General features: G+C 74.0%; 55 protein-coding genes and 1 pseudogene (2 of these 56 cut by a window edge). 28 read left to right on the forward strand and 28 right to left on the reverse strand.

The annotated features are described in order from the left end of the window. Together MF672_RS06150 and MF672_RS06155 are read left to right on the forward strand one after the other, a co-directional pair. Positions 1-310, forward strand: partial view of an alpha/beta hydrolase gene (locus MF672_RS06150; protein ID WP_242381340.1) — the 3' end only. It extends 641 nt beyond the left edge of the window; only the last 310 of its 951 coding nucleotides appear in the window; the start codon falls outside the window, past its left edge; it ends in the stop codon at positions 308-310. A 19-nt stretch (positions 311-329) separates the two neighbouring features. Then, complete coding sequence (locus tag MF672_RS06155) at positions 330-917, forward strand: cupin domain-containing protein (RefSeq protein ID WP_242381341.1); 588 nt, start codon at positions 330-332, stop codon at positions 915-917. 139 nt (positions 918-1,056) lie between these two features. Here MF672_RS06155 and MF672_RS06160 read toward each other — a convergent pair whose 3' ends face one another. After that, positions 1,057-1,509: an Rrf2 family transcriptional regulator gene (locus MF672_RS06160; protein WP_242381342.1), complete on the reverse strand. Its 453-nt coding sequence runs from the start codon at positions 1,507-1,509 to the stop codon at positions 1,057-1,059. Between the two features lie 129 nt (positions 1,510-1,638). Here MF672_RS06160 and MF672_RS06165 point away from each other — a divergent pair, with 129 nt between their 5' ends. The 3 genes from MF672_RS06165 (at position 1,639) to MF672_RS06175 (ending at position 4,383) form a co-directional block, all read left to right on the forward strand. Further along, on the forward strand, positions 1,639-2,388 hold the full coding sequence (locus MF672_RS06165; RefSeq protein WP_242381343.1) for an SDR family NAD(P)-dependent oxidoreductase: 750 nt from the start codon (positions 1,639-1,641) through the stop codon (positions 2,386-2,388). 575 nt (positions 2,389-2,963) lie between these two features. Beyond that, a complete protein-coding gene (locus MF672_RS06170) occupies positions 2,964-3,806 on the forward strand; it encodes an alpha/beta fold hydrolase (protein WP_242381344.1) in 843 nt (280 codons plus the stop codon). Positions 3,807-3,903: 97 nt separating this feature from the next. Continuing rightward, positions 3,904-4,383: a MarR family winged helix-turn-helix transcriptional regulator gene (locus MF672_RS06175; protein WP_242381345.1), complete on the forward strand. Its 480-nt coding sequence runs from the start codon at positions 3,904-3,906 to the stop codon at positions 4,381-4,383. A 93-nt stretch (positions 4,384-4,476) separates the two neighbouring features. On the opposite strand, the pseudogene MF672_RS52050 reads toward MF672_RS06175, so the two are convergent. The 6 genes and pseudogenes from MF672_RS52050 to MF672_RS06200 form a co-directional block, all read right to left on the reverse strand. Then, a pseudogene (locus MF672_RS52050) lies at positions 4,477-4,914 on the reverse strand (DUF6461 domain-containing protein); the annotation flags it as partial. 110 nt (positions 4,915-5,024) lie between these two features. After that, entirely contained in the window at positions 5,025-6,020 is a 996-nt protein-coding gene (locus MF672_RS06180; protein ID WP_242381346.1) for a WD40 repeat domain-containing protein, read from the reverse strand. Between the two features lie 111 nt (positions 6,021-6,131). Beyond that, positions 6,132-6,377 carry a hypothetical protein gene (locus MF672_RS06185; protein ID WP_242381347.1) on the reverse strand — a complete coding sequence of 82 codons (246 nt, stop codon included), beginning with the start codon at positions 6,375-6,377 and terminating at the stop codon, positions 6,132-6,134. A 193-nt stretch (positions 6,378-6,570) separates the two neighbouring features. Next, positions 6,571-7,551, reverse strand: coding sequence for an NADPH:quinone reductase (locus tag MF672_RS06190; RefSeq protein ID WP_242381348.1), 981 nt, complete (start codon positions 7,549-7,551; stop codon positions 6,571-6,573). After that, entirely contained in the window at positions 7,548-8,708 is a 1,161-nt protein-coding gene (locus tag MF672_RS06195; protein ID WP_242381349.1) for an alpha/beta hydrolase, read from the reverse strand. The genes MF672_RS06190 and MF672_RS06195 overlap by 4 nt, the downstream gene beginning before the upstream one ends. Before the next feature lie 82 nt (positions 8,709-8,790). Continuing rightward, positions 8,791-9,684: a LysR family transcriptional regulator gene (locus MF672_RS06200; RefSeq protein ID WP_242381350.1), complete on the reverse strand. Its 894-nt coding sequence runs from the start codon at positions 9,682-9,684 to the stop codon at positions 8,791-8,793. A gap of 47 nt (positions 9,685-9,731) precedes the next feature. Here MF672_RS06200 and MF672_RS06205 point away from each other — a divergent pair, with 47 nt between their 5' ends. Beyond that, complete coding sequence (locus MF672_RS06205) at positions 9,732-9,890, forward strand: hypothetical protein (RefSeq protein WP_242381351.1); 159 nt, start codon at positions 9,732-9,734, stop codon at positions 9,888-9,890. Positions 9,891-10,022: 132 nt separating this feature from the next. On the opposite strand, the gene MF672_RS06210 is transcribed toward MF672_RS06205, so the two are convergent. The 4 genes from MF672_RS06210 to MF672_RS06225 all read right to left on the reverse strand — a co-directional run bounded on the left by MF672_RS06210 (position 10,023) and on the right by MF672_RS06225 (position 14,766). After that, complete coding sequence (locus MF672_RS06210) at positions 10,023-11,819, reverse strand: ATP-binding protein (protein ID WP_242381352.1); 1,797 nt, start codon at positions 11,817-11,819, stop codon at positions 10,023-10,025. Further along, positions 11,816-12,940: a hypothetical protein gene (locus MF672_RS06215; RefSeq protein WP_242381353.1), complete on the reverse strand. Its 1,125-nt coding sequence runs from the start codon at positions 12,938-12,940 to the stop codon at positions 11,816-11,818. The genes MF672_RS06210 and MF672_RS06215 overlap by 4 nt, the downstream gene beginning before the upstream one ends. A gap of 160 nt (positions 12,941-13,100) precedes the next feature. Continuing rightward, positions 13,101-13,871, reverse strand: a complete 771-nt coding sequence (locus MF672_RS06220) for an SDR family oxidoreductase (RefSeq protein WP_242381354.1) — start codon at positions 13,869-13,871, stop codon at positions 13,101-13,103. A gap of 148 nt (positions 13,872-14,019) precedes the next feature. Continuing rightward, positions 14,020-14,766, reverse strand: coding sequence for a 3-keto-5-aminohexanoate cleavage protein (locus MF672_RS06225; RefSeq protein ID WP_242381355.1), 747 nt, complete (start codon positions 14,764-14,766; stop codon positions 14,020-14,022). Between the two features lie 74 nt (positions 14,767-14,840). Between MF672_RS06225 and pafA the strand changes: the two genes are divergently transcribed. The 3 genes from pafA (at position 14,841) to MF672_RS06240 (ending at position 18,274) form a co-directional block, all read left to right on the forward strand. After that, a complete protein-coding gene (gene pafA / locus MF672_RS06230) occupies positions 14,841-16,199 on the forward strand; it encodes a Pup--protein ligase (protein ID WP_247815184.1) in 1,359 nt (452 codons plus the stop codon). Between the two features lie 123 nt (positions 16,200-16,322). After that, on the forward strand, positions 16,323-17,762 hold the full coding sequence (locus tag MF672_RS06235; RefSeq protein ID WP_247815185.1) for a cytosine permease: 1,440 nt from the start codon (positions 16,323-16,325) through the stop codon (positions 17,760-17,762). A 5-nt stretch (positions 17,763-17,767) separates the two neighbouring features. Next, the gene (locus MF672_RS06240) at positions 17,768-18,274 is read left to right on the forward strand and encodes a hypothetical protein (protein ID WP_242384005.1); all 507 of its coding nucleotides are present in this window, start codon (positions 17,768-17,770) and stop codon (positions 18,272-18,274) included. A gap of 34 nt (positions 18,275-18,308) precedes the next feature. Here MF672_RS06240 and MF672_RS06245 read toward each other — a convergent pair whose 3' ends face one another. Next, positions 18,309-21,053: an ATP-binding protein gene (locus MF672_RS06245; protein WP_247815186.1), complete on the reverse strand. Its 2,745-nt coding sequence runs from the start codon at positions 21,051-21,053 to the stop codon at positions 18,309-18,311. Positions 21,054-21,249: 196 nt separating this feature from the next. Here MF672_RS06245 and MF672_RS06250 point away from each other — a divergent pair, with 196 nt between their 5' ends. Continuing rightward, a complete protein-coding gene (locus MF672_RS06250) occupies positions 21,250-24,534 on the forward strand; it encodes an AfsR/SARP family transcriptional regulator (protein ID WP_247815187.1) in 3,285 nt (1,094 codons plus the stop codon). A gap of 80 nt (positions 24,535-24,614) precedes the next feature. On the opposite strand, the gene MF672_RS06255 is transcribed toward MF672_RS06250, so the two are convergent. After that, the gene (locus MF672_RS06255; RefSeq protein WP_242380468.1) at positions 24,615-25,064 is read right to left on the reverse strand and encodes a hypothetical protein; all 450 of its coding nucleotides are present in this window, start codon (positions 25,062-25,064) and stop codon (positions 24,615-24,617) included. 124 nt (positions 25,065-25,188) lie between these two features. On the opposite strand from MF672_RS06255, the gene MF672_RS06260 reads away from it, so the two are divergent. From MF672_RS06260 to MF672_RS06285, 6 genes are all read left to right on the forward strand, one after another. Beyond that, positions 25,189-25,692: a CAP domain-containing protein gene (locus MF672_RS06260; RefSeq protein WP_242380466.1), complete on the forward strand. Its 504-nt coding sequence runs from the start codon at positions 25,189-25,191 to the stop codon at positions 25,690-25,692. Positions 25,693-26,131: 439 nt separating this feature from the next. Continuing rightward, on the forward strand, positions 26,132-26,686 hold the full coding sequence (locus MF672_RS06265; RefSeq protein WP_242380464.1) for an RNA polymerase sigma factor: 555 nt from the start codon (positions 26,132-26,134) through the stop codon (positions 26,684-26,686). Continuing rightward, positions 26,686-27,519: a hypothetical protein gene (locus tag MF672_RS06270; RefSeq protein WP_242380461.1), complete on the forward strand. Its 834-nt coding sequence runs from the start codon at positions 26,686-26,688 to the stop codon at positions 27,517-27,519. Before MF672_RS06265 ends, MF672_RS06270 begins: the two co-directional genes overlap by 1 nt. A gap of 148 nt (positions 27,520-27,667) precedes the next feature. Beyond that, a complete protein-coding gene (locus MF672_RS06275) occupies positions 27,668-29,134 on the forward strand; it encodes a hypothetical protein (RefSeq protein WP_242380459.1) in 1,467 nt (488 codons plus the stop codon). A 19-nt stretch (positions 29,135-29,153) separates the two neighbouring features. After that, positions 29,154-29,357 carry a hypothetical protein gene (locus MF672_RS06280; RefSeq protein ID WP_242380457.1) on the forward strand — a complete coding sequence of 68 codons (204 nt, stop codon included), beginning with the start codon at positions 29,154-29,156 and terminating at the stop codon, positions 29,355-29,357. Continuing rightward, the gene (locus tag MF672_RS06285; RefSeq protein WP_242380454.1) at positions 29,354-30,154 is read left to right on the forward strand and encodes an alpha/beta fold hydrolase; all 801 of its coding nucleotides are present in this window, start codon (positions 29,354-29,356) and stop codon (positions 30,152-30,154) included. The genes MF672_RS06280 and MF672_RS06285 overlap by 4 nt, the downstream gene beginning before the upstream one ends. 132 nt (positions 30,155-30,286) lie before the next feature. Here the strand turns inward: MF672_RS06285 and MF672_RS06290 are convergent, their stop codons facing one another. Then, complete coding sequence (locus MF672_RS06290) at positions 30,287-31,336, reverse strand: aldo/keto reductase (RefSeq protein WP_242380451.1); 1,050 nt, start codon at positions 31,334-31,336, stop codon at positions 30,287-30,289. Positions 31,337-31,392: 56 nt separating this feature from the next. On the opposite strand from MF672_RS06290, the gene MF672_RS06295 reads away from it, so the two are divergent. After that, positions 31,393-31,779: a MerR family transcriptional regulator gene (locus MF672_RS06295; protein ID WP_242380473.1), complete on the forward strand. Its 387-nt coding sequence runs from the start codon at positions 31,393-31,395 to the stop codon at positions 31,777-31,779. 27 nt (positions 31,780-31,806) lie between these two features. Here MF672_RS06295 and MF672_RS51250 read toward each other — a convergent pair whose 3' ends face one another. Genes MF672_RS51250 through MF672_RS06340 form a run of 7 tightly spaced genes read right to left on the reverse strand, consistent with a single transcriptional unit; the run spans position 31,807 to position 40,253 of the window. Next, positions 31,807-35,370, reverse strand: a complete 3,564-nt coding sequence (locus MF672_RS51250) for an nSTAND1 domain-containing NTPase (RefSeq protein WP_242380448.1) — start codon at positions 35,368-35,370, stop codon at positions 31,807-31,809. A gap of 58 nt (positions 35,371-35,428) precedes the next feature. After that, a complete protein-coding gene (locus tag MF672_RS06315) occupies positions 35,429-36,493 on the reverse strand; it encodes a VWA domain-containing protein (RefSeq protein WP_242380446.1) in 1,065 nt (354 codons plus the stop codon). Further along, entirely contained in the window at positions 36,494-37,333 is an 840-nt protein-coding gene (locus MF672_RS06320) for a VWA domain-containing protein (protein ID WP_247815188.1), read from the reverse strand. A 17-nt stretch (positions 37,334-37,350) separates the two neighbouring features. After that, the gene (locus MF672_RS06325; protein WP_247815189.1) at positions 37,351-37,512 is read right to left on the reverse strand and encodes a hypothetical protein; all 162 of its coding nucleotides are present in this window, start codon (positions 37,510-37,512) and stop codon (positions 37,351-37,353) included. After that, entirely contained in the window at positions 37,509-38,393 is an 885-nt protein-coding gene (locus MF672_RS06330; RefSeq protein WP_242380442.1) for a DUF58 domain-containing protein, read from the reverse strand. Before MF672_RS06330 ends, MF672_RS06325 begins: the two co-directional genes overlap by 4 nt. A gap of 11 nt (positions 38,394-38,404) precedes the next feature. Then, positions 38,405-39,400 (reverse strand): AAA family ATPase, encoded by a 996-nt coding sequence (locus MF672_RS06335; RefSeq protein ID WP_242380440.1) that lies wholly within the window; start codon positions 39,398-39,400, stop codon positions 38,405-38,407. A gap of 19 nt (positions 39,401-39,419) precedes the next feature. Then, positions 39,420-40,253: a S1C family serine protease gene (locus tag MF672_RS06340; protein ID WP_242380438.1), complete on the reverse strand. Its 834-nt coding sequence runs from the start codon at positions 40,251-40,253 to the stop codon at positions 39,420-39,422. 187 nt (positions 40,254-40,440) lie between these two features. Here MF672_RS06340 and MF672_RS06345 point away from each other — a divergent pair, with 187 nt between their 5' ends. Continuing rightward, a complete protein-coding gene (locus tag MF672_RS06345; protein WP_242380435.1) occupies positions 40,441-40,827 on the forward strand; it encodes an RNA-binding S4 domain-containing protein in 387 nt (128 codons plus the stop codon). A 9-nt stretch (positions 40,828-40,836) separates the two neighbouring features. Here the strand turns inward: MF672_RS06345 and MF672_RS06350 are convergent, their stop codons facing one another. The 3 genes from MF672_RS06350 to MF672_RS06355 all read right to left on the reverse strand — a co-directional run bounded on the left by MF672_RS06350 (position 40,837) and on the right by MF672_RS06355 (position 44,527). Further along, positions 40,837-41,631: an SDR family NAD(P)-dependent oxidoreductase gene (locus tag MF672_RS06350; RefSeq protein WP_242380433.1), complete on the reverse strand. Its 795-nt coding sequence runs from the start codon at positions 41,629-41,631 to the stop codon at positions 40,837-40,839. Between the two features lie 145 nt (positions 41,632-41,776). Next, positions 41,777-41,908: a hypothetical protein gene (locus tag MF672_RS51255; RefSeq protein ID WP_302893168.1), complete on the reverse strand. Its 132-nt coding sequence runs from the start codon at positions 41,906-41,908 to the stop codon at positions 41,777-41,779. Positions 41,909-42,013: 105 nt separating this feature from the next. Beyond that, on the reverse strand, positions 42,014-44,527 hold the full coding sequence (locus MF672_RS06355) for a polysaccharide lyase family 8 super-sandwich domain-containing protein (RefSeq protein WP_242380472.1): 2,514 nt from the start codon (positions 44,525-44,527) through the stop codon (positions 42,014-42,016). Positions 44,528-44,764: 237 nt separating this feature from the next. Here MF672_RS06355 and MF672_RS06360 point away from each other — a divergent pair, with 237 nt between their 5' ends. The 4 genes from MF672_RS06360 (at position 44,765) to MF672_RS06375 (ending at position 47,716) form a co-directional block, all read left to right on the forward strand. Continuing rightward, positions 44,765-46,456: an HAL/PAL/TAL family ammonia-lyase gene (locus tag MF672_RS06360; protein ID WP_242380431.1), complete on the forward strand. Its 1,692-nt coding sequence runs from the start codon at positions 44,765-44,767 to the stop codon at positions 46,454-46,456. Between the two features lie 122 nt (positions 46,457-46,578). Next, the gene (locus MF672_RS06365) at positions 46,579-47,016 is read left to right on the forward strand and encodes an anthrone oxygenase family protein (RefSeq protein ID WP_242380429.1); all 438 of its coding nucleotides are present in this window, start codon (positions 46,579-46,581) and stop codon (positions 47,014-47,016) included. Positions 47,017-47,033: 17 nt separating this feature from the next. After that, on the forward strand, positions 47,034-47,390 hold the full coding sequence (locus tag MF672_RS06370) for a PRC-barrel domain-containing protein (RefSeq protein ID WP_242380427.1): 357 nt from the start codon (positions 47,034-47,036) through the stop codon (positions 47,388-47,390). Positions 47,391-47,404: 14 nt separating this feature from the next. Beyond that, positions 47,405-47,716: a hypothetical protein gene (locus MF672_RS06375; RefSeq protein ID WP_242380425.1), complete on the forward strand. Its 312-nt coding sequence runs from the start codon at positions 47,405-47,407 to the stop codon at positions 47,714-47,716. Between the two features lie 84 nt (positions 47,717-47,800). Here MF672_RS06375 and MF672_RS06380 read toward each other — a convergent pair whose 3' ends face one another. Together MF672_RS06380 and MF672_RS06385 are read right to left on the reverse strand one after the other, a co-directional pair. Further along, on the reverse strand, positions 47,801-48,886 hold the full coding sequence (locus MF672_RS06380; protein ID WP_242380423.1) for a Gfo/Idh/MocA family protein: 1,086 nt from the start codon (positions 48,884-48,886) through the stop codon (positions 47,801-47,803). Next, positions 48,871-49,575 (reverse strand): ThuA domain-containing protein, encoded by a 705-nt coding sequence (locus MF672_RS06385; protein ID WP_242380421.1) that lies wholly within the window; start codon positions 49,573-49,575, stop codon positions 48,871-48,873. The genes MF672_RS06380 and MF672_RS06385 overlap by 16 nt, the downstream gene beginning before the upstream one ends. A gap of 190 nt (positions 49,576-49,765) precedes the next feature. Between MF672_RS06385 and MF672_RS06390 the strand changes: the two genes are divergently transcribed. From MF672_RS06390 to MF672_RS06415, 6 genes are all read left to right on the forward strand, one after another. Further along, on the forward strand, positions 49,766-50,602 hold the full coding sequence (locus MF672_RS06390; RefSeq protein WP_242380419.1) for a hypothetical protein: 837 nt from the start codon (positions 49,766-49,768) through the stop codon (positions 50,600-50,602). Positions 50,603-50,786: 184 nt separating this feature from the next. Continuing rightward, positions 50,787-51,236, forward strand: a complete 450-nt coding sequence (locus tag MF672_RS06395; RefSeq protein WP_242380417.1) for an RlpA-like double-psi beta-barrel domain-containing protein — start codon at positions 50,787-50,789, stop codon at positions 51,234-51,236. An 11-nt stretch (positions 51,237-51,247) separates the two neighbouring features. Beyond that, the gene (locus MF672_RS06400) at positions 51,248-51,847 is read left to right on the forward strand and encodes a cell wall protein (protein WP_242380415.1); all 600 of its coding nucleotides are present in this window, start codon (positions 51,248-51,250) and stop codon (positions 51,845-51,847) included. A 17-nt stretch (positions 51,848-51,864) separates the two neighbouring features. Then, complete coding sequence (locus tag MF672_RS06405) at positions 51,865-52,641, forward strand: MauE/DoxX family redox-associated membrane protein (protein ID WP_242380412.1); 777 nt, start codon at positions 51,865-51,867, stop codon at positions 52,639-52,641. Between the two features lie 47 nt (positions 52,642-52,688). Further along, positions 52,689-53,156 carry a PPOX class F420-dependent oxidoreductase gene (locus MF672_RS06410; protein ID WP_242380410.1) on the forward strand — a complete coding sequence of 156 codons (468 nt, stop codon included), beginning with the start codon at positions 52,689-52,691 and terminating at the stop codon, positions 53,154-53,156. 88 nt (positions 53,157-53,244) lie between these two features. Next, on the forward strand, positions 53,245-53,649 hold the full coding sequence (locus MF672_RS06415) for a hypothetical protein (protein WP_242380408.1): 405 nt from the start codon (positions 53,245-53,247) through the stop codon (positions 53,647-53,649). On the opposite strand, the gene MF672_RS06420 is transcribed toward MF672_RS06415, so the two are convergent. Together MF672_RS06420 and MF672_RS06425 are read right to left on the reverse strand one after the other, a co-directional pair. After that, the gene (locus tag MF672_RS06420) at positions 53,646-54,182 is read right to left on the reverse strand and encodes a hypothetical protein (RefSeq protein ID WP_242380405.1); all 537 of its coding nucleotides are present in this window, start codon (positions 54,180-54,182) and stop codon (positions 53,646-53,648) included. The genes MF672_RS06415 and MF672_RS06420 overlap by 4 nt on opposite strands. Before the next feature lie 13 nt (positions 54,183-54,195). Further along, positions 54,196-54,927, reverse strand: partial view of a hypothetical protein gene (locus MF672_RS06425; protein ID WP_242380403.1) — the 3' portion only. Its footprint extends 564 nt past the window's final position; only the last 732 of its 1,296 coding nucleotides appear in the window; its start codon lies off the right edge, out of view — the gene reads right to left on this strand; it ends in the stop codon at positions 54,196-54,198.

The following is a 54,927-nucleotide window of genomic DNA, read 5'->3' on the forward strand; positions in this document are numbered from 1 at the left end:
CGACGACAGCCGCACCGCGTGGCCGGCGCTGCTCGGCCAGGCCGCCGGCGGCCCCGCGGTGCCGCCCACCGCCGCTCCGGCCCGGCTCGACGACGCCACCGGCCTGCCGCCCGCCTACCTCGAGGTGGGCCAGCTCGACGTCTTCCGCGACGAGGACCTCGCCTACGCGGCCAAACTGAGCCGCGCGGGCGTTCCGGTGGAGTTCCACCTGCACCCCGGAGCCCCGCACGAGTTCGACTCGATCGCCTTCACCGCTGACGTCGCGCAACGCGCCACCGCCGACCGCGTCCGCGTCCTCAAGTCACTGTAGGGCCGAGGGCTTCCAGCTCATGCACACCGGCGGCGTCACCTCCGGGGGACGCCTCGTCGCCCAGCCGTTCGAACCGATCAACCGCACACTCCAGGAGACGATCACGATGATTCCCGACGACGACCCCGCTCGTTCGCTGACCGTGGCGAACCCCGACGACCCCGCCACCACCTACATCTCCCTGGTAGGCAACACCTACGGCATGCTGATCACCGGCGAGCAGACCAACGGCGCGTACTGCCTGATCGACATGCGCGTGCCCGACGGCGGCGGCCCGCCGCCGCACCGGCACGACTTCGAGGAGATGTTCACGATCCTCGAGGGCGAGATCGAATTCACCTTCCGCGGCGAGAAGCACCTCGTGCGGGCCGGGTCCACCATCAACATCCCGGCCAACGCGCCGCACAACTTCCGCAACGTCTCGGGCGCACCGGCCCGGATGCTCTGCATGTGCACCCCGGCCGGGCAGGACGAGTACTTCATGCGCATCGGTGACGCCGTACCGGGCGTGGACGCGCCTCCGCCGCAGCTGTCGCCGGACGACCTCGCGGAACGCCGCCGCCGCGCGGCCGAGCTGGCCCCGACCTACCGCAGCGAATTTCTGTGACCCCTGCTCACGGTCCTACAGGAGTTCGAGCCGGCTGCCCGGATGATGGTGCGTCCTGTCCCGTCCCCGCCGGCCAGGGCAGGACAGTGCGTCCCGACTTGTCCGTTCACCAGGGCGGAAGCCGCGGCTTCGGCGGGCATCAGCCAGTGGTGCCGAGTTGACGAGGCGCGGCAAGGACGTCCTGGAGTACGTCGTTCAGCGTGACGCGGGCCAGCTCGCGCCGGAGGGTCTCCTCGATACCGTCGTAGATACGCTGCATCGCCGGCTGGATGCCGTACCCCACCACGCATCCCGGGTCGGGGGCGGCGCGGTGCAACGCGAACAGCGGGCCGGGTTCCACCGCTTCGTACACGTCGAGCAGCGTCATCGACTCCAGGTCGCGCGCCAGCGTCCAGCCCGCACCCACCCCGCGCCGGGACTCCACGAGCCCCGCCCGGCGCAGGTCGCCGAGCAGCCGCCGGATCACCACGGGATTGGTGCTCGCGCTGGACGCGATCTGCTCGGAGGTGGCGACCTCGTGGCCCTGGCGCTGGTAGAGGCCGATCCAGGCCAGCGCGTGGGCGGCGATGGTCAACCTGCTGTTGGCGCTCATGAACCCGTTCCTTCCGGTCGCAACTTCCGATGTTACGACAATGCCTGTCGTAACAACTTAAGTTGCGACAGGATGTCGTAACCTTTACTGTTACGTCTGTTCGGTCAGCCGACCAGTGAGGTAAGAAGAATGAACAAGCCATTGACGGACAAGGTCGCCTTGGTCACCGGAGGATCCCGCGGACTGGGAGCCGCCACCGTACGGCTGCTCGCCGAGCAGGGCGCCGACGTCGCGTTCACCTACGTCAACTCCGAGAAGCAGGCGCAGGCCGTCGTCGACGAGGTACGCAGGAAGGGAGCGAACGTCTCCGCGTTCAGGTCCGACCAGGCGGACGTCGGTCAGGCCCCGGCTCTGATCGACGACGTGGTCGCGCACTTCGGCGGCCTCGACATCCTCGTCAACAACGCCGCGATCTCGGTGAGCGGGACGGTGGACGACCCGGATGCCGACACCGCCGCGCTCGACCGGATGCACGCCACCAACTACCTCGGCGTGATCGCCCTCATCCGGGCCGCCTCCCGAGTGCTGCGCGAGGGCGGCCGCGTCATCACGGTGAGCTCCGGGCTGGGCACCCGAGTCGGCGTCCCGGGCGTGGCCGACTACGCGGCGACCAAGGCGGGGGTCGAGCGGTACACCATGGGCGTCGCCCGCGACCTCGGCCCCCGGGCCATCACCGCCAACGTCGTGGAAGCCGGGCTGATGGAGGGCGGCATGGACGCGCCTGACCCCGAGACCCTCAAGGCCCTGCTCAGCTCGCTGTCCCTGCAACGCAAGGGACACCCCGACGAGATCGCCGCGGCGATCGCCTTCCTGGCCGGCCCCGCCGCGTCGTACGTCACGGGCGCCAAGCTCGACGCCCACGGCGGCTACAACGCCTGAGCCGCAGCGCCGTCGGCGCCGGCGTATCCCGACGAGTACATCCCGGGTTGCGCTGGTCAGTGCTCTGCCGGTGATAGTCGCGGACTGAGCCGCCAGGAGTGCCGGGCACCGCCGGCAGCACGGGCGCGGACGGGGCGCCGCAGATTCGAATCCTGGCGGGGGCGCTCTTCCCCACCAGGCATTTCGCCCTCTGACCTGCGGCTTCTCGGCCGCAGATCGTTGCTTCCCAGACCCTTGACAGGCCGCCGAGGGCACCCGCGAGAGGGTCTTGGATGCGTGGCGATTGTCAGGCTATCGACGGCACTCGAGGTCGCGACTGCGTCTCCTCCTGGCCTGACTGTCGGTGTCGGCGACCTTCCCGGCCGCGATCCTGGCCGGCGCCACGACGCCGCCGGAAGGCGGCCGTCTCGGAGTCAGGGGTCTTAGTGCTGCGCGAGCTCTGTTCTCCGGTCTCCGTGCTCACCTGCCTCGGGAACGGGCGTGTCGCACATCACAACGTCCGCGATTACCTCGTGCGCGATTTAGGCGTGTACAGTCATCGCGTCAGCAGAAAACGCCCCGACCGGGAGAAACCGATGTCCTACATCACCGTCGGCACCGAGAACACCACCCCCATCGAGCTCTACTACGAGGACCACGGCTCCGGCCGGCCGGTCGTGCTGATCCACGGCTACCCCCTCAGCGGTCACTCCTGGGAGAAGCAGACCGCGGCCCTGCTGGAGGCGGGTCACCGGGTGATCACGTACGACCGGCGCGGGTTCGGCCAGTCGAGCCGGCCGACCAAGGGCTACGACTACGACACGTTCGCCGCCGATCTCGACATCGTGCTGCGCACGCTCGACCTGCACGACGTCGTGCTCGCCGGGTTCTCCATGGGCAGCGGCGAGGTCGCCCGCTACGTCGGCACGTACGGCACGGCCCGCCTCGCCAAGGTGGCCTTCCTCGCCTCGCTGCAGCCCTTCCTGCTCAAGACGGACGACAACCCCGCCGGCGTGGACCAGTCGGTCTTCGACGGCATCCTGGCCGCGGCGACCGCCGACCGGTACGCCTACTTCGACACCTTCTACGCCGACTTCTACAACACCGACGAGAACCTCGGCACCCGCCTCAGCGAGGCGGCGCTGCGGAGCAGCTGGAACGTCGCGGCGGGCGCCTCGGCCTACGCCTCGACGGCGGCGGTTCCGACCTGGACCACCGACTTCCGCGCCGACGTGACCGCCGTCGCCGCCTCCGGCCTGCCCGCGCTCATCGTGCACGGCACGGCGGACCGCATCCTGCCGATCGACGCCACGGCCCGCCAGTTCCGCCGGCAGCTGCCCGGGGCCACGTACGTCGAGATCGAGGGCGCCCCGCACGGCCTGCTGTGGACGCACGCCGCCGAGGTGAACGAGGCGCTGCTGGCCTTCCTGAAGGGCTGAAGCCGGGTCCGTGGGCGACGGCGATCACGGGCTGTCGCCGCCCGCATGCCTCGCGCACGACCAAATCGCAGACATGGGAGGGGGATAGACTGGGATCATGGCCGCGACCGAGCCTCGTCCGGCGGGCTCCCACCAGTCCAGCCCGCTGTCTCCCATGCTCTGCTTCGACCTGTACGCCGCCTCGCGGGGGATCACCTCCGTCTACCGCGGCCTGCTGGAGCCGCTGGGCCTGACGTACCCGCAATATCTGGTGCTGGTGCTGCTGTGGCAGCACGAGAGCCGGACGGTCCGCGAGCTGGGCGAGGAGCTGCGGCTCGACTACAACACCCTGTCCCCGCTGCTCAAACGCCTGGAGGCGCACGGCCTGCTGAGCAGGCGACGCCGCCCTGACGACGAGCGTTCCGTGGAGGTCACGCTCACCGCCGAGGGGCGCGCGATGCAGGAACGGTGCGGGCACGTCCCGGCCGCCATCAGCCAGGCCATGGGCATCGACGAGGAGACCATCGCCGAGCTGCAGCACGCGATCCGCCGCATCACGGCCTCCACCGCCGCCTACGCCGCGGCGCCTCCCGGCTGACGGCCGAGCCCTCGCGCCCTCCCGGGAGGGCGGGTCAGGGTCCTGGTGCCGGAGGCTCGCGGGTGCCCGCCACCATGGGCTCCCCAGGGTCTCGGGCGTCACCATGGCACCGGTGATCTCCGCGGTGAGCACCAGCGCCTCCGCCACTCCCCGGACCTCGCCGTCGTCGGAGCCATCGCCGGAGCCGAAGCCGTCGTCGGAGCCGGAGCTGTCGCCGGCCGCGCCGGGCTCCGGGGACAGACCTGTGGAACCCATGAGCGCGGTGAGCCGGTCGGGGTCCGTACCCCATCGTGACGTGGGATCGACCGGATCGAAACAGGTGACCAGCTCGCCGTCCTCAGCGGAGGCGAACAGGTCGGAGGCGTGATCGTCGCACGACACCGCGACGGCGCGGGTGCCCGCCGACACCCGTGCCAAGGCGTCGGCGACCTCCGTGCCGTTCACCTCGAGCAGCATGGTCCAGCCGCCGACGCGATGGGCGAGCAGGGTGTCGGGGACCAGGCCGCCGTCCATGAGTTCGGCGTAGGTCATCGGCCGCAGAGAGGAAGGCTCGGCGCCGGCCCGGGTGAGCGCCTCGTGTTCGCCGAGGCCTTCGGCGAACACCAGGCACCAGACCTCGCCCACGTCCCGATGGGCCGGGGTCAGAGGCCGCTGATCGCCTCGGCGACGGTTCCGGCGACGGAGTAGCCGCGCTTGAGGACGACCGCCTCGGTGGCCACGTCGATGTCGTAGACCTTCACCCGTACCAGCTTGAACCCGGTCTTCCTGACCATCCGCAGCGTGGACTCGCCCGTCCAGTCGAGCCTGACGTCCGTGTAGACCTCCGCGATCCGGCCGTCCGCGGGGTCCCGTTCCACCTTCTGGCCTGAGGCGGGGACGGGGAACGTGGCGGTGACTCGCCTGGTCTCCAGGTCGTACAGGGCTATCGCGGGTTTGCGGCCGGTGACGTAGACGGCCACGGTGCGGCCATCGGCGTGCAGCGCGGCGGCGGAGGCGTTGTCGCCGATGAGCCGGGGCGGCACGACACTGGTGATTCGCTTGCCGGTCAGGTCGTGGACGCTCAGCTTGCCGGGCTTGTCGTGGTACGTCCTGACGAGGAGCTGGTCGCCGTCGCCGCTGAAGCTCAAGGCGTCGTCATGTACGGACACCCCCGGCACCTTGGCCAGCAGGGCGCCGGTGGTGGCGTCGTACACCCGCGCGCGATGGTCGGTGAAGCCGGCCCAGCAGCAGGTCACCGCCACGAGGGAGCCGTCGTACGACATCGTCACGCGGGTGACGTCCAGCTCCGACCGCGACGGCCACGCCTTGGCCCGCGAGACCCGCGTGCGGCCGTCGAGGTCGCGGATGACGAGCCGGGTGTCCTTGGCCCTGACGTAGGCGAGGCGGCGGCCGTCGCCGCTGACGGCGACCGCGTCCGACCATCGGCCCGCCCCGCTGAGCGGGTGTCGCCTGCCGTCGGTCGTCCGGTACCACCAGGAGCCGCACCACGCGGCGTTGCGCGGGTCCTTGTCGCAGTCGGAGGCGGCGGCGTACCGGATCGGGGCGGATGTTCCCTCTGCGGGGACGGCCGCTCGGGCGGCACCCGAGGCGGTGATGAGCGTCGAGAGGACGGCGAGCGCCCCGCAGAGGATCTTCATGCGGGATTCGACCTTCCGCCGGCGCGCATGGTTGATCACGATCCGATAACGGGCCGTCGTCGGTGCCGGCGCGGGACGCACAACCGCTCCTGTCGGGCACACGGCAAAGGCTCACCGTTCATCACCGGGCTCTTCAGGCGGGAACACCACGTGCTCGGCGTTCCTGCGCAGGAAACGCCATGCCTCGGCACGGCCGGAGCTGACCGGAAACGCCTCCGCCACGACCGGCCGTAGCTCCGCGAAGGTCGCATCGAGCCGGTCCGCCATGAAGTCGTACATGGTGCGCTCGCTGCCGGTCCCGCCGGTGCCACGAACGTCACTCTCGAGCCATGCGAGGTCCGCGGATCCGAGGATCACCCGGCTCTCGTGGATGATCCGGAAGGGGCATTGGAGGTGGAGCGCATCGACGCGCGGCCGACGCCCACCGCGTGCAGGCCCAGGAAGGTGCGGAGAACATGCGGGTCGGGAATCAGTCCCGAGCTGGGCCCGGGCGGGCTCGTGCCCGGCCCTTGCTCAGCAGTCACCGCCTCCGACCATCCCGATGACCACGTCACGGGAGGATGAGGACCTTGCCGGGGGCGTGACCGGACTCGACGTCGCGGTGTGCGTCCGCCGCCGCGGCCAGGGGGTGGCGGGCGGCGATGGGGTGGGTGAGAACGTCGTCCTCCAGCAGGCGGGTGACGTGCTCGGTGGCGGCGCGCAGGGCCGGGGCCGGCATGACGAACACCAGGGTGGTGCGGATCGTCACGCCTCGCCGCATCAGCCGGTAGAACGGCAGCGCCGGCTCCGGCACGGCGTCCGAGGCGTACGTCGCGATGGTGCCGCCGGTGGCGATGACCTGCGAGGTGAACGGCAGGTTGGCGCCGAAGGCGACGTCCACCACCCGGTCCACGCCGGCGGGCGCGAGGTCGAGGACGGCCTCGGCGGCCCCGGGCGCGCGGTTGTCGAGCACGTGGTGGGCGCCGGCGTCCAGGGCCGAGGCGCGTTGCTCCGGCGTCCGGGCCGTGGCGATCACGGTGGCGCCGCCGTGCGCGGCCAGCTGGACGGCGTAGTGGCCGACCGCTCCGGCCGCCCCGGTGACCAGGACGGTCCGGCCGGCCACCGGGCCGTCGGCGAACAGGCAGCGGTGCGCGGTCAGGGCGGGCACCCCGAGGCAGGCCCCCGCCTCGAAGGAGGTGTTCGCGGGCAACTCGACGGCCTGGGCGGCGGGCACCACCACGTACTCGGCGGACGTGCCGTACGGGCGGCCGTGGTTGGCGGAGTGCACCCACACCCGCCGGCCGATCCACGACGTGGGGACGCGGGGGCCGACGCGGTCGATCACGCCGGCGCCGTCGTCGCCGGGTATCACGCGCGGGTCGCGCATCACCCGGTCCCCCGCTCCCTGGCGCCGCTTGACGTCGGCCGGGTTGACCCCGGCGGCCCGTACCCGGACCCGCACCTCGCCGGCGGCGGGCTCGGGGTCGGGCAGCTCTCCCACGGTGAGCACGTCGGCGGCGGGGCCGGTGCGGTCGTACCAGACGGCCCTCACGACGCGGCCGGGAGGAAGGCGTCGAGGGCGGCGGCGACCAGGTCGGGCCGTTCCAGCGACATCATGTGCGGGGTGCCCGGCAGCTCCTGGTACGTGGCGCCGGGGACGCGTCCGGCCAGGTCCCGCATGATCTGCGGCGTGCAGGAGGCGTCGAGCTCGCCGGCCAGCACCAGCGTGGGCGGCTCGAACCCGGCGAGCCGGCCCTGCACGTCCAGGCCCTTGAACGCCCGCCAGGCGGCGGCCCAGTCGGCGGGGTCGGCGCGCAGCACCAGCTCCCGCGCGTAACGCACGCCGGGGCCGTTGACGGCGAGCCCGGCCGGGGTGAACCACCGGGTGAGCGACGGCACGATCTGGGCCGCCATGCCCTCCTCCTCGGCGGACCTGGCCCGCCCCTCGAACGCCTCGAACGGATGGTCGGTGGTGCCCAGCAGCGCCAGGGACGCGAACCGTCCGGGCCGGGCGACGGCGGCGGTCTGCGCGATGCCGCCGCCGTAGGACAGCCCGACCACGTGGGCCTGCTCCAGGCCGAGCGCGTCGAGCACGCCGAACAGGTCGGCGGCGATGTCGTCCATGGTGAACGAGGTGGGCGCGCCGGCGGCCGCGCCGTGTCCGCGCAGGTCGTAGGCGTACACCCGCCTGGTCGCGGCGAGCCGTTCCATGACCGGCTCCCACATGCGCCAGCCGAGCCCGAGCGCGTGCAGCAGCACGACGGGCGGCCCAGACTCGCCGCGCCGGGCGACGACGGTCTCGTGGTCGGCGAGCCGTACCCGCTGGAGGACGGCCGGTGCGGGGGTTCCGGCGGCGGTCAGCACCTCGTCGATCACGCGCAGCGCGTTGAGCGCGCGCGGCATGCCGGCGTAGAGGGACACGTGCTCGGCGAGGGCCCGCAGCTCAGCGGGCGTCACGTCGTTGCGCAGCGCGGCGGCGGTGTGGACGGCGAGCTGCGGCTCCGCGCCGCCGAGCGCCGCGAGCATCGTGACGGTCGCCAGCTCCCTCGCGGTACGGCTCAGCTCGGTGCGGGCGATCGGCCCGCCGAAGCCCTCGAGGATGCCGTCGAACAGCTCCGGCGACTGCTTGCGCAGGCCGGCCAGGGCCTCCTCGGGGGTGGAGCCCATCATGGCCGTGTATTCGCGGCGGCCTCGTTCCTGGCGGTCCATGAGTGTTGTCTCCTTCGTCTTTTGTTGCTGCTGAGACCACGATGCCGCTGTGCGGGGTGATAAGTCCAAGACATGATCAGACTTATGGTGATATCGCCGAGTTATCGCCGGTCATGAAGCCGATGAACGCCGCCAGCGCGGGAGCGGGACGGCGGCCGGACGGCCAGGCGAGCGTCGGCCGCCAGACGGGCTCGGGATCCAGGGACGCCACCCCGACCGGCGGACCCGGCGCGACGGCGACCGAGCGCGGCATGATCGCGGCGGCCAGGCCGACCGACGCGAGCGCGCGGGCCGTGCCGTACTCCCTGCTCTCGAACCGGGCGTGCACGCCGGCCCCCGCCTCGGCCAGCGCCGTCCGGATGATCTCGCCCACCGCCGACCCCGCGGCGTAGACGACCAGGTCGGCGCCGTCGAGCTCGGCGAGCCGCACCTGCTCCCGCCCCGCGAACGGCCCCTCGGCGGCGGTGACCAGCACCAGCGGCTCGTCGCCCAGCGACCGCCAGGCCAGCCGCCGGTCACCGGACGCGGGCGGGGCCGCCAGCGTGGCGACGTCGAGCCGGCCGGCGTGCAGCGCGGCGGACATCTCCTCGGTGTTCAGCTCGCGCAGCTCCACCTCGACCGCCGGATAGGTGCGGCAGAACACCGCCAGCGCCTCGGCCAGCCGTCCCATCAGCCCGCGCGCCGCGCCCAGCCGGATCCGGCCGCGCACCCCGGCGGCCCAGCCCAGCATCTCGTCCTCTACGGACACGAGGTCGGCGAGGATGCGGTCGGCGTGCTCCAGCAACGCCGCGCCCGCCGGGGTGAGCGCCACCCGGTGGTTGTTCCGTTCGAACAGGGCCAGGCCGAGCTGCCGTTCGAGCTTGCGGATCTGCTGGGAGAGCGCCGGCTGCGCGATGCGCAGCGCCTCGGCCGCCCGGGTGAAGTGCAGCTCCCTGGCGACCGCCTGGAAGTACTCCAGCTGGCGCGAACTGATCATAGGACGATTATCGGGCGGCGGTCCCGCACGGGGCTCGCCTCCCCGTCGTGTCAGTGGCGGCGTCAGGACAGCGGCAGGACCCGGCCGAGGCCGACAACTTCCGCACCATCGTCACCATCGCCCTCGAAGCCGCTCAGCGGGGCGAGCCTCACCTCACCATGACCGGCATGACGCGCAAGATCACCGAGGCCCTCGATGCCGCGTGATGGGCGATCTTCCCGGCGCCCCGCAAGGACGAGGTGGCGGCCAGGGAGATGGGCGTCAGCCTGCGGACCTACCGGCGGCACGTGGCCGGGGCAGCGACCAGGTCGAGAAGACGATCCGCGCCGGGACGGTCGTCACGCCGTGTGCATGCGCCGGGAACGCGCCGGACGCATCTGCACGAAGACCGGGTTGCGGAACACCGAGCCCGTCAGCAGGCATTGCCCCTGCCCCAGCGCGGGCACCGTCGACCACAGCGCCTCGTGCACGCCGCCCGTGGTGGCACGTACGGGGGCGAGGTTGCCTGCCGATTTGAGCTGGTGGATGAACCGCGTGTTCGCCAGCTCGAACAGCTCCTCCGGCACATGCCCGGGCTGCTGTGACACCAGCACCAGTCCCATCCAGCGCTTGCGGCCGCGCCGGCTGATGACCTGCAACTGGTCCAGCACCGCGCGCATCCGGCCCGCACTCGCTCGCGAGACGAACGTGTGCACCTCTTCGATCACCACCAGCACCGGCGGCCGCGGCCGGCTGTTCTTGCCGATGGGTTCGCCGCGAGGGACCGCGATCACCCGGTCGAACAATGCCTGCAGCAGGAAGGAGATGGCGATGTTGCGGGCGCTGTCGTTGGTCTCGCTCACGTCGAAGACGCTCAGGCGCCGCTCCACGAGAAGCTCGTCAACGTCCAGGTACGGGGTGTTCCTCGTGGGCCGCCAGTCGAGCATCTCGGACCGGCCGAGCTTGTACAGCTTGTTACGCAGGGTGGACGCGGTGGCCTTCTCCGTGGAGAGAAGTTTCGGCGACAGCAGTGGCATGTTGCCCGTGGCCGGGTCCTCGTGCAAGCCGTCGATCAGGTCGCTGAGGTCGTACGGGCGGGCGGGAGGAGGCGGCGCGGGAGCGGCGAGGGCGCCCATCCTGCCCGGCCGGGGAGCTCGCTCCGCGTTGCGCCGGGCCTGGCCCGTGATGGCTCCCCACATTCTCACCTGGGGTTCGGTGAATTCGAGCACGTCGGCGACGATTTCCTCGGGCACATCCGCGATCGGCACCTTGAAGGGCAGAGGGTCGGGCGCGTCCGTCATGCCGGCGTTCGGAACGTACACCCGGAAGTCCGGGATGCCGCGCGGACGCCGCTCGTCGAAGCGTTCCTCCAGCAGGCGGGCCAGGTGCGGCTCGTCGTTGCCCTGGTCCATCCGTACGTACTCGCCCTCGACGTCGATGGCGACCACCGCCCAGCCGGCCCGAATGGCCTCCTCCATCAGCACCTGAGTGGTGTTGGACTTCCCCGATCCCACGGTGCCGAAGATGCCGGCATTGCGCGGCAGGAAACCCTTGTTCGCCGAATCCGCCTCCACTCTCACGTCGTCGTAGCCGAGCAGCGAACCCAGTTGCATGTCGCCTTCGATGCCGAGCATCCGGCGCAGCCGGTCGCTGGGATAGATGAACACCTCGGAGTACGGCCGGGGACGGGTCGAAGTGGGCAGCACGTTCTCCGAAGGGGTGACCTCACCGAGAATCTCGATCGTGCCGGCGGCGTAATAGGTGGGCCGGAACCGGGTGCGTTCCGGATGGAGCAGAGTGGTGCGGCTGATCGCCGAATCCGGGCCGATCTCGTGCGGGCTGTGGAAGGGGCCTTCGACGACGCGACCCAGGAAGGTGATGCCTTGTTCGGTGTCGTTGACTCCCACGTACGCGTCACGGCGGAAATGGCGGCGCAGCCGCTCGGACACCATCACACCGCTGCTGGTGTTGTCCGTGCCCGGCCCGTCGAAGGCGACGAAACCGAGGGTGATCAGCGATCGGGCGAGGCTGGCTTCCGCGGCCTCGACGGCTTGGGGGGGAATTTCCTGTTCGGAGGAGGAAGGCGCGTCGCGCTGGTCCTCCGGCTCCTCCAGCGGTTCTTCGGCCTCGGCCTCGGCCTCGGTGTCCGAGCTCATCCTCGTGTCCTCCGTGGGTCCAGGTCGGTGAGTCCGTGCTCGACCCCGAGTTCCATCAGGCGTGTCTCGATGAACGTCCGGAACTCCCCGCCTTTGAACATCGTGCGGGCCACGTTGTCGGCGAGATCGATGTGGAAGGGGAAGCCGCGCGCGGTCACGGGCGCCCCGGTGTCCGGCAGACCTCGCGTCCAGAGCGCGTCGGCGAGAAAGAGCGCCGCCGCCTCCTCGACCCGATCCCGGTGACACTCCAGGAGGAACGGACGATGCCCGGCCTTGATGAGCACAATGGCGACCTCCGGCCCCACCTCCGCGATGAACGCCCGGAATCTCGCCCGGTCCACGTTGTTGAGGTTCGCTCTGGTCGTCCCCGCTCTCTCATCGCCGTCCAGGAAACCGGTGAGATCGTCGGCCAGCGTGCGCAGTTCGATGAACTCTCCCGGCTCCAGGACGATGCCGGCGTTGAGCACGTCCAGGTCCTCGGGGCTTTCGCTGACCGCGATGAATCGCTGGTCCTTGACGTAATGCCGGACGAGATCGAACACGGGCGGCAGATTCACCCTCGGATGGTTCAGGCCGGTACGGAGTTCGAAGGGGACCAGCTCTCCGTGGATCATCCGCCAGTCGGCCTCCTGGGCGAGCAGGAGCTTGCGTTCGCCGAACAGCATGAGGGCGCGGCTGGCCAGGTTCGAGGTGCCGTGCACCTTGCGGAGGTTGCCGAAGAACTCCCTGGCCGTGTCGCCGGTGGAGGTCAGCTCGTGCTCGAAGACCCGCGTCACCAGGCCGACGGATTCGCCGGTGTTGGTGACGATCACCACGCCCACCTGGACTTTCGTACCGCTCAGGAGGGGCACGGCGGCAAGGGTGCCATCGGAGGCGGCGACGATTCCGGTGCTCAGAAGGTGCTTGGCCGCTTGCAGTTGCTCGGGCGAAGGACGACGTATTTGTGCGCTTAAATGCGGATTATCCGCCAAGATCTCGGTACGGAGCTGCTCCCGCCGCGCATGCGAGGCCAGCACGGCCGCATCCACCCGATCCCGCAAGTGGTCGACGTACTTCTCGAGTTCCATCCATGGCGCGACCGACAGGATGTCGGCGAGGCTTGGTGCGTCACGCTGTTCCACTGGGCCTCCAGCTCTTCCAGTGACGCCTCGTAACCGATCACCACACTCTGATGCAGAGTAACCACGGGACCGACGGAGTTCCAGGCCTGACAGTGAGCAGGCCGGGCTTCTCCGTCAGCGCGCGGGCCAGGTCGGGGTGCGGCCGGCCGGCGGCGCCGGCTCAGAGGCGGGGGCCGAGGAAGCAGCCGCCCGAGGCGTCGATGGTCTGCCCCGTCACCCAGCGGCCGGCCTCGGAGACCAGGAAGGCCACCACGTCGGCGATGTCGTCCGGCCGCCCGGCGCGCGGGACGGCGTTGCCGCTGCCCACCGCCCGTTGAACTTCGGGGTCGTCGAGCATCCAGGGGTTCATGTCCGTGACGGTCGGGCCGGGCGCGACGGCGTTGACCGTGATGCCGCGCCCGCCGAGGAGCTGCGCGAGGGAGCGGCTGAGCACCTCGACGGCGGCCTTGCTCATCGCGTACGGCTGCCCGGGCATCGCGATCCTGGTCGCCGCCGCGGACACGTTGATGATGCGGCCGTCGTCGTTGAGCAGCGGCAGCGCGCGCTGGATGATGAACAGCGGCGCCTTGGTGTTGACCGCGATCAGCCGGTCGAACGCCTCCGGGGTGATCGTCTCGATCGAGTCGGCGGTGATGGCGGCGTTGTTGACCAGGATGTCCAGCCGGACCTGGCCGGTCCGGGTGAGCAGAGCGGGCTCCAGGGCGGCGAACAGGGTGTCCACGTCGCCGGGCACGCCCAGCTCGGCCCGTACCAGGAAGGCCCGGCCGCCGTCCTTCTCGATCAGGTCCATGGTGTCGCGGGCCGCCTGCTCGTTGCTGCCGTAGTGCACGGCGACCAGCGCTCCGCCGGCGGCCAGCCGCCGCGCGACGGCGCGGCCGATGCCTCGCGAGGCCCCGGTCACCAGCGCGGATCTGCCCATCAAGGACGTCATCGCGTCACTCCCGATATTGTCTGACATTCCGGCTATCAGAATCGGCGCGGACCATCAGCGGAACAACGACGAAGTACGCAAGGCAGTCTTAACCCCTGGGTGAACGCGAGCGGCCGTGGCACGTCCCGGCGCCGGGCTGCGGTGAGTCTCATGGTGAGAGTCGTGGGCGAGAAGGGACGGACGCTGCGCGGATCTCGGCGTGCGCGGCTCGGATCAGGGCGGCGTTGCTGGTGGCGGGGGTCCCGTCGGGCAGCAGGAGTACGTCCTCCAGGCCGATGCGGGTGTCAAGACCGCGGGCGGCCGCGAGGCGCAGGACCGTCCAGGCCGCCGTCTCCTCGCCGTGGAGGAGGATCGGCAGGTTCGCGCCGCTGAGCTCGTTCAGCAGGGTGCCGGCGGCGGCGGGTGCGGTCCGCGGGTCGGTGTCGGTGACCTCCGCCAGGACACGCAGCACACGGTGGCGTCGCGGCCAGGCGAGGAAGCGTCCGGCGGCCGGCGTCCCGGAGTAGATGCCGGCTTCGATGCCGATGCCGCGTTCCAGCAGCGCGTCCGCGACCGTGGCGGCGCCGTCCTCGTGCCAGTTCACGGAGGCGTGGTCGGGCAGCACGCTCCAGGCGCGGACGAGCGCGGCACGCCGCCCGGCGTCCGGCGACGTCCACGCCCCGGTGGTGACCCCGACGGGGACGGCGGGGACGGCCGCCCGCACGGCGGCGACCGCCGCGCCGACGTGCTCGGGGTCGAGGGTGTCCGCGCCGTCCTGGTCCTTGGGGTGGAGGTGGATGTCGCGGGCCCCGGCCTCGACGGCCTCGCGGGCGGCCGCCGCCAGCTCCTGCGGGGTGACGGGGAGATGGGCCGACTCGGTACGGTTCCTGGCGCCGTTCAGGCAGACCTGCAGCATGGGGTGCATCGTCTCAGAAGCACGCGTGACGTCGTGATCCCCCGTCACGCGGGTGGGGAGAGTAGTGTGAGGCGGTGGACCGACGTATTTTCGGGCTGGAGAACGAGTACGGCGTCACCTGCACCTTCCGGGGTCAGCGCAGGCTGTCACCCGACGAGGTGGCGCGCTATCTGTTCCGGAAGGTCGTGTCCTGGGGGCGGTCGAGCAACGTCTTCCTGCCCAACGGCGCCCGCCTCTACCTCGACGTGGGCAGCCACCCCGAGTACGCCACCCCCGAGTGCGACAGCGTCGTGGAGCTGGTCACGCACGACAAGGCCGGGGAGCGGATCGTGGAGGGGCTGCTCGTCGACGCCGAGAAGCGGCTGCGCGAGGAGGGCATCGCGGGCGACATCTACCTGTTCAAGAACAACACCGACTCGGCCGGCAACTCCTACGGCTGCCACGAGAACTACTGCGTGGGCCGGCAGGGCGAGTTCGGCCGGCTGGCCGACGTGCTGATCCCGTTCCTGGTGACGCGGCAGATCATCTGCGGCGCGGGCAAGGTGCTGCAGACGCCGCGCGGCGCGGTCTACTGCGTCTCGCAGCGGGCCGAGCACATCTGGGAGGGGGTGTCGTCCGCGACGACCCGGTCCCGGCCGATCATCAACACCCGCGACGAGCCGCACGGCGACGCCGAGCGGTTCCGCCGGCTGCACGTCATCGTCGGCGACTCCAACATGAGCGAGACCACGACGCTGCTCAAGGTCGGCGCGACCGACCTGGTGCTGCGCATGGTGGAGGCCGGGGTCGTGATGCGCGACCTGAGCCTTGAGAACCCGATCCGGGCGATCCGCGAGGTCTCCCACGACATGACCGGGCGGCGGCGGGTGCGCCTGGCCAACGGGCGCGAGGCGTCGGCGCTCGACATCCAGCAGGAGTACTTCACCAAGGCCAAGGACTTCGTGGACCGGCGCGGCGGCGACGCCGTCGCGCACCGCGTGCTGGAGCTGTGGGAGCGCACGCTGCGCGCGGTGGAGACCGGCGACCTCGACCTGGTGTCGCGGGAGATCGACTGGGTGACGAAGTACCAGCTCATCGAGCGCTACCGCAAGAAGTACGACCTGCCGCTGTCCTCGCCGCGGGTGGCCCAGCTCGACCTGGCCTACCACGACGTGCACCGCAAGCGCGGCCTGTACTACCTGCTGCAGAAGCGCGGCTCGGTGGAGCGGGTGACGTCCGACCTGAAGATCTTCGAGGCCAAGTCGGTGCCGCCGCAGACCACCCGGGCGCGGCTGCGCGGCGAGTTCATCCGCAAGGCGCAGGAGAAGCGGCGCGACTTCACCGTCGACTGGGTGCACCTGAAGCTGAACGACCAGGCGCAGCGCACGGTGCTGTGCAAGGACCCGTTCCGCAGCGTCGACGAGCGGGTGGACAAGCTCATCGCCAGCATGTGACGCCCCGGTCCGCTTGCCCGGGTGTTGCGCCTCGCTTGCTCGCCGCCCGCAAGCCCGCCGTCCACCCCCGGGCAACAGGCGGGGCCGATCGTGGTCGGGACCGCGATCGGGAGGGGTGCCGTCATGGCGCAGCGCATGGAGATCGAGCAGCACGGCGTGTCGGCGATGCCGGAGCATCGCCGCACCGCGCGGCCCGTGACCGTGATGTGGGTGCTCGTGGGCTCGAACCTGTCGCTGAGCGCGACGGTGTTCGGCTGGCTGCCCGTCACGTACGGGCTGAGCTGGTGGCAGATCGTCGCGGCGGCCACCGCTGGCACGGCGCTCGGCCTGCTGCTGGCGGCGCCGCTGGCGCTGCTGGGGTTCCGGGCCGGGACGAGCAACACGGTGGCCGCGGGCGCGCACTTCGGCGTGCGCGGCCGGCTGGTGGGCTCGCTGATCGGGCTGCTGCTGTCCCTCGGGTACACGGCGGTGGCGATCTGGACGGGCGGCGAGGCGGTCGTGGTCGTGCTCGCCCGGGTGAGCGGGACGGCGCCGGGAGAGGCGGCGCGCGCGGCGGCGTACGCGGGGATCGCGGTGCTGGTGGCGGCGCTCGCCGTCGGCGGGTTCGGGCTGATCTCGCGCATCAGCGCGGTGCTGGTGGGGCCGATGGCGCTGGTGCTGGGCGCGGGGGTGGTGGCGTACGCGCCCGGCTTCGACCCGTCGTGGTCGGCTCCCGGCGGCCCGGACGGCGCGCCGGCCTGGATCCTGGCGCTCGTCACGGCCGGCATCAGCGGGCCCGTCGCGTACGCCACGATCATCGGCGACTACACGCGCTACCTGTCACCCCGGCGGCACAGCGCGGCCGGTGTGGTGTGGTCCTCGGCCGCCGGGCTGTTCGGCGGGCTGCTCGCGCCCACGCTGTTCGGCGCCTTCGTGGCGATCTCGACGCGGGCGGAGGGGTCGTACCTGGAGAGCGTGGCACGGGCGGCGCCCGCCTGGTACCTGCCGCTGCTGCTGTTCGCGGGCGTCGCCGGATGCCTGGGGGCGGCGGGCGTGCCGCTCTACAACATGGGGCTGGAGCTGCACGGCCTGTTCCCGCGCACGTCCAGGACGGCGGGGGCGGCGGCCGCGGCGGCGATCACGCTCGGGCTGGTGTTCCTCGGCCGTTCCACGGTGGGGGTGGAGCAGGCCGTGACCGGGTTCGTCGTGGTGCTGACCGTGGTGGCCACGCCGTGGGCGGTGATCGCGCTGATCGGGCACGTGCGCTGCGGGCGGGTGTACGACGTGCGGGATCTGCAGGTGCACAACAAGAGCCTGTCGGGCGGCCGGTACTGGTACGCCGGCGGCTGGAACCTCCGGGCCTGCGCCGCCTGGCTGGCCGGGGCCGCCGCCGGGCTCCTGGACGCCGACAGCCCCCTCTACACCGGCCCGCTCGTCGCGCTGACCGGCGGGCTCGACGTCGGCTACCTGCTGTCCGCGCTGGTCTCGGCCTGCGTCTACCTGCTGCTCGGCACCGGGCACGTGGCGGGCGAGCCGATCCCGGACTGGCGGCAGACCTACCTCTGGCCCGCGGTCACCCGATGAGCCTCATGGACTACACCAGAGCCACCCGGCTGTGCCCGGTGCGCGGCCTCGACGACCGCCTGCGGGCGGCCGTCACGGAGTACGCCGCGCAACAGCTCCTCGGAGACCTGGCGGAGACGGCCGAGATCTGCTGCGAGACCCGCAGCGTCCCGGTGCGGCCGCCGGGCGGGGCCCGGCGCGGCCTGCTGAACGGGCTGTCGGGCGCGTTCCGGGCGGCCGGGCTGGAGATCGGGCCGTTCACGACGGCGGCCGTCGTCACGACGGGCGTGATCGTGATCGCCACCGTCACCGACCGGGGCACGCAGGTGCGGCTGGGGGCCAGACTGGCGGAGGCGTCCCTGAGCGTCGTGGACCCGGCGCGGTACGGGCGGGCCACGGGAGTCGACGTGCAGGCGCGCTGGTTCGGGTCGCCGGAGGCGAGCTCGTACCTGCTGCCGCTCGACACCGGCGCGGCCGGGCAGGCGTTCCTGGCGCGGCTCCGCGAGCTGACCGCCGCGGCAAGGCACGGGTGAGCACGGGTGAGCACGGGTGAACACGGGCCGGCGGTCAGGCCCGGCCCGCCCCGGCGTCCTCGCCGAACCGGACCGCGAGCTGCGTCCGGCCGCGTACGCCCAGCTTGCGGTAGGCGCTGGACAGGTGCGTCTCCACGGTCTTGACCTCGATCACCAGCTCCTCGGCGATCTCCCTGTTGGACCGGCCGCGCGCCGCGAGCGCGGCCACCCGCGCCTCCGACGGCGTCAGCCCGTACGGCTCGGCGGGCCGGGCCGGCTGCGCCGCCGTTGCGGCCCAGCCGGGCGCGCCCAGCTCGGCGAACAGCTCGGCCGCCCGCTCGGCGCTGCGCCTGGCCGCGGCCCGCTGCCGCAGCCGGCCCTGCGCCTGGGCCAGCGCCAGCAGCGTACGGGCCAGCTCGAACGGCATCCCCGCCGTGGTGAACTCCGCGCAGGCCGCGCCCAGCTCCCCCGCCGCCCGCTTGGGCGCGCCGGTGGCGGTGAGCAGCAGGCCGCGGGCCCGGCCCGCGACGCCCCTGGCCAGCGGCCGGTCGATGAGACGCGCCGACCTGGCGGCCCGGTCGGCCAGCTCGGCGGCCCGGTCGAGGCGGCCGAGCGCCACCAGCGCCGCCACGTGGTCGGACACCGCGGTCGGGCACACCACTTCGAGCGCCGCGCCTAAGGAGGTGGCCGCCTGCTCCATGGCCTCCAGGTGCCGGACCGCCTCCGCGGGGTCGCCGGCGGCCAGCTCGACGAAGCCGAGCAGCGCCCGCAGGCACAGCGCGCTCGTGCCCAGGCCGAACCGCAACGCCACGGCCAGCCCTTCCTCCGCGATCGGCCGGGCCCGGTCCGGCTCGCCGCGGTGGGCCAGCACCAGCGCCTCGGTGAACAGCGCGGACGTGGAGGGCGTGCCCGCCTCCTGCCCGGCGCGGCGGGCCAGCGCGGCCCGTTCGGCGGCGGCGTCGAGGTCGCCCGCCAGGCACTCCACCTCCGTCGCCCACATCAGCGCGGACGGGATGTACGCCTCGATGCCGGCCGCCACCGCCGCCGTGCGGACGGTGTCGAGCGCGGCCCGAGCCGCCGGCAGGTCGCCGAGCGAGCGGTACAGGTAGCCGGCCACGTGCAGGGCGGCGAACGGCGAGCGGTCCAGCGGGTTGTCGTAGCCGGGCTCGGGCACCTCGGCGGGCGGCCGGGCGGTGCGCATGAACTCGATGGTGATCATCGCGATCGTGGCCTCGTCGCGCAGCGCCGCGTCCCCGACGCGGGTGGCCAGGGCCAGCAGCTCGCGGGCGTGCCCGGCGGCGCCGGCGAGGTGGCCGACGTGCATGCGCGAGTACGCGAGGTCGGCCAGGATCGGCACGAGCAGCTCGACCGAGTCGCCCGCCTCCAGCCTGGCCTGCTGGTTCGGCACGAGCGCGCCGGCGTGGTCGCCCTCGCTGAAGATCGCCCGGTTGAGCAGGAAGAGCACCTCGGCCTTGACCGGGCCGGACGGGCACCGCTCCGCGACGTCCTCCAGCAGCGCGCGGGCCCGGGACGCGCCGCCGCTGGTCAGCAGGTTCGCGGCGGCCTCGATGCGCCGCCTGGTGGCCAGCTCGTCCTGCTCGGACGGGGTCAGCCGGGCGGCCCATTCGGCCAGCTCGCCCGCCGTGTACGGCGCCCCGCGCGCCACCGCCAGCCGGGCCGCCTCGTGCAGGGCGTCGGCGGCGGCCGCGTCGGGGCCGGTCGCGGCGAGCGCCAGGTGCCTGGCCCGCTCCTCGGGGCCGGCCGCCGTACGGGCGAGCCTGGCGTGCATCTCGCGCCGCCTGGCCGCGCCGGCCGACTCCAGGACGGCCGCGCCGTACAGCGGGTTGGTGAAGCGCGGGACCGGGTCGTCGGTGACGACGTGCCGGGCGACCAGCTCGGCCAGGCCCGCGTGCCGCGCGGGCAGCCCGTCGAGCAGCCCGGCCTGGACGCGGGAGGCGGAGGCGAGCATCAGCGCGACCTCGGCCGCCGCGTCGGACAGGCCGTCGATCGTGGTGCGCAGCAGGTGCCGCAGCCCTTCGGGGACGGGCAGGTCCGCCTCGGGGTCGGGCCGGTCGCCGAGGGTCCTGGCCAGCTCCAGCGCGAACAGCGGGTTGCCGCCGCTCGCCTCGTGCACGACCCGCAGCAGGCCGGGCCGGGGCGGGCGGCCGTACCGGGAGGCGAGGACGGCGCCGACGGCGTCGCGGTCCAGCGGGCCGAGCTCGTGGCGCTCCACCCGGTCGGGGGGCACGGCGCGGGCGAGCGGCGGCCACGACAGGTCGCCGGCGCCGGTGCGCAGCGTGGCCAGCACGCCGGCGGGCTGGTCGAGGCGGCGTAACGCGAAGCTGAGCACCGCCTCGGTGGACGGGTCGAGCCACTGCAGGTCGTCCACGGCGATGATCGGCGGCCCGTCGGCGGCGTACCGTCTGAGCAGGTGCAGCACGGCCAGTGCGACCGCCCGCTGGTCCGGCGGCGTCTCGCCGGGCGCCCGCCACAGCAGGGCGACCCCGAGCGCGGCGCGCAGCGGCTCGGGCAGCCCGCGCACCGCCGGGCTGTCCTCCTGCCCGTCGAGCAGGTCGCCGAGGCCGGAGTAGATGAGGCCGGTCTCGGCCTCCCCTGGGCGGCAGGCGAGCACCCGGCCGTGGCCGGACCTGGCGGCGGACAGCGCGGCCGTCCACAACGCCGTCTTGCCCATGCCCGCCTCGCCGCTGATCATCAGCAGGCGGGGGCCGGCGTGGCGGCGGTCGAGCCAGGCGCGTGCCGCGGCCAGCTCGGTGTCCCTCCCGAGAAGCGGTCCGCCCATCTTCTCCTGCCGTGGCAGCGCCCCCCCGCGCGGCCGGGACGTCGGGGCGTAGATCCGTCACGGCTCGTGGAGCGTAACAAATCGCCACGGGTTCAGGGGTTTCCCTGAGGACATGACGAGCCCGGCCGCCTTGAATCGTCGGCGACGATGTCACTGCCCTGCCCGGAGGTAACGCCCGGTGGCCGCAAACGTACGCGTGGCCGTACTCGGACCCGTCGAGCTCGTGGCCGGTCACCGGCGCACCGGCCTGCCGCGATCCCGCCTGCGCGCGGTGCTGGGCCTGCTGGCGCTGACGCCCGGCCGGGTGGTGTCCGTGGACCGGCTGATCGACGGCCTCTACGGCGAGCGGCCGCCGTCGGAGGCCCTGCGCACCCTGCACACCTACGTCTCCCACCTGCGCAGGGCGCTGCGCGACGCCGGCCTGCCCGGGACCCTGGAGACCCGCGCGCCCGGCTACCGGCTGGCGCTCGACCCGGGCGAGGTCGACGTGGCCGTCTTCGAGTCCGGCGTGGCGCTCGGCCGGGGCCTGCTGGCGCGGGAGGTGTCGGCGCGGGCGGCCGGCGCGCTCGCCGGCGCGCTGGAGCTGTGGCGGGGCGACGTGCTCGCCGACTGCCAGGTGCACGGCTGGGCGCACGGCGAGATCGAACGGCTCAGGGAGATGCGGCTGTCGGCGACGGAGGACGTCCTGACCGCGCGGCTGCGCCTCGGACAACACCGGGTCGCCGCCGAGCAGCTCGAACACCTCGTCGTGGAGCACCCGCTGCGCGAACGCCTGTGGGAGCTGCTCCTGACCGCCCACGCCCTGGCCGGGCGGCAGGCCGACGCCCTCGCCGCGGTCCAGCGGGCCCGCCGGGTGCTCGCCGACGAGCTCGGCGTCGACCCCGGCCCGGCGCTCCGCGAGCTGGAGGCCGCCGTGCTGGACGGCCGGCTCGCCGCCGAGGACCTGCTGCCGCCCGGCGCCGCGCCCGTCGTGCACCGGGCGCCGGCCGCGCCGCGGGCCCCGGCGGGCGTCCCGGCCGCGATCACCCGGCTCATCGGCCGCGAGGCGGACCTGGCCGAGCTGCGCGCGCTCGTCGCGGCGCACCGGCTGGTGACGCTGACCGGCATGGGCGGCGTCGGCAAGACCCGCCTGGCCGCCGCCGCCGCCACCGCCGTCGCCGGCTTGGACGAGGTGCACTTCGTCCCGCTGGCCCAGGTCGAGGACCCCGAGCTGGTCGCGCCGGCCATCGCCGACCTGCTCGGCGTGCACGCCGCGGGCGGGCACCCCGTGCTGCGGGCGATCGCCGAGGAGCTGGGGACGCGGCGCGTGCTGCTCGTCCTCGACAACTGCGAGCACCTGGCCGACGCCTGCGCCGCCGTCGCGCACTCGCTGCTCACGAGCTGCCCGTCGGTGCACGTCCTCGCGACCAGCAGGGAGAACCTGCGGGTGGGCGGCGAGCTGGTGTGGCGGGTGCCGCCGCTCGGCGCGCGGCCGTCGGCCGAGCTGTTCCTGGAACGCGCCGGGCTCGGCCCCGCCGACCGGCTGGACGACGGCGAGCGGGCCGCCCTCTCGCTGATCTGCGCCGAGCTGGACGGGCTGCCGCTGGCCCTGGAGCTGGCCGCGGCCCGGGCCAGGGTGCTGACGCTGCCCCAGATCGCCGAGCGGCTGCACGACCACTTCGCGCTGCTGACCGGCGGCCCGCGCACCGCCCCGCCGCAGCACCGGACGATGCGGGCCGTCATCGGCTGGAGCCACGCCCTGCTCGACGCGGAGGAACGCGAGCTGTTCCACGCGCTGTCGGTGTTCCCCGGCGGCTTCGACCTGGCGGCCGCCGCGGCGGTCTCGGCCGAGCCGGACGTTCTCGACCTGCTGGGACGGCTCGTCGACAAGTCCCTGCTGATCGTCGAGCCCACGCCGGACGGCGCCCGGTACCGCATGTCGAGGACGATCCGCCAGTTCGCCGCCGAGTCGCTGACCCCGGAGCGGCACGACCGGTACGCCCGGCGGCACGCCGCGTTCTTCCTGGCCTTCGCCGAGAAGGTGGAGGGCGAGCTGAAGGGGCCGGGGCTCGGCGCGGCGCTGGACCGGATCGCCGCCGAGCACGACAACCTGCGCGCCGCCTGCACGTCCGGGCTCGGCGGCGACGCGTCCGGGCTCGGCGACGCGCCCGGGCTCGGCGACGCGCCCGGGCTCGGCGGCGGGGAGACGGCGCTGCGCGTCGCGGGCGCCGTCTGGCGCTACGCCTACCTGCGCGGCCACTACTCCGAAGGCCGGCACTGGCTGGAGAGCGCCCTGCGGCACGCCTCCGGCGCACCCGAGCGGTACGTGGCCAAGGCGCTCGGCGGCGTCGCGACGCTCACCGCGTACGAGTGCGACTACGAGCGGGCCACCGGGTACGCCGAGCGCGCGCTCGCCGTGCACCGGCGGCTCGGCGACGCGGCCGGCGCGGCGGGGGCGCTGAGCATGCTCGGCGAGATCGCCCGCGAGACCGGCGACTTCGACCGCGCCCTGCGCACGCACGAGCGGGCCCAGCACGAGTACCGGGCCGCCGGGGACACCTGGGGCGAGGCCTTCCAGGCCGAGATGCTCGCCCTGGCCTCGTGGCTGTCGGGGCGCTACGCCGAGGCCAGGGCGCGGGCGCGGGAGGCGTACGACGCGTTCGTCCGGCTGGGCGACCAGGAACGCATCGGCTGGACGCTGCTCGACCTCGCCGCCTGCGACCTGTACGACGGGGATCCGGCACGCGCGCGGGACCTGCTGCTGGAGGCCCGGGCGCTGTTCGAGGAGGTCGGCTTCCCCGAAGGGCTCGGCTGGGCCGACAACCTCCTGGCGCTCACCGACCTGCCGGACCTGCGGGCGGCGGCCGGGCGGCTGGCCCGCGCGCTCGACGTCCAGCACCGGCTGGGCGATCTGTGCCGGTCGTCGAGCGTGGTCGAGGCCATCGCCCGGGTCCTGCACCTGGACGGCGCCCACGCCGCCGCCGCGCGGCTGCTCGGCGGCGCCGCGGCGATCCGCGCGGCGATCTCCGCCCCGGTGCCGCCGTGCGAGGCGGCCGGCCTCGCCGCCCTGGAGAGCGGCCTGCGTACGGCGCTCGGGCCCGCTCCTACCAGGACCGGCACGCGGCCGGCCGCCGTGCCACCATCGCCGACACCGTCGCGGCCGCCAGGTCCGCGGCCCTCGCGGCGGCGGCCGGCGGCCGGTGACTCACGCCGCGTCGCCCGCCGCGTCGCCCGCGGGGGCGCCCGCGGGGGCGGCAGGCAGGCGGCGGACAGGCACGGCGGACAGGAACCGCCGGCCGGGCGGCCTGATCCGCGCCGGCTCCTCGCCGGGAACCTCCGGCGCTTCCTGCCCCGGGACGTCCGGCTCGTCCCGCTCCTCGGGCGCGTCCGGCGGGTCGCCCAGCACCTCGGGCGCGTCCGGCGGATCCCTCCGCACCTGGGGCGCATCCGGCCGGTCGCTCCGTGCCTCGGGCTGCTCCATCGCGGGGCCTCCTTCCCGTGATCCCTCGCGGACAGGCATACGGGAGCCCGCTTGCCGGAATGTTGCGCCGCTGCTCCGGCGCCCCGCGGGCGGTTACCCGGTCACATCGGCGCCGTGCGGACCACGCACCTGGGGTCGGGGTCCTGCGAGGTGGCGAAGTCCGCCCCGAAGATCACCTGGTCGTCGACGTGGTCGGTGTTCGTGACGAGCGGGCGCCCGCCGTCCACCAGCGGCAGCGCGGTGTAGGTCGTCCCCGCCTCGACCGTGCGCTCGAACGCCCAGGCGTTCCGGTAGCGGTCCCTGATCCGCATCACGACGCGGCTCCCGGAGCCGCCGTGGTTGATGCGGAAGGTCAGCTTCTGCCAGGCGCGGCCCCCGCCGGGCAGGTTCTCGAAGGAGGCGGTCGCCTCCAGCTCGTACCGGAACGCCGTGCCGGCGTAGGTGTGGCACTCGACCTTGACCGTGGTCGCGGCCTGGGCCGGCGACGACGCCGCCAGCAGGAGCCCGCCCGCCACGACGGCCGAGCCGGCCGCCTTCGTCATCCTGTTCACTGGTTCCCCCCTGTGACACTGATCTTTCGGACGGCCACCAGCAAAACGGATCACTGTTGCGCCGGGCTGGCTTCCCGCTTGCGCGCCGCCTGTCCCGTTGTGGCGCGATCGTTAGGATGCGGAGATGCGCTTACTCCTGGGATCACTCGCCGCCGCCGCCCTGGCCACGATCGGCGTGCCCGCCGCCACGGCTCAGGCCGCCACGACGGCCGGCGCTGGGTCCGGCGCTGCGGCCGTGGGAACAGCGCGGGAGAACGAGGTCGTGCGGCTGGTCAACGTCCAGCGGGCGCAGAAGGGATGCCGGGCGGTCAGGCATCATCCACAACTCCACAAGGCCGCCCGCGCGCACTCGGCCGACATGGCGGAGCACAGATACTTCTTCAGCCGCTCCCGCGACGGCCGGTCCTTCACCGAGCGCATCGAGGACGCCGGCTTCAAGCACGGCCGCCACCTGGCGGAGAACCTCGCCAAGGGCCAGCGCACCCCGGCCATGGTCGTGGGGGCCTGGATGGACGCAGCCGGCACCAGGGCGACCATCCTGGACTGCAGGTACACCTACATCGGGGTCGGCGCGGCCGAGGACGCCGACGGCGCGATCTACTGGACCCAGGACTTCGCCACCAAGTGACCCTTCCTGAGGCGGTCCATTTCCTCGTGCAGGTCTCGTAAGCTCTGCCGATTTTTGTCGCGCGTTTTGTGGGTTGCGCTGCCGCAGGTGGGCCGGTGGACTGATGCAGGGCACAGCCCACCCACCCGCCGCGCGACCGACACCGCAGAGGCGGTCACAGGGGACAAATGCTCACAGAACGCCCACTCAGGTCATCGCGTGGCTCTCATCCGCACATGGCACGGGTGCCCCTTCTTGGTGTGCAGTGCGGCGATGGCATCGACTGCCTGCACGTCCGGTGTCCCAGTGGGTCCCAGGTGAGCGTTCGACGGGTGCGAACCATGGATGACCGCGTGAGGACGGGCGGGGGCTCTGAGATCCATCGCAAGCCGGGTGAAACGATCTGGCGGGGCCGGACAGGTACGGGATGTCGGACCAGTCGGGGATGAGAGAAGGCAGCGTGACGCGCCATGACCGCAGACAGCGCTTCGAGGTGATCTACGATGCCACCTACGCCGACATCCTGGCCTACCTCCGGCGGCGTACCGGCTCGCCCGAGGACGCCGCCGACGCCCTCGCCGAGACGTTCACCACGGCCTGGCGCCGGCTGGACGACATCCCCGAGGGGCCGGACGCGCGCCTGTGGCTGTTCGGCGTGGCCCGCCGGGTGCTGGCCAACGGCCGCCGGGCCGAGTCGCGCCGCGGCGAGCTGGTGGAACGGCTGGGTCACCAGCTCGCCGGGTGGGCGGAGCACACCGAGGCCGCGGAGGGCCTGGCGGGGGTGCGGGAGGCGTTCGCGCGGCTGAGCGGCGACGACCGGGAGATCCTCGCGCTGGCCGGCTGGGAGGGGCTGGGCTCCGACGAGATCGCCACCGTCCTGGGCTGCTCGCGGGCCAACGCCCGGCTGCGGCTGCACCGGGCCCGCAAACGGCTGGCCAGGCACCTGGACACGGCGGGCGTCGACCTGGCCCGCATCGGCCTGCGGGCCGTCGCGATGACGAAGGGGGCTGTGTGATGCACGAGATCGATCGCCTGGTGGCCGGCATCGCGCCCGACCCCGGCCCCGGCATGACGCCGATCGCCAGGGAGCTGCTGGAGGAGATCACCTCCGTTCCCGTCCCGGAGCGCCGGCGCCGCCGCGGATGGCTCGCCGTTCCCCGGCCGCGCAGGTGGGCGGCCGTGCCGGCGCTGGCCGCGCTGGCCGCGCTGCTGTCCTTCGGCGTCGCGCAGGCCCCTGCCTCCGCCGCGCTCGACATCGAGCGGGTCGGCGACCACTACGTGATCACGGTGCAGGACCTGCTGGCCGAGCCCGCGGTGTACCAGCGCGAGCTGCGGGCCCGGGGCCTGGACATCACGCTCGACGTGGTGCCGACGTCCGCGAGCCTGACCGGCCAGATCATCGTGATCAGCGACCTGGACCGGTTGCGGTCCGGCCAGATGGTGTCCGGCGAAGGCCCGATCACCACGATCGACGCCCCCGGGCCGTGCGAGCGGTTCACCGGCTGCCCCATCGGCGTCAAGGTGCCGGTCGGCTTCGACAAGAAGGCCGCGATCACCCTCGGCAGGCGGGCGCTGCCCGGCGAGCGGTACCAGATGCCGCCCGGCATCGCCCTGCCCGGCGAGCCCCTGCACTGCGTGGCCTACGTCGGCAAGAGCGTCGCGGAGGTCTCGGCCCTGCTGCGCGAGCGGGGCGTCACCCCGTCGTACGTGTCCGCCGGCAAGCGGGCGGTCCCTTCCGCCCCCGGCGACTGGTACGTGCACGACGGCGTCATGAGCGCCGACGGCCAGGCCCTGTTGCTGGTCGGCCCCGAGCGCGCCGACCGCCCGGCGCCGCAGTCCCCCTGCTGATCCCGGCTCCGCCGTCCCGCGGGTGATCCCGACACCTCCGTCCCCCTGCTGATCCCGGACGGACGCCTCTCGTCCCCCGGTTCGTCACCGCCATGCGTGCTTCTCGGCATGCGCGGAACTCCGTCATGCCCCCACGATCGGATCTCGCGTGCTCACCGACACCCGCGAGGCGCCGCCCGTGCCGCGCCTCCTGCCCGTCCTGGCCGGTCACCGCCTGTTCGCCGCGCTGCTGCTGCCGGCCGCCGCGCTGCGGGTGGTGACCATGCTGGCCTACCGTCCGGCCACCCTCTACTGGTACGACTCCTTCACCTACCTCGACACCGCCGTGCATCCGGCCCCGTCGGCGACGTTCCACCCCATCGGGTACCCGCTGCTGCTGCGGGCGCTGCTGCCGTTCCACAGCGTGGGGCTGGTCGCGGCCGTGCAGCACGTCCTCGGCCTCGGCACCGGCGTGCTGCTGTACGCGGTGCTGCGCCGCAGGTCGGCGCCCGGCTGGGCAGCGGCGGCGGCGACGGTGCCGCTGCTGTTCGACGCCTCGTTCCTGCGGCTGGAGCACGCCGTGCTGTCCGACTCGCAGTTCGTCTTCCTGGTCGTGGCCGGGCTGGCCGTGCTGATGTGGTCGCCGCGGCTGTCCGTGCGCGCCGCCGCCGGAGCCGGTCTGCTGTTCGCCGCGGCGGCGTTGACCAGGACGATCGCGCTGCCGCTGCTGCTGCTCGTCGTGCTCGTGCTGGCCGTGCGGCGAGCGGGGTGGCGGCCGCTCGCCGCGCTGGTCCTGGCCGGCGCGCTGCCGCTGGCCGGGTACGCGGCCTGGTACGCCCAGCATCACGGCCGTTTCGCCCTCAGCGGCGCCGACGGGGTGGCCCTGTGGGCCCGGACGATGACGTTCGCCGACTGCGCCCGCATCCAGCCGCCGCCCGAGCTGGCGCGCCTGTGCCCCAACGGGACCCGGACGGACGCCGCCTCCGAATACGTGTGGGCCCCCGGGTCGTCGCTGAACCTGCTGCCCGGCGACCGGTTCACGCACAACGACCTGGCCCGCTCGTTCGCGATCGAGGCGATCCTCGCGCAGCCGCTCGACTACCTGGGCGACGTCGTACGCGACACCGCCATCGCCTTCTCCTGGACGCCGATCCCGCACCCCGACCGCGTCACCCCCGCCTTCGGCTTCCGCGGCGGACGCTGGGAACTGCCCGCCCAGCCGCTGGTCGAGCAGGTGAAGCGGGAGTACGACCCGGACCTCCGCGGCCTGTCGTCGGTGTCGCCGTGGGCGGATCTCCTCATCGCCTACCAGTACGCGGCGTACCTGCGCGGCCCGTTCCTGGGCCTGATCCTGCTGCTGGGCGCGGTCGCCGCGGCGCGGCGGCCGGGCGTGGCGCTGCTGCCGTGGGCGGTGGCGACGGGCCTGCTGGTCGGCCCGGTCGCGGTCCTGGACTTCGACCACCGGTACGTGCTGCCCGTCGTACCCGTCGCCTGCCTGGCCGCCGCCCTCCTGCGGCCGGAAGCCGGAGGGGCGGGACGCGGTCGCCGGTACGGGTTACGCGGGTGGGCAGGCGGGCAGCGGAGCGGGTCAGCGGGGACGAGCACGACGTCCGGGACGTTCTCGACCGGCGCCTGACCCGAGCACAGGGAGCAGAATGAACGACAGCCCGCAGGAAGAACGGCCCATCGAGCGCGGCGGGAGCGAGGAGGCGAGCGGTGCGCCGCTGACCCCGGCCGAGGAGGAGGCGCGCAGGCGCCCGCCGGGGGTCACTCCGGGGGTCACGCCCGGCACCACCGGCGACGAGGGCGAGGGCGAGTTCGAACGCCGCAAGGAGCTCAATCCCGACGACTTCGAGTGAGCGGCGGGACGGAGGCGCGGATCGCCGAACGCTGGCACGACGTGGCCGGCCGGCGGGTCCGCAGCCTGGAGGCGGGGGGGCCCGGCGGCGGGGAGGCGCCGGTGGTCGTGGTCGTTCCGGGGCTCGGCGCGCTCGGGTACCTGCTCGACACCCTGGCCGGCTGCGCCGCGTGGGCGCGGGCGTACCTGCTGGACGTGCCGGGCTTCGGGCACCGGCGGCCCGCGGCCGGCGAGGTGGAGCTGCCCGCCATGGTCCGGCTCGTCGCCGCCTGGCTCGGCGCCGTGCCCGGCCGGCCCGTCGTCCTGGCCGGGCACTCCACGGGAGCCCAGGTCGCGCTGCACGTCGCCGCCTCCTTACCGGGGCGGGTCGAGGCGCTCACCCTGCTGGGGCCGGTGTTCCCGCCGGAGCAGCGGACGGTGGCCGGGGTGCTGCCGCCCTTTCTGCGCACCCTGCGGCACGAGCCTCTGGGGGCGGTGCCCGCCACCCTGCCGTACTACGTGCGCGGCGGGGTCCGGGCCATGGCGCGTTTCATCCGCTCCGGGCAGCAGGACGCGCCTGAGGCGGTCGCCGGCGGCGTCTCCTGCCCGGTGCTGGTGGCCCGGGGCGCCCAGGACGCCCTCGCTCCGGCGGAGTGGGCCGAGCGGCTGGCGGGGGCGGCGGCACGGGGGCGGGCGGTGACCGTGCCAGGAGCCCACGCGTTCCCGTTCCGGCGCGGTGGGCTGACGGCCGCGCTGATCGCGGACGTGGCCGCCGAAGCGCGGAGCGGCCGGGATCGGCCGGGCGGTCCCGGGGGTTAGGGGAACCGGCGCCGCCGCCTTCCCGGGCGGCGTCGGGCCTGGCGGGCCGGGGACGCCGACTCCTGGGCGCGGGCCGGGTCAGCTCGCGGCGCGGTCGGTCAGGGGACGCCGCCTCCTGAGCGCGCGGCCGGGTCAGCTCGCGGCGCGGTCGGTCAGGGGACGGCGGCGCAGGGCGGGGTCGGTCAGGGGGGCGGGGCTCCAGAGGGCGACCGGCGGGTAGACGTTGGTGCCGGGCGGCACGAGCTCGTCGATCCGGTCGAGCACGGCGTCGTCGAGGACCAGCGAGGCGCCCTTCAGCAGGCTCTCCAACTGCTCCATCGTCCGGGGGCCGAGGATGACCGAGGTGACCGCCGGGTGGGCCGCGACGAAGGCGACGGCCAGCTCCGGCAGGGTGCGGCCGAGCTCGTCCGCCAGCTTCACCAGCTCCTCGACGACCTCCAGCTTGGCCGCGTTGACCGGGACGGACGGGTCAAACCGCTGCGGCGCCCGCGCGGCGCGGCCCCGCGACAGGTCGATCTGCTGCCCCTTGCGGTACCGGCCGGTCAGGAAGCCCCAGCCCAGCGGGCTGTAGGTGAGCACGCCCATGCCGAGCCGCTGCGCCGTGGGCAGGACGTCGCCCTCGATGCCGCGGGCGAGGACGTTGTACGGCGGCTGCTCGGTGCGGAACCGGTACAGGCCGCGCTGCCGGGCCACGTGGTACGCCTCGACCGTCTCGTGGGCGGGGAAGGCCGAGCTGCCGAAGGCGCGGATCTTGCCCTGCCGCACCAGGTCGGTCAGCGCGGCGAGGGTCTCCTCGAGGTCGGTCCGGTGGTCGGGGCGGTGGATCTGGTAGAGGTCGATCCAGTCGGTCCGCAGCCGCTTGAGGCTCGCCTCGACCGCGCGGGTGATCCAGCGCCGCGAGTTGCCGCCCCGGTTGGGGCCCTCGCCCATGGGGAAGTGCACCTTGGTGGCGAGCACGACGTCGTCCCGCCGGCCTTGCAGCGCCTTGCCCACGATCTCCTCGGACTCGCCCGCCGAGTACATGTCGGCGGTGTCGACAAAGTTGACGCCCTGGTCGAGGGCGGCGTGGATGACGCGGATGCTGTCGTCGTGGTCGGGGTTGCCGGCCGAGCCGAACATCATCGTGCCCAGGCAGTAGGCGCTGACCTCGATGCCGGTGCCGCCGAGAATGCGATATCTCATGAACCGCACCATAGAATCTAGAGCCGCCTCTAGGTCAAACTGGCCGCATGGCGGGGATGAGCATCGGCCAGGTCGCCGAGCGCACCGGGCTCAGCGTGCACACGCTCCGGTTCTACGAGCGGGAGGGGCTGCTGGCCCAGCCGGTGCGCCGGGGCACCGCGGGTCACCGGGTCTACAGCGAGGACGACGTCGGCTGGCTGGGCGTGTGCATGCGGCTGCGCGCCTCCGGCATGCCGCTGACCGACATCCGGCGCTACACCGACCTGGTACGGGCGGGCCAGGGCAACGAGGCGGACCGGCTGGAGGTGCTGCGCGAGCACCGCGAACGGATCCTGGCCCGGATGGACGAGCTCGACGCGTGCCTGCGGCTGATCACCCACAAGGTGGCGATCTACGAGGGACGGCTGGGCCTGCGGGACGAGGTCCCCGACTGCGTGCCATGAGGTGACGGGCGCCGTGGTCACGGGAGGTCACGGGCACACCTGGCGGAACTCCTCGCCCTCCACGTGACGCCCCCACTCGGCGCGGGTGAAGGAGCGGCCCGCCTGCGCGCACACCGCGGCGGCGGGGTCGGCGGGCGCCGCGACGTTCCACAGCCGCACCGTCAGGTCGGCGCCGGCCGTGGCGAGCAGGGTGCCGTCCGGGCTGAAGGCCACGTCGGCGACGTTCTTCGCGTGCCCGGTCAGCGGGGGGCCGATCTGGCGCAGGGTCGGCACGTCCCACAGCCGCACCGTGCGGTCGCCGGAGCCGGTGGCGAGGATCCGGCCGTCGGGGCTGAACTCCATCGCGTCCACGGAGTTGTCGTGACCGGTCAGGATGACGCCGCTCTGCCGCCGGGTCGCGACGTCCCAGAGCCGCACCGCGCCGTCGGCCGCGGTCGTGGCCAGGATCCTCCCGTCGCCGCTGAAGGCCAGGGCGGTGTGCTGGTCCGTGGCGGCGCCGCGCAGCGGCTCCCCGAGCTGGCGGCGGGTGGCGACGTCGAACAGCCGCACCGTCCGGTCGCTGCCCGCCAGCGCCAGCAGGGCCCCGTCGGGGCTGAACGCCTTCGCCGGCACGAAGCTGGTGTGGTCCTTGACGACGATGCGCGGCCCGCTCTCGCGGCGGCCCGCGACGTCCCAGATCGCGACGGAGCCCTCGGTGCCGGTCAGCACCCAGAAGGCGTCGAGCGCGCCGTCGCCGCTCAGGTCGCCGAACGAGCGGAGCCGGTCGGCGGGGCCGAGCTGCCGGCGGGTGGCCGTGTCCCACCGCCGGACGGTGCCGTCGGTCCCGGCCGCGGTGAGCGTCCGGCCGTCGCGGCTGAACCTGATGGCGCGGACGCCGGTCCACTCGCCGGGCGACGGGTCGTCCGCGGGGCGCAGGCGGGCGCCGCTCTCGCGGTGCGTGGCCACGTCGAAGAGCCGCACGCCGCCGTCCTCGCGGGCGGTGCCCATGGCGACCACGGGGTCGGCGGCGGCGAGGGTCCTGCCGTCGGGGCTGAAGGCGACGTCGTACGTGCCGGGCATCGCCGCGCCGAGCTGCCGGTGCGCCGTCGGGTCCCACAACCACACCTGGCCGTCCACGTCGGCGGCCGCGAGGGTGCGCCCGTCGGGGCTGAACGCCATCCTCGTGTTGAGGAACCGCCTGCCGGTCAGCGGGTCGCCCACCTGGAGGCGGCTCGCGACGTCCCACAGCCGGGTGTAGCCGTCCCTGCCGCCGGTGGCGAGCCTGGTCCCGTCCGGGCTGAAGGCCACCGAGGAGAAGCCGAGGCCGCTGCCGGCGCCGCGCAGGACGCCGCCGATCTGCTCGTGGGCGGCCAGGTCCCAGAGCCGGGCGGTACGGTCCGCGACGCTGACCGTCGCGAGCGTCCGTCCGTCCGGGCTGACGGAGATGCCGCTGATGTCGCCGGTGTGGCCGGTGAGCGGCCTGCCGAGCCGGCGGCGGGTGGCGAGGTCCCAGACGCGCGCGGCGTCGTCGGCGCCCGCGCTGATCAGGTGTCGCCCGTCCGGGGTGAAGGCGACCTGGTTGACCGCGCCGGGCCCGTGGCGGAGGGGGTCGCCGGCCTGCCGGCGTTCGTCGGCGTCCCACAGCCGCACGGTGCCGCTCACGGTCGCGGTCGCGAGGGTCCTGCCGCTCGGGCTGAACGCCATCGCGCGCACTCCGTCCACGACGTCCATGGGGCGGCCCAGCGGCCGGCGGGTGGCCACGTCCCAGAGGACGACCTCGTGGAAGCAGGCCGTGGCCAGCACTTCGCCGTTGGGGCTGAAGGCCGCCGCGAAGCCGAGGACGCACAGGCCGGGGTGCACGATGGGCTCGCCGAGCTGCCGGCGGGTCACCGCGTCCCACAGCCGGACGGTGCCGTCGTGGCCGGTCGCGATGACCGAACCGGTGGGGCTGAACAGGAGCTGGTCCACGCCCGGGCCCTGCGCGGGCAGGAAGCCGCGGTCGGCGCGGGCCGCCACGTCGAGCAGGCGCCGGCGCGTCTCGGGGGTCTCGGCCAGCCGCCACGCCGTCACGGCCAGCAGCGCGGACGTGACCGGATCGTCGGTGACCTCGCTCTGCATCGCGAGCCGGCGCGACACCGCGAGCTGCCGCTCCCGCACCGCCACCGCGCGCTGCCGGTCGGCGTTGCCCGCCGCGTTCACCGCGACGCCGGCGGCGAGCAGGGCGAGCGCCGACAACGCGGCCAGGCCGGCCAGGACGAAGGCGCGGCGCCGGCCCGCCCGCCGCGCGGCCTCGGCGGACGCCGCGACGAACCGGGTCACGACGGGGCCGGGCGGCGGGAAGCTGCGCGGGTCGCGGTCCCAGCGGGGCCGGCTGTCCTGCACGGCCAGCAGCCGGGCCCCGCGGTAGAGGAAGGCGGGGTCGCGGTGGTTGTCGTTCCACTGCCCGGCGTCCTCGACGAGCCGGTCGTAGACCGCGTGCGCGGTCAGGTCGGGTTCGAGCCACTGCCGCAGGGTGGGCCAGGCGGTCAGCAGGGCGTCGTGGGCGATCTCCGCGCGGTCCTCGTGCAGCGTGATCAGGCGGACGCCGGCGAACGCCGACAGCAGCTCCCGGGCCCTGGGTTCGGCGTCCGTACCCGCGGCGGCGTGCAGCTCGGCCCAGGTCGCGGCGCGCCGCGCCATCCGCCCGCCCGCCGCGATCAGCGTCATCCGCCGGAACATCCGCAGGGCGGCCTTGCGGTCGCCGGGAGACAACCGGTCGAGCACCTCGTCGGCGGTGCGCCGCACGGAGGCGCGGACCTGGCCGGACTCCTCGTAGCCGCGGATGGTCAGCCGGCCGTCCGCGCGCCGCTCCCAGGTGTTGAGCAGCGCCTGCGACAGCAGCGGCAGGGAGCCGGCCTCGACGCCGTCGCCGGCGCGCACCTCGCGCAGCATGACCTCGACCAGGCCGGGCTCCAGCTCCAGGCCCGCGGCGGCGGCGGGACCGGTGATGGCCAGCCGCAGGTCCGGCTCGGTCATCGGCCCGACGATCACCTGGCCGTCCTGGATGGCCTCGGCGAGCTGCGGGTAGGCGGCGCAGCGGTCCCAGTAGTCGGCGCGGACGCCGACGACCACGGCGGCGCCGGCTCCGGCCAGGGCGTGCAGGGCCTGGACGAACGCCCGGCGCTCCCGCTCGTCGGCCACCAGGGTGAACAGCTCCTCGAACTGGTCCACCACGAGCACGAGCCGCCCGTCCGGCGGCCGTTCCCGCTCCGCGTACGCCCGTAATCGCCGGCCCGCCTCCTCGGCGGCGCCGCCGTACGCCCGCGCCCAGGCCCCGGCCAGCGCGCGGAACGGCTCCGCGGTCGGCGTGACGAGCAGCCGCGGCCAGTCCCGCGCCCCGGGCAGCGGCGGCGTGCCCGCCGCGAGCGCCGGCAGCAGCCCGGCCCGCAGCAGCGACGACTTGCCCACCCCCGACGCCCCCGACACCAGCAGGACGCAGCCGCGCTCCCGCAGCCGCGGCGCCAGCCGCTCCAGCAGGCCGCGCACCGCCCGCCGGCGGCCGAAGAACAGCTCGCTCCGGTCGCTCTCGAACGGCGCGAGCCCCTGGTACGGGCACACCTCCTCCGTCCCCATGGCAACCATTCTCGCCGGACGCGCCGGCCCGCCACAGCACCCGCCATGGGGCCCGCCGTCAGCGGGCCGGGCCGCGGGGCCGGTTCCACCAGAGGGAGAGGGACAGGGCGGCGGTGACGAGCAGGGCGCCGCCCCCGGCGAAGGCGGCGGCGACGTCGGCCTTCTCGCGCACCACCGTGAAGCTGCCGGACAGGCCGGCGAGGGCGTCCTGGAGCTCGTCGGCGTTCTCGGCCCGGCGGTAGGTGCCGCCGGTGGTCGCCGCGATCTGCTTGAGCGCGGGCTCGTCGATCAGGCGGACGTTGCGCCCGCCCCGGTCGAAGCCGCCGCGCCCGCCGAAGCCGCCGCCCCAGGCGCCGGAGCCGCCGCTGCCGAACTGGTCGCTCGTGCACACCATCGGGGCGGGGTTCGTGGTGCCGAAGCCGATGGTGAAGACGCGGACGCGGCGCAGGGCCGCCTCCTCGGCGGCCTTCCTCGGGTCCACGCCCTGGGTGTTCGCGCCGTCGGTCAGGACGACGACCGCGGCACTGGCGTACCCGTCGCCGGCGGCCGGGGCGGGAGTGGCGCCGGTGGGGGCGACGGACGGGTCGACCTCCGCGATCGCGTCGAGCGAGGTGAGCATGGCCTGGCCGATCGCGGTGCCGCGGGAGGTGACGAGGTCGTCGAGTGCCTTGACCAGCGCGTCGGTGTCGTCGGTGGGCGGGACGAGCAGGCCCGCGGTGCCGGCGAAGGTGACCAGGCCGATGCGCGGCCCGCCCCGCTGCGACTCCAGGAAGTCCACGGCGGCCTTCCGCGCGGCGGTGAGCCGGTTGGGATCGACGTCCGTGCTGCACATGGAGCCGGAGATGTCGAGGGCGAGCAGGATCGTCGCCGACCTCATCGGCACCGGCACCGACGCCTGCGGCCGCCCGGCACCGACCGCGAGCAGCGCGAGCCCGGCCACGAACAGCGCGGCCGGGATCCGCCGGGTCCAGCGCGTACGCCCGGGCAGCGCGCCGCGCACGAGCGCGATCGAGGTGACGCGCACCGCGGCCCGCCGGCGGCGGCGCAGCGCCCACCAGCGCACGCCGAGGAGCAGCGGCACGACCAGGACCGACAGCAGCGCCCACGGCCACGAGAACGACATTCAGATCACCCGCCCGGTGCGGAACACGGTGCGCGCCGCTCCCCCGGCGAGCAGCGCGAGAGCCAGCCCGATCAGCGCGCCGGCGAGCGGCAGCGGCTCGTCGGAGACGGTCAGCCGCAGGTCGATCGTGTCGGCGATGCCGTCGAGGCGCGCGACGTCGGAGGCGGCGTGGTAGCCGCCGCCGGTGGTCCGCGCGATCATGGTGAGGGTGTCCTCCTCCAGCGAGGTCTGCAGGTGGTAGCCGTCGACCTCCACCGTCGTCCCGGCCTTGGTGCCGACCCCGACGGTGTGGACGCGCACGCCCGCCTTCTGGGCCGCGGCGGCGGCCAGCTCGACGTCCCCGCCCTGCCCGCCGCCCTGCCCCCCGCCCTGCCCGCTGCCCTGCCCTGACGCGCCTTCCCCGGCTCCGCCGCGGTCCTGGCCGTCGGTGAACATCACGATCGTCGCCGACGGCCAGTACCCGAGGTCCGGCAGGGCCCCGTCCCGCCCGAAGCCCACCTGCTCGCCGGTGATCGCCGACAACGCGGTCACGATGGCCGTCCCCAGGGAGGTGCCGCCCTCCGGCTTCAGCCGGTCGATGGCCTTCAGCGCCACGGTGTGGTCGCCGTCGGGGCGGGCGGTGATGAGCGCGGCGCGCCCGAACGCGACGACGCCGATGTCCACGCTGTCCGGCTGGGCCTCGACGAACGCGCGGGCCGCCCGCTGCGCCGCGGCCAGCCGGGACGGCGCGACGTCGTCCGCGGCCATGCTGGTGGAGACGTCCACGGCGAGGATGACGGTGCCCGCGGCGCGCGGCACCGGCACCATCGCGACCGGCCCGGCGGCGGCGAGCGCCAGCACCCCGACGCCGGCAACCGTCAGCCCGGCCCCGAGGTGCGCCCGCCGCCCCCGCCCGGCACCGCCACGCCGGCCGCGGCGAACGCGGCCGCCCGGCGGCGGGCCGAGACGACCACCGCCCAGGCGAGCGCCGCCGTGACGAGCAGCCCGGCGACCAGCAGCAACGGCGACGACAGCGTCATGGCGACCGGTCCCGGGTCCTGGTGACGACCTCGACGAGCGCCTCCGCCAGGTCGCGGTCGGTGCCGACGCGGTGGACGGGCACCCCGGCCCGGCGCATGCCCGCCGCCAGCCGGGCGTCGCGGGCGTCCACCGCCTCCCGGAGGCGGACGCGCAGCAGCGGGTCGGCGGAGTCCACGACGAGCTGCTCGCCGGTCTCCGCGTCCTCGACGACGATCAGCCCGGCCTCGGGCAGCGTGTCGTCGGCGGCGTCCACGACGCGCAGGGCGACCACCTCGTGCCGGCGGGCCAGGCGCTGGAGCGAGCGCTCCCAGTCGCCGTCGCCGATGAAGTCCGACACCACGACGACGAGGGCGCGGCGGCGGGCCAGCCGCCCGGCCGCGTCGAGCATCGCGGCCAGGTCGGTGGTGGCGCCGGAACGGGCCGCGGCGGTGCATTCCAGCTCGGCGCCGATCCGCAGCGCGTGCCGCCGGGACGTGCCGGGCGGCACGACCCGCACCACCCCGGTGTCGAACAGCACCGCGCCGACCCGGTTGCCGCCCCGCCCGAACAGCCGGGTCAGGACGAGCGCCAGCTCGGCGAGCACGTCGTGCTTGCCGCGCCCCGGCCGGCCGGCCGTCATGGACGCCGAGCGGTCGAGCACCAGCCACACCGTCAGCTCGCGGTCCTCGGTGAACACGCGGAGGTGCGGCTCGTCCAGGCGGGCGGTCACGTTCCAGTCGATGTGGCGGGCGTCGTCGCCCTCCGTGTACGCCCGCAGCCCGGTGAAGTCGATCCCGGAGCCGCGGTGCGCGGTGCGGTGGGCGCCCTGGAGCCGGCCGTCCAGCCGGCGGACGACCTTCCACTCCAGGCGGAGCAGCAGCCTCTCGGGGGCGGTGGTCATGGCGGCGGCGCTCAGCGGTTCCGCAGGACGACGTCGGGTGCCCGGACCGCGCCGAGGACCCTGGTGATGATCGTGTCGGCGTCCACGTCGTCCGCCAGGGCCTCGTACGACAGCACCAGGCGGTGCCGCAGCACGTCCAGCGCCAGCTCGGACAGGTCGCCGGGCAGGGCGTAGTCGCGTCCGCGCAGGAACGCCAGCGCCCGCGCGCCCGTCACCAGCGCGATGGAGGCCCGCGGGCTGGCCCCGTAGGTGACGTACCGCTCCAGCTCGCCGAGCCCGGCGGTCGCCGGGGAGCGGGTGACGGCGACCAGGCGGACCGCGTAGTCGACGATCGCCGGGTCGACGTACACCTGCTGGGCCCGGGCGCGCATGGCGACCAGGTCGTCGGTGGTCACCATCGGCTGCGGCGGCTCCGGCGGGCGCAGCGCCCGCTCGACGATGGCCTGCTCCTCGGGCTGCGTCGGGTAGTCCACGACCACCTTCATCATGAACCGGTCGACCTGCGCCTCGGGCAGCGGATAGGTGCCCTCGGACTCGATCGGGTTCTCCGTCGCCATGACGAGGAACGGCTCGGGCACCTTGAACGTCTCCCGCCCGATCGTCACCTGGTGCTCCTGCATCACCTCCAGCAGGGCGCTCTGGACCTTGGCGGGGGCGCGGTTGATCTCGTCGGCCAGCAGCAGGTTCGCGAACACCGGGCCGAGCTCCGTCCGGAACTCGCCGGTGTGCTGGTGGTAGACCCGCGTGCCGACGAGGTCGGCGGGCACCAGGTCCGGGGTGAACTGCACGCGCTGGAACCTGCCGGCGATCGCGGCGGCCAGCGACCGCACCGCGAGCGTCTTGGCCAGGCCCGGCACGCCCTCCACCAGCAGGTGGCCGTCGGCGACGAGCGCGACCGCCATGCGCTCCAGCAGCACGTCCTGGCCGACGATCGTGCGTTTGACCTCGAACAGCACCTGTTCGAGCGGATGCGTTCCGGCCGGCTCCGTCGGTCTGGGCGAGGTCATGCGGTGATCCTTTTCGTCGTCATATCGGGAGGCCGCCGCCGCCCGGGCCGTCGTCCCCTCCGCCGCCGCCCAGGGCCGCGCCGATGGGCACGGCGAACGCGATGCCGGCGAACGCCTCGTCGCCGCCCGGGTCCGCGATCGAGACGACGATCCCGACGAGCAGGCCGCGGGCGTCGAGGAGGGGGCCGCCGGAGCTGCCGGGGTTGACGGAGGCGTCGAACTGGATGAGCCCGTCGAGGTCGTCGCCCTCGGCGGTGCGGCCGGTGGTGCGGCCAGTGGTGCGGCCGGTGGTGCGGTTCAGGCCGGACACGACGCCGGTGGAGACGCTGTAGGTCAGGCCCAGCGGGTTGCCGATCGCGACGACGGAGGCGCCCACGTCCAGGGCGCCGCCGATCGTCGCGGGGACGACGACCTCGGGCAGCTTGGCGGGCCTGAGCGTGGCGACGTCCCGCTTTGGGTTGGCCGAGGCGACGACGGCCTTCGCCTTGGTGCCGTCGGCGAAGGTCAGGTCGATGTCCTTCGCGCTGTCCTTGACGACGTGGTGCGCGGTCAGGATCGTGCCGTCGTCGGCCGCGATCACCCCGGTCCCGAGGGCGTCCCCGGCCCGGATGACGACCACCGACGGGCCGACCCGCCTGAACACGTCCGGCACGGTGAGCGTCGCGCTGGGGGTCGGCGTCGGGCTAGGCCGCGGCGCGGCCGCCTGCCCGCGCCCGCCGCCGCCTCCCAGCCAGTACGCCAGCACCGCGACGACGACCAGCGCGCCGGCCCCGGCCGCCCACCGCCACCGGGCCTTCCCGGCCACAGCTCCCTGAGCCCCGGCCGCACCAGCCTCCTGCGGCACGCGCTCCATGCCCCCATATTCATAAAACGGGCCCCAAAGCGCCACAAATCCCACCTGAGAACTCCATGAGAACCGTCCCGCCCGGACGTTGACGGCGGAGCGGAGGGTGGGCCCAAAGCGCCACAAATCCCACCTGAGAACTCCATGAGAACCGACGGGGCCGAGTGGTTCCCGCTGGGGTCGCTACAGTGGCGGTGTGGTGGGTGAGCAGCAGAGCGGCCGGGTGGACAGCTGGATCTGGGCGGTGCGGCTCACCAGGACCCGGTCCATCGCCTCGGACGCCTGCCGCGGCGGCCACGTCCGGGTCAACGGCGTGCGGGTGAAGCCGGCGCACGCCGTCCGGGTCGGTGACGAGGTCCGGTTGCGGCACGAGGGCCGGGAACGCGTCGTGGTCGTCTCGAAGATCATCAGCAAGCGCGTCGGCGCCGCCGTGGCCGCCGAGTGCTACGTCGACAAGAGCCCGCCGCCGCCCCCGCGCGAGGAGACCGTGCGGGTGGCGGTGCGGGATCGCGGCGCGGGCCGTCCCACCAAGCGGGAGCGCCGCAGCATCGAACGGCTGCTCGGCCGCCCGCGCCCGGAGTGACCCGGCCGGCTACCCGGCGGCGCTCCGCAGCTCGGCCAGCAAATCCTGGGAGTAGGCGATGCGGCCGGTGAGGGCGGCGGCCGGGCGGTGGCACAGGGCGAACGCGGCCTCCGCCATGACCTCCGGCGGCTCGTTCCCGGGGGCGTCGTCGGTGGTGAGGCGGTGGAAGAGGGTGCCGGGGGTGGGCACGACCTGGTTCGGGGAGAGCGCGTTCACCGCGATGTTGTCGGCGTACAGCTCGGCGGCCAGGCCCGTGGTGAAGCGTTCGAGCGCGGCCTTGCACATGCCGTAGACCGTGCCGCCGAAGCCGGCGTACGGGCCGGGCGGGAACGTGGGGTGGCGGGCGGCGATGGAGGAGATGTTGAGTATCCAGCCCTCGCCCCGCGCCCGCATGCCGGGCACGACCAGTTGCGACAGGTGGAACGGCGCGGTGACCTGCACCTCGAACATCAGCCGGTAGCGGCGGTCGGTGAAGTCGGGCACCGGCGCGAAGTAGGTGACGGCGGCGTTGTTGACCAGGATGTCGATCTGCCCGTAGCGCTGCCCGGCGGCCTGGACGAGGTCCTGCCGGTCCTGCTCGCGGGCCAGGTCGGTGGCGTGGGCGGAGGCGGTGCCGCCGGCCGCCTCGATCCGGGCGACGGTGTCGCCGATCGTGCCTTCGAGCCGGCTCTGCGCGGCCTCCACGGTACGGGCGGCGACGACGACCTTCGCGCCCTCGGCGGCCAGCCGTACCGCGATGGCGGCGCCGATGCCCCTGCTCGCTCCGGTGACTACCGCGACCTTGCCTTCCAGTACGCCGCCCATGGCCGTCCTCTCCTGGGGCCCGTGCCCGACGCGGGGCTTCACGGCAATACTAGAATCCTGTTTTGGAATTGCGCCAGTGTCGCCGCCCGCGACGCGCGGGGCCGGCCGCGGAGAGCCGGCCCCGGCGCGGTGTTCGCGGCGGTGGTTACGGAAGGGCGTCGATGACGGCGTCGCGCCAGTCGTAGTTCATCCAGTCGTAGTTGGCCCACATGCCGCCGTTGACCGCGGCGAGCTCGCCCTCGGTCAGCTCGCGCGCGCCGCTCTCAAAGTCGTTCATCGCGAAAGGTCCTTTCCTTCGGTGATGGTGCTTCGACCAGCGTGGCAGGCGGCACTTGTGATCCTCTTGGGGATCACTTAGGGCGACCAGCGCCCGACTTGGCGCTCACCGGAGGGTGGCGGTCAGGGTGCGCCCGTAGGCGTGGCGGGTGGTGGCCTGGATCAGGGTGCCGCCGGGGACGCGGCGGGCCGTCACCCCCTCGTCGGCCTGCTCCAGCCGCAGGGACCGGCCGTGCAGGACGACCGTGACCCGGTCGCGCTTCGTCGTCGGGTCGGCCAGCGCGACCCGCACCTCCGGCCCCGACGTGCGGACGAGGACCGAGGCCGGGCCGTCCAGCAGCAGGCGGCCGGCGTGGTGCGGGCCGCCGGTGAAGGCGTTGGCGGCCAGCAGGCCGAGGCCCCGGTGCTCGATCGCCTGGACGTGCCGGGTGTTGGCGACGACCTTCAGCGGGCCGTCCGCGTAGCCGCGGAGGCGGGCCTCGGTCGCGTTCGGCACCAGGGCGTAGGCGAGGGCGGGCAGCTCGCCGGTCGCGGGGTGGGTGATCGCGGCGGTGAAGACGTGCTTGGTGACCGGGGTGTCCGGGTTCGAGGTGCGGACGGCCCGGCGGCTGCGGGTGACCGGCTCCAGGGTGGCGGCGACCGGCTGCCTGGTGAGGAAGGCGTACCCGATGGCGGTGCCGCGGGCGGCGTTGGCGTAGCGGAGCCAGCGCGGCGCGGCCGTGGCGGCGCCCTGCTGCCACGGCGCGCCCGTCCAGGTCTCGCCGGTGATCGCGACCGGGTCGGCGGGGGCGGCGATGCGGCTGTCCACGGTGGTGACCGCGGCCCGGCCGCCCTGACCGGAGACGTCCGCGGCGAGCACCACGACCTCGTCGTCCAGCAGGAACCACGACTTGGTGGCGCGGGCGTCGCGGTAGGCGACGAAGTCGTCCGGCAGCAGGCCGGCCTGCTTGGCGGTCCAGGCGGCGTCGTCGGACTGGACCAGGCCGGCCACGCCGTACGGGCCGAGCGTCGCGCCGCCGGAGAAGGCGTTCCCGGCGACCGGGAAGTACACGTAGGCGTTCTGCGACTCGGAGGAGGAGGTGAAGTTCAGCGGGTGCGACGGGTTCTCGTACCACAGGCGGCCGCCGTACAGCTCGGGGACCGTGCGGCGCTCCTCCACCGGCGCGGTCACCCCGGCCAGCCGGTACGGCGAGACCGTCGTGTAGTAGTCGACGCCGAAGACCTCGCGCTGGTCCTCGCCGGCCAGGTAGAGGTAGTGGGCGCCGTCGCCCTGGAACCACGGCATGAGGTTCTCGCCGCTCATGTACTCGTACTTGCTGACGCGCTCGGAGCTGCGCGCGAGGGCGAAGGCCCAGCCGGGGCGGCGGTGCACGGTGCGGTCCATCGCGTTGAAGGCGACGCAGCGCGCGGGCGGGTTGAGGTCGGCGGCCGGGACGGCGGCGTCGGCGCGGATGGCCGCGTAGCGGGCGATGCTGACGGGCGAGACGAACGCGGCGGTGTCGGCGGCCGGCAGGTGCTTGACGTACTTCTTCAGCGCCGTCGCGTCCTCGGCCGGCAGGTGGTCGGTGAGGTCGGCGACGGCCTCGACGATGACGCCGACGTCGGCGTAGCCGGTGGTGGTGCGCGAGACCGCCCGCCCCTTGACGATCTCCATCATCCAGCCCTCGAAGATCAGCGGGGCGAAGCCGTCGGTGATCCATTGGTACACGACGCCGGGCAGGCCGGCGAGGCCGTCGGTGGTCGCCCCGTCGAGCGTCTTCAGCGTCTGGACGACGCGGGTCAGCAGGGCGCGGCCGTAGGAGCCGGTGTAGGCGACCGAGGCGTGCTGGATGAAGGAGCCGTCGCGGTAGTAGCCGTCGGTGACGCCGTGCTGGAGGGCGTACGGGTCGACGGTGGCGAAGACGGTGGACTGGTCGGCGATGGCCTTGGCGAGGCGGGCGTCGTCGGCGGTGAGCGCGCCCTGGAGGATGCGGTTGGCGGTGATGTCGGCCAGGTTCGCGCCGGTGTGGAAGCGGGAGTCGAGGTCGACGTCGCCGTTCCTGCCGTTGCGGAGGTAGGCGTCCATGGTGGCGAGGTACGTCGCCGTCAGGGCCGGCCGCTCCTCGCGCAACCGGCCGGCGAGCAGGGCGAGCGTCCTGGTCACGTGGGTGGGGATGCCGATCTCCCAGGTGTGCCAGTTGCCGTAGTAGCCCTTCGCCTGGTCGCCGTAGTAGCGCTCGTGCAGCCACTGGAGGCCGTCGGCGACGCGGCGCTGGGCGGCGGCGTCGCCGTCGAGCTGCCCGCCGGGGACGCGGGTCGCGAGCGCGATCTCGTACAGGTACTGGAAGGCGAGGCGGAGGTTGACGTCGTCGGCGCCGAGCGCGAGGCCGGCGAACAGCTCGCCGGCGCCCGCCCGGTCCATCGCCGTCAGGCGCTGCCTGGCGGTGGTGAGGATGGCGGCGAGCTTCGCGGCGACCTCAGGGCGGGCGTTGACCTCGGGGGTGCCGGCGAGCATGGCGACGGTGTTGGCGATCACGCGGGCGTGGTCGTACCCGGCCGAGGCGGCGGCGGCGCGCAGGGGGGCGGCCACGGCCAGCAGGCCGGCGGCGGGGATCAGGGAGAGAACCTGGCGGCGGGACATCTGCGGCACGGCGGGCTCCAGGCCGTTCAGGAGGACGAACCGCGCTCACCATACATGATCTTTTCCGGTCCGCCCAGGGCTCCGCTGCCTGTTCCTGCGCGTAGCTGATCGTCGGCGCGCGGGATCGCGCAGGCCGGGCGGAGCCCGTCAGCTTCGCGCAATCGCCGGGTCAGCGATCGTCCTGGCGGTGGGGAGGCGCGGGGCCGGGGCGGGCGTTCCTGGCTATAACCGGGCGTCATGAAGCTCATACGGGCGGCCGCCGGCACGGGGCTGCTGGCGGCGTTGTGCGTCGTGCCGGGACAGGCCGCGCCGGGACAGGCCGCGCCGGGACGGGCGGTCGCCGAGCCGCCCGCGGCCGCGCGGCAGGCCGCCTCCCTGGTGCTGGACGGCGGGTCGTTCTCGGTCGCGGACGCGTTCGCGATCCTCGAAGGGCGGCCCGTCACGGTGCGGCTCGCCCCGGCCGCGCAGGAGCGGATGCGGCGCTCCCGCGCCGGGGCGCTCGCCGCGCTGGAGCGCGGCGGGCAGCGCGTGTACGGCTGGAACCAGGCGCTCGGCCCGCTCAAGGACCGCCCGCTGGACCCGGCGCAGGCCGAGCGCTTCCAGCGCAACGTGCTCCGCTCGCACGCCGCCGGCGTCGGGCCGCCGTTCCCCGACGGGGTGGCGCGGCTGGCCATGGTGATCAAGGCCAACCAGATGGCCAGGGGCCGCTACGGCGTCCGCCCCGAGGTCGCGCAGCGGCTGCTGGACCTGGTCAACGCCGGGGTCGTGCCGCGCATGCCGCAGATCGGCTCGCTCGGCACCGGCGACCTCCAGCCGCAGGCCGCCATGGGGCTGGCGATGATCGGGGAGCAGGCGCCGGTCCGCTACCGGGGCGCCGAAGGCCCGGCCGCGGCGATGCTGCCGCGAGCCGGCCTGGCCAGGACGTTCACGCTGCAGGCCGGGGAGGCGCTGCCGATCGTCAGCGGCAGCACCACGGCCGCCGCCTCCTTCCTGGACGCCGTGCGCCGCGCCACCGTCCTCGCCGGCCAGGCGGAGGGCGCGTTCGCGCTGTTCATGGAGGCGACCAGGGCCGAGCGCGGCTCCTTGGACGCCCGGACGCACGCCGAACGGCACATCCCGGAGGAGAACGCGGTCGCCGCCCGGCTGCGCGAGCTGGTCGCCGGCTCGGGCTGGATGACCGAGGAGGGCCGCAGGCGGCTCGACCCGGCGAACTACGAGCCCCGCGTGCAGGACGCGGTCTCGGTGCGGGCCGCCCCGCACGTCCTGGCCGGGCTGTGGCACGAGCTCGCCGACGCCCGCCGGGCCCTGCTGCGCGAGGCGAACTCCTCGACCTCCAACCCGCTGGTGTTCCGGCGGGCCGGCGGGCGCTACGAGTTCGTCATGGGCGGCAACTGGGACGCCTCGGTCATGGGCCACCTCGCCGACAGCCTGAACGCCGAGGTCGCCGACGTCGGCGTGCTGTCGCAGGAGCTGTCGGGGCGGCTGCTGTCGCCGCGCTGGAGCTACGGCCTGCCCGCCAACCTGGCCGGCGGCAGCCCCGGGCTGAACTCCGGCCTGGTGCAGGCGCAGACCGTGGCCGCCGCGCTGGTGCCGGAGATGCAGGTCAGGGCGCACCCGGCGGGCACCCTGTCCCGCCCGGTCAAGGACGGGCAGGAGGACCACAACACGATGGCCATGGCCTCGCTGCGGCACCTGCACGAGAACCTCGACCGGCTGGAGGTCGTGCTCGCGGTCCAGTACCTGATGGCGGCGCAGGGCGTGGACCTCATCGCGGGCCGGATGGCGGGCCTGCCGCTCGGCGCGGGGACGCGGGCGCTGCACGCGGAGCTGCGCCGCTCCGTCGCGCCGCTCGGCGACGACCGGTACCTGACGCCCGACCTGGAGCGGGTGATCGGGCTGATCCACGCCCAGCGGCTGGCCCCGCGGTAGAGCATGGCGGGGCCGGCTCCGCGTTGGAGCATGGCGGGGCCGGCCCCGCGGTAGAGCATCGCGCATGCGGGCGAGCGTCCTTCGCATGGACCGGCTCGCCCGCGCCGCGCCACCATGGCGGCATGCTGACTCTCGCGCTCGTCACCCTCGTCCTGCACGGCCTGCTCGCCGGCCTGTTCTACGCCTTCTCCATGTCCGTCGTGCCGGGACTGAACGCGGTGGAGCCCGCGCAGGCCGAGGCGGCCATGCGCGGCGTCAACCGCAAGATCCTCAATCCGTGGCTCTTCGTCGTGTTCCTGGGCTCGCCGGTGGCGGCGCTCGTCGCCGGGCTGCTGGCGGACGGCGCGGCGGCGACCTGGTTCCTCGCGGCGGCCGGGGTGAGCTTCGCCGGCTCGTTCCTGGTCACCGCGGCGCTGAACGTCCCGATGAACAACGCCCTGGAGGCCGGCACGATCTCGTGGCAGGACTATTCGCGCAGGTGGACGGCGTGGAACACGGTCCGGGCGGCGGCCTCCGTGGTCAGCCTCGCGCTGACCGGCGCCGGGCTTGCCGCGCTGTGACGGGGTAGGGGCCCGGTATGACGACCGAGAATCTGTGGCGATACCGCCCCGAGCTCAGCGCGCACGAGTCCATCGACCTCGTCGGCTACGAGGTGGACGCGAGCGACGGCAAGGTCGGCTCGGTGGACGAGGCCAACAACGCCGTCGGCGACAGCTACGTGATCGTGGACACCGGCCCGTGGATCTTCGGCAGGAAGGTGCTGATCCCGGCCGGCGCGGTGGAGCGCATCGACCCCGACGAGCGCAAGCTCTACATCGGCAGGACCAAGGACGAGATCAAGAAGGCGCCGGAGTTCGACGAGTCCACGTACCGCGACACCCGCTACCGCGACGAGGTCGGCGGCTACTACGCGGCCTTCCCCGGCACGATGTGATCGGACGGCACGACATGGCGGGACATCGGCGGGGCGAGCCGTCCGTCGCGGCCTCCGGGCAGTGGCGCGACGAGAACGGCGTGCGCATGCCGGCCGGCGAGGCGCACGCCTGGCAGCCCGGCACCAACCAGACCCTGTGCGGCCTCCCGCTGAGCCGGGCCCGGCTGCTGCGCTTCCACCACGTGCGCTGGCCCGAGGTGTTCCCGGAGTCGGGCGGCGCGGCCGAGGAGATCGGCGAGGTGTGCCGCAAGTGCGTGGCCGCCTCCGGGCGGCGCTCGCACCGCGGCTGGAGCGGGTCATGGACGCGGACCTCCCCGCGCCCATGACCCATGACCCAGGGCTCATGACCCAGGGCCCATGACAGGGCCCGTGACCCGGCGCCTATGATCCGGCGCCCTTGATGCGGCTGGTCAGAGCGTGCGCAGCGCCACCGGCGCCGGGCGCTCGCAGGTGCTGGCGACCGGCACCGCCGCCCCCGAGTGCGCCGAGGCGAGCAGCGACTCCATGACGTCGAGCACGTGGTAGGCGAGCGTCCCGCCCGCCCGCGGCTCCTCGCCCGCGGGCGTGACGGCGAGGTCGGCCAGGCCGATCCCCCGGCCCCCGTCCACGTAGCCGGCCGACTCCGGCAGGTCGCGCCAGTCCTCGTCGCCCACCCCGGCCACCTGGACGAGCCCGTCGAAGTGGTTGGGGTTGGGGACGACGAGCGAGCCGCGCTCGCCGTGCACCTCGATGTGCGGCGCCCTGGTGGCCGCCGCGTCGAAGCTCATCACCAGCGTGGACAGCGCGCCCGAGGCGTGTACGAGGACGCCCGTCACGTGGGTGTCCACGCTCACCGGGATCTCCTCGCCGCGCCGCGGGCCCGAGCCGATCGTGCGCTTGGCGCGCGGGCGGGAGGCCGCGCCCACCACGGTGGCGACCGGGCCGAGCAGCGTGACGAGGCTGGTGATGTAGTACGGCCCCATGTCGAGGAGCGGGCCGCCGCCGGGGACGTAGTAGAAGTCGGGATTGGGGTGCCAGCGCTCGTGGCCGGGGGTGACCATCGTGGCGGTGGCGGCGACGGGCCGGCCGATGAGTCCGTCGTCCACGGCCTTGCGGGCGGTCTGGGTGCCGGTGCCGAGCACGGTGTCCGGGGCGCAGCCGACGCGCACGCCCGCCTCCTCGGCGGCCCGGAGCACCCGCGCCGCGTCCGCGGAGGTCGCGGCCAGGGGCTTCTCGCAGTAGACGTCCTTGCCCGCGGCGATGGCGAGCAGCGCGACCTCGGCGTGGGCGGCCGGGACGGTGAGGTTGAGCACGACGTCCACGCCCGGGTCGGCCATCAGCTCCGCGACGGACCGGACCGGCGTGCCCGGGTAGGGGGCGACGGCCTCGGCGGCCCGGGCGGGGTCGAGGTCGGCGACGGCCGCGAGGCGGAGCTGCGGCAGACGGTCGATGGTGCGGAAGTACTGCGCCGAGATCGCGCCGGTGCCGACGACGCCGACGTTCAGCGGCTGGCCCACAACATGCCCCTCTCGATGATGGTCCGCACGGTGTCGTGCTGGAGGACGTCCAGGCTGTGGCCGGGGGTGGTGACGAAGATGCGGCCCTCGCCCCACTGCCGGGTCCACAGGGCGGGCGAGGTGACCTCGCGGTGCCACGGGTCCCAGGGGCGGACCTGCTGGGTGGTGGTGGCGAGCACGTCGATGTAGGCGTCGGTCAGGACCCAGTACTGCTCGGTGACGAGGTCGAAGTCGGCGAGCCCTTGGGTGATGGGGTGGGCGGCCGCCTCGGGGAGCAGGTTCACCGTGTAGGGGACGAAGTTGTCGGCCTGCGTGCCCTCCCGCTCGTCCGGGTGCTTGCCCGGGTGGCAGGCGAACTGGCCGCCGATGAGGTGCAGGTAGTCGGAGGAGTTGCGGTAGGAGTCGGCGATGCCGCCGTGCCAGCCGGCCATCCCGGTGCCGGCCCGGATGGCGGCCTCCAGCCCCTTCAGCTCCTCGGGCTGGATGGTTCCCATGGTGTAGCACTGCACGATGAGGTCGACGCCGGACATGTACGAGGAGTCCGCGTACGGCTCCGGTGAGTCCGCTCTCCGCACCTCGAAGCCGTGCTTCTCGAGGAAGGGGATGAACAGCTCCGTGGCCTCCACCGGGGCGTGCCCTTCCCAGCCGCCCCGGACCACGAGAGCCTTGCGGCCCTGGTCACTTGCCATGCTTCTGCCTAACGCCGTAAGGGTCGAACGTTCCGATGTTCGCATCCCGGCATAGACGACGTGAGAGTGGGCAGCGCTTTCCGGGCGGGACCCCGGGACGGGGGCACGAGGGACGGCGGTTTACGGGTGCCTTAGTCCGGCGGGGTTCTCATGAGATGAATGTCCGCGAATGAGACGAAAGGTAACGCCTATGAATGCCGATCATCATCGCGACAACCGGCTGCGGCGCCCGCTGTTCGTGGCCGCGACGGCGGTGTTAATGGCGGCGGGCGGGGCCGGCGTGGCCGCCGCCGCGGCGGGCAGCACCACCCCCGCCGATCCGACCGCGACGCCCACCGACACGACCGCCCCGACGACCACCCCCACGGACACCCCCACGGACACGGCCACCCCCACCGAGACGGTGACCGTCACCGACGCCCCGACCGACACTCCCACCGAGACCCCCACCCCCGAACTCGCGCCGCTCAGCCCGTGGGGCTTCGTCGGAGCGATGCACGGCGAGTTCGCGGTGGCCACGAAGGACGGCTGCGGCTCGGTGACCCTGTTCGCCCAGACGGGCCAGGCGACCGCCGTGGCGGAGGGCTCCATCACGGTACGCAGCCAGGACGGCTTCGAGCAGACGTACACGATCGGCGAGGACACCAGGACCTTCGCCGGCCGCCGCGGCAACAGCGCCGTCAAGCAGGGCGACTGGGTGTCGGTCACCTCGACCGCGGCCGAGGACGGCGAGAGCGGCACGGCCCTGTACGTCTACGACCTGTCGCGCCCGGTCAAGCGCACCTGGCGGGGCTGGGGCCGCATCGGGCAGTGGTGGGCCCCGCAGCCGACGTGGCGCACGCCTGCCCAGTGCCCCACGCCGACCGCCACCCCCACCGTGACCCCCACCGAGACCCCCACGGAGACCCCCACCACGACCCCGACGGAGACGCCCACGACGACCCCGACGGAGACCCCCACCACGACACCCACCGACACGGTGACGCCCACGCCGACTCCCACGCCGACGCCGACGCCGAGCCCGTGACGAAGAACCGATAAGTCCCGAGCAGTACCTTCCCGAAGTCCGCCCGCCGCCACCGGCGCGGGCGGCTTTTGCGTGTGGGGCCTGTGGCGACAGATGGGGCATTGACGAAAAATCCTTACATGGTACTCATAGATCGAGTCGGAAAGCTTCAAACCCCCCGAAGCTCGCCCGAAGGGAGACGCGCATGGCGCGTACCACGTCGTCCGGCCCGCCCGCCGACTTACTCGGCCCCGTCCAAGGAGAGGTCTCCTGGTTCTGCTGCGGCAACGCCTGGGGCCCCTGCAGCAGCACCGGCAAGGGAGCCTGCGGCACCTGCAACTCCAGCAGCCTCCAGCACGCCTGGCCCAACACCTCCGACGCCTGCTGGGCCATCACCCACCCCGACACCTGCGGCGTCGGCCTCTCCCGCCGCACCTGCGGGTTCCAGCACCGCACCACGGCGCTGTGCACCGGCACCAGCGTCGTCACCTCGATCGCCGACTGCGGCCCGCAGACCGACCTGTTCTGCGGCGAGCGGAGCTGCTGCGGCGCCACCTGCGCCAGCAACCGGCTGATCGACCTCACCCCGGCCGCGTTCAGCCGCATCGCCAGCCTGTCCGCGGGCCTGCGCCCGGCCGAGATCTCGACGGCGTGAGGGAGGCGGGCATGCTGCGCACCAGAAGGGACATGCTCAGGTCCGCCGTGCTCGGCGGCGGCGCGAGCGTCGTGGCCGCGACCGCGCTCGGCTCGCTCGGCCCGGAGGCCGCCTTCGCCGCGACCAGTGCCGACGTCGAGCCCGGGACCCCCGACCCGAACTTCGCCGAGGGCCGGATCCGCTCGATCAAGGACAACACGCTGCTCGTCCTCGGCTCGAACATGGTCTTCCACACCATCAGGGTCGTGGACGGCACCAGCCTGTGGAAGCTCGGCCCGGTCGGCTTCGACCAGGCCAGGCCGGGCGACGGCCTGTACGCGCGCGGCGTCCGCATGCCCGACGGCATGCTGGCCGCCGAGGCGGTGTGGCTGAACATCGTCAACATCAAGGGCCACATCACCGACATCAAGGACCAGACCCTCCGCCTGGACCACAACGGGCACGAGGTGCTGTGCCACGTCGTGCCCGGCAAGTCGGTCGCCATCCACTCCGAGTCCCCGCCGACGTCGGACCTGTCGCTGCTGAAGGTCGCCCAGCACGTGCAGATCCTCGGCGCCTGGCGGCCGGACACCAACGAGGTCGACATCGCCACCGTCTTCTCGCCGCACTAGTCACCTGGAGGAACGTGATGGACGGGATCGCCGCGTCGCAGCCGTACGTGATCGCCTTCTTCCTCCTCTGGGCGGGGCTGGCGAAGCTGTTCAGCAGGCGGATGCGGGCCCAGGCCGGGCGGACCGCCCTGGCCCGGCTCGTCGGCGCGACGCGCGCGGTCCCGGCGCTCCGCCTGGCCGGGCTGGTGGAGCTGGCCGTGGCGGCGGCGCTGCTCGCGCCGCCGCTCCACCCCCTGGACGGCGCGGCCGCCGCGCTGCTGTCGGCGGGGTTCCTCGCTTACCTCGCCTACGCCCACGTGGCCGCGCCCGCCTCCTCGTGCGGCTGCCTCGGCCCGCACTCCGACCGGCCGGTGGACGTGCGGGCCTTCGCCCGCGCCGGGCTGCTGCTCGCGGCCGGGCTCCTGGCCACGGGCGCGCCGGCCGCGCACCCGCCGGCGGTGCCGCCCGCCGTACTGGAGATCGCGGTGCTGCTCGGCCTGTCGGCGGAGCTGGACCGGTACTGGCTCGTCCCGCTGCGCCGCCTGCGCGTCCGGCTCCGGCCGCCGCTCGCCGCCCCGGCCGCCGGGGACGCGCCCCTGGAGGCCACGCTGCACCTGCTGCGCCGCAGCCCCGCGTACTGCTCGGCCTCCGCCGGCCTCATCTCGGACGTGCGCGAGACGTGGGACGAGGACGGCACCCGTTTCGTGGTCTACGGGGCGCGGGACGGGCGCACCGCGGTCTTCGCCGTCCCGCTGGCCGGGAACGACCCGCGGGCCGTCCGGGTCGCCCTGGTCGACGAGGCCGCCCTCGCCTGATGGCAGGATCGGAGGCCGAAGCGTCCGACCCTGAAAGGCACGTGCAGATGGCTCCGAACATCGCCACCGCGAACCGCGTCGAGCTGCCCGAGCTGCTCGACTTCCTCCGCCCCCGGCACCACGGCCTGCTGTCGACCGCCCGCGCCGACGGGCGGCCGCAGCTCTCCCCCGTCACCTGCGGCGTGGACGGCGAGGGGCGGATCGTGGTGTCCACCTATCCCGAGCGGGCCAAGACCCGCAACGCCAAGCGCGACGAGCGGGTGTCGATCTGCGTGTTGTCCGACGACTGGAACGGCCCCTGGGTGCAGGTGGACGGCCGCGCCGAGGTGCTGGACATGCCCGAGGCGCTGGACGGGCTGGTCGAGTACTACCGGTGCATCGCCGGCGAGCACCCCGACTGGGAGGAGTACCGCGAGGCCATGCGGCGCCAGGACAAGTCGCTGATCCGCGTGCGCATCGAGCGCTGGGGCCCGATCGCGACCGGCGGCTTCCCCGCGCGGCTGGCGACGTCGTAGGGACCATCCGGCTCCAAGCCGGTCACAAGTACGGGGCCTTATCTGTAGAGGTCTCCGATTCTCGTCGCGCATCTCACGGAGTCCCCTCATGCGTAAGCTCGCCCTGCTCGCCGCCGCCGCCGTCCTGCCGCTGACGGTCGCCGCCGGGCCCGCCTCGGCCCAGCCCGCGATCTGGAAGTGGGGGCCGGTGCACTCCGCCGACGGGATGGCGAGCTCCTGGGGCAAGGCGTACCTCCACCAGTTCGGCTACCTGGTGCGGGGCAGTCTGGAGGACACCCGCGGCAAGGGGTGCGCGTGGGCCGTGCTCAACGCGCAGGACTCGCGCGACGGGCGCTGGAAGAGCTACGGCTTCTACAACTGCCGGCCCGGGGTGGGCACGTTCAAGAAGGACTACCGCAACGTGCTGCGGATCCGCGTCCAGGTCTGCCGCGGCAACGCCACGCGGCCCACGGGCGAGTGCTCGGGCTGGAAGTGGATACTCAAGATGGGCTAGAACACGAAGATCAGCAGCAGCGTGAGCCCGATGGCCAGGGCCGTGAAGGCGGGCGTGCGGGGCCGCCGGGCGGCCTCGCGCCGGGAGCAGACCACCAGCGTCACGAGCACGGCCAGCGCCGCGGCCAGGTGCAGGGCGTACCAGACCGGGACCGGCAGCGCCACGAAGGCCGGCTCGTCGGCGGCGGCCTGCCCGGACACGGCGAGGACGCCGGCCAGGCACAGGACGGCGAGGCCGGGCCCGACCCGGCCGAGCACGGCCCACAACGTGGCGCCCAGCGCGAGGACGGTGGTCGTGCCCGCGTGGATCTGCCTGACCCGCAGGCCGCCGGGCACCTCGGTGCTGATCCTGAGCATCGAGGCGTAGGCCTCCGAGATCGGGGTGCCGCGCAGCGGCGCGTACCAGCCGTCGTAGGCCACCTCCGCCCCGCTCGGCGTGTAGAAGAACGCCAGGTATCCGCCGGTCAGCAGCATCGCGGCGAAGCAGTAGAGGAGCATCTCCCCCGCTAACTGCCGGGCTCGGTCGCGGTCCATCCGGCGATCATAATCAGCCGGCGGCCGCGATGGCGGCGCGCCGCCAGAAGCCGCCGTCGGCCTCCAGCGTGCCGGCCGCCCACGTGACCGTGCCCGAGCGGGCCAGCCCGGCGGCGGTGAAGAACTGCGAGCGCTTCAGCCCGGGGATCGCGGGCAGGCGCGGCAGCCGGGCCGCCGGCCCGCCGGGAGCCGCCATCCGCCAGGTGTCGCGGAGGCGCGGGCTGCCGGTCACCACCAGGACGCCGCCGCCCGAGGGGCTCTCGGCCAGGCGGGGGCAGCAGTAGCCGGCCTTCGGCGCGGTGTGCCTGCTCCAGGCCCGGCCGTCCCAGTGCAGCAGGATCGGGGGCGGGTCGGCGGGCTCGTCGGCCGCCTCGCCGTGGTTGAAGGTGTGGGTGCCGATCGCCCACACGTCGGTCGGCGACAGCGCGAGCACGCCCTCCAGCCCGGCGCTGCCCTCGGGCGGCTTGGGGGCGGCGAACGCGTACTCCGGGGTGGGGACCAGCCGCCAGGAGCGGCCGTCCCAGTGCATCGCGGCGGGCTGGCTCAGCTCGCTCCCGGTGACGCCCCGGCCGGAGTGGCGGGCGCCGACCGCCCACAGGTCGGCGGGGCCGGTGCCGCTCAGCGCGGCCGCCTCGGCGTCGCCGGGGAGCGGCACGTCGGTCCAGGAGCGGCCGTCCCAGTGGGTGGCCAGCGGGCGGCCGGCGCCGTGGACGGCCCAGGCGTCGGCGGGGCCGAGCACCGCGAA

Origin of the sequence: Actinomadura luzonensis (assembly GCF_022664455.2) — a bacterium.
Taxonomy (GTDB): domain Bacteria; phylum Actinomycetota; class Actinomycetes; order Streptosporangiales; family Streptosporangiaceae; genus Nonomuraea; species Nonomuraea luzonensis.

What these genes read in the sequence shown, in the direction of transcription:
- MF672_RS06155 (WP_242381341.1), top strand. Translation starts at nt 330, where the DNA reads ATGCACACCGGCGGCGTCACCTCCGGGGGACGCCTCGTCGCCCAGCCG.
- MF672_RS06160 (WP_242381342.1), bottom strand. Translation starts at nt 1,509, where the DNA reads ATGAGCGCCAACAGCAGGTTGACCATCGCCGCCCACGCGCTGGCCTGG.
- MF672_RS06165 (WP_242381343.1), top strand. Translation starts at nt 1,639, where the DNA reads ATGAACAAGCCATTGACGGACAAGGTCGCCTTGGTCACCGGAGGATCC.
- MF672_RS06170 (WP_242381344.1), top strand. Translation starts at nt 2,964, where the DNA reads ATGTCCTACATCACCGTCGGCACCGAGAACACCACCCCCATCGAGCTC.
- MF672_RS06175 (WP_242381345.1), top strand. Translation starts at nt 3,904, where the DNA reads ATGGCCGCGACCGAGCCTCGTCCGGCGGGCTCCCACCAGTCCAGCCCG.
- MF672_RS06180 (WP_242381346.1), bottom strand. Translation starts at nt 6,020, where the DNA reads ATGAAGATCCTCTGCGGGGCGCTCGCCGTCCTCTCGACGCTCATCACC.
- MF672_RS06195 (WP_242381349.1), bottom strand. Translation starts at nt 8,708, where the DNA reads ATGGACCGCCAGGAACGAGGCCGCCGCGAATACACGGCCATGATGGGC.
- MF672_RS06200 (WP_242381350.1), bottom strand. Translation starts at nt 9,684, where the DNA reads ATGATCAGTTCGCGCCAGCTGGAGTACTTCCAGGCGGTCGCCAGGGAG.
- MF672_RS06210 (WP_242381352.1), bottom strand. Translation starts at nt 11,819, where the DNA reads ATGAGCTCGGACACCGAGGCCGAGGCCGAGGCCGAAGAACCGCTGGAG.
- MF672_RS06220 (WP_242381354.1), bottom strand. Translation starts at nt 13,871, where the DNA reads ATGACGTCCTTGATGGGCAGATCCGCGCTGGTGACCGGGGCCTCGCGA.
- MF672_RS06225 (WP_242381355.1), bottom strand. Translation starts at nt 14,766, where the DNA reads ATGCTGCAGGTCTGCCTGAACGGCGCCAGGAACCGTACCGAGTCGGCC.
- MF672_RS06235 (WP_247815185.1), top strand. Translation starts at nt 16,323, where the DNA reads ATGGCGCAGCGCATGGAGATCGAGCAGCACGGCGTGTCGGCGATGCCG.
- MF672_RS06240 (WP_242384005.1), top strand. Translation starts at nt 17,768, where the DNA reads ATGGACTACACCAGAGCCACCCGGCTGTGCCCGGTGCGCGGCCTCGAC.
- MF672_RS06245 (WP_247815186.1), bottom strand. Translation starts at nt 21,053, where the DNA reads ATGGGCGGACCGCTTCTCGGGAGGGACACCGAGCTGGCCGCGGCACGC.
- MF672_RS06260 (WP_242380466.1), top strand. Translation starts at nt 25,189, where the DNA reads ATGCGCTTACTCCTGGGATCACTCGCCGCCGCCGCCCTGGCCACGATC.
- MF672_RS06270 (WP_242380461.1), top strand. Translation starts at nt 26,686, where the DNA reads ATGCACGAGATCGATCGCCTGGTGGCCGGCATCGCGCCCGACCCCGGC.
- MF672_RS06280 (WP_242380457.1), top strand. Translation starts at nt 29,154, where the DNA reads ATGAACGACAGCCCGCAGGAAGAACGGCCCATCGAGCGCGGCGGGAGC.
- MF672_RS06290 (WP_242380451.1), bottom strand. Translation starts at nt 31,336, where the DNA reads ATGAGATATCGCATTCTCGGCGGCACCGGCATCGAGGTCAGCGCCTAC.
- MF672_RS06295 (WP_242380473.1), top strand. Translation starts at nt 31,393, where the DNA reads ATGAGCATCGGCCAGGTCGCCGAGCGCACCGGGCTCAGCGTGCACACG.
- MF672_RS51250 (WP_242380448.1), bottom strand. Translation starts at nt 35,370, where the DNA reads ATGGGGACGGAGGAGGTGTGCCCGTACCAGGGGCTCGCGCCGTTCGAG.
- MF672_RS06315 (WP_242380446.1), bottom strand. Translation starts at nt 36,493, where the DNA reads ATGTCGTTCTCGTGGCCGTGGGCGCTGCTGTCGGTCCTGGTCGTGCCG.
- MF672_RS06325 (WP_247815189.1), bottom strand. Translation starts at nt 37,512, where the DNA reads ATGACGCTGTCGTCGCCGTTGCTGCTGGTCGCCGGGCTGCTCGTCACG.
- MF672_RS06330 (WP_242380442.1), bottom strand. Translation starts at nt 38,393, where the DNA reads ATGACCACCGCCCCCGAGAGGCTGCTGCTCCGCCTGGAGTGGAAGGTC.
- MF672_RS06335 (WP_242380440.1), bottom strand. Translation starts at nt 39,400, where the DNA reads ATGACCTCGCCCAGACCGACGGAGCCGGCCGGAACGCATCCGCTCGAA.
- MF672_RS06340 (WP_242380438.1), bottom strand. Translation starts at nt 40,253, where the DNA reads ATGGAGCGCGTGCCGCAGGAGGCTGGTGCGGCCGGGGCTCAGGGAGCT.
- MF672_RS06350 (WP_242380433.1), bottom strand. Translation starts at nt 41,631, where the DNA reads ATGGGCGGCGTACTGGAAGGCAAGGTCGCGGTAGTCACCGGAGCGAGC.
- MF672_RS51255 (WP_302893168.1), bottom strand. Translation starts at nt 41,908, where the DNA reads ATGAACGACTTTGAGAGCGGCGCGCGCGAGCTGACCGAGGGCGAGCTC.
- MF672_RS06355 (WP_242380472.1), bottom strand. Translation starts at nt 44,527, where the DNA reads ATGTCCCGCCGCCAGGTTCTCTCCCTGATCCCCGCCGCCGGCCTGCTG.
- MF672_RS06360 (WP_242380431.1), top strand. Translation starts at nt 44,765, where the DNA reads ATGAAGCTCATACGGGCGGCCGCCGGCACGGGGCTGCTGGCGGCGTTG.
- MF672_RS06365 (WP_242380429.1), top strand. Translation starts at nt 46,579, where the DNA reads ATGCTGACTCTCGCGCTCGTCACCCTCGTCCTGCACGGCCTGCTCGCC.
- MF672_RS06370 (WP_242380427.1), top strand. Translation starts at nt 47,034, where the DNA reads ATGACGACCGAGAATCTGTGGCGATACCGCCCCGAGCTCAGCGCGCAC.
- MF672_RS06375 (WP_242380425.1), top strand. Translation starts at nt 47,405, where the DNA reads ATGGCGGGACATCGGCGGGGCGAGCCGTCCGTCGCGGCCTCCGGGCAG.
- MF672_RS06385 (WP_242380421.1), bottom strand. Translation starts at nt 49,575, where the DNA reads ATGGCAAGTGACCAGGGCCGCAAGGCTCTCGTGGTCCGGGGCGGCTGG.
- MF672_RS06390 (WP_242380419.1), top strand. Translation starts at nt 49,766, where the DNA reads ATGAATGCCGATCATCATCGCGACAACCGGCTGCGGCGCCCGCTGTTC.
- MF672_RS06395 (WP_242380417.1), top strand. Translation starts at nt 50,787, where the DNA reads ATGGCGCGTACCACGTCGTCCGGCCCGCCCGCCGACTTACTCGGCCCC.
- MF672_RS06400 (WP_242380415.1), top strand. Translation starts at nt 51,248, where the DNA reads ATGCTGCGCACCAGAAGGGACATGCTCAGGTCCGCCGTGCTCGGCGGC.
- MF672_RS06405 (WP_242380412.1), top strand. Translation starts at nt 51,865, where the DNA reads ATGGACGGGATCGCCGCGTCGCAGCCGTACGTGATCGCCTTCTTCCTC.
- MF672_RS06410 (WP_242380410.1), top strand. Translation starts at nt 52,689, where the DNA reads ATGGCTCCGAACATCGCCACCGCGAACCGCGTCGAGCTGCCCGAGCTG.
- MF672_RS06415 (WP_242380408.1), top strand. Translation starts at nt 53,245, where the DNA reads ATGCGTAAGCTCGCCCTGCTCGCCGCCGCCGCCGTCCTGCCGCTGACG.
- MF672_RS06420 (WP_242380405.1), bottom strand. Translation starts at nt 54,182, where the DNA reads ATGGACCGCGACCGAGCCCGGCAGTTAGCGGGGGAGATGCTCCTCTAC.